The 57,671-nt window shown below is 60.6% G+C and carries 47 protein-coding genes (1 of these 47 only partly in view); 23 read left to right on the top strand and 24 right to left on the bottom strand.

Annotated features, from left to right (window positions below; genetic code table 11):
• The 6 genes from tkt to fba form a co-directional block, all read left to right on the top strand.
• Positions 1-1,980 carry the 3' portion of a transketolase gene (gene tkt, locus AC1Q6Y_RS00480; protein ID WP_057712963.1) on the top strand. It extends 18 nt beyond the left edge of the window, so only the last 1,980 of its 1,998 coding nucleotides appear in the window; its start codon lies off the left edge, out of view; its stop codon occupies positions 1,978-1,980.
• A 189-nt stretch (positions 1,981-2,169) separates the two neighbouring features.
• Positions 2,170-3,222, top strand: coding sequence for an erythrose-4-phosphate dehydrogenase (gene epd, locus AC1Q6Y_RS00475; protein WP_057716543.1), 1,053 nt, complete (start codon positions 2,170-2,172; stop codon positions 3,220-3,222).
• A 12-nt stretch (positions 3,223-3,234) separates the two neighbouring features.
• Entirely contained in the window at positions 3,235-4,398 is a 1,164-nt protein-coding gene (locus AC1Q6Y_RS00470; RefSeq protein ID WP_057712964.1) for a phosphoglycerate kinase, read from the top strand.
• Positions 4,399-4,433: 35 nt separating this feature from the next.
• The gene (locus tag AC1Q6Y_RS00465; RefSeq protein ID WP_090451877.1) at positions 4,434-4,655 is read left to right on the top strand and encodes a hypothetical protein; all 222 of its coding nucleotides are present in this window, start codon (positions 4,434-4,436) and stop codon (positions 4,653-4,655) included.
• A gap of 56 nt (positions 4,656-4,711) precedes the next feature.
• Complete coding sequence (locus AC1Q6Y_RS00460) at positions 4,712-5,044, top strand: MliC family protein (RefSeq protein ID WP_492623895.1); 333 nt, start codon at positions 4,712-4,714, stop codon at positions 5,042-5,044.
• 262 nt (positions 5,045-5,306) lie between these two features.
• Entirely contained in the window at positions 5,307-6,371 is a 1,065-nt protein-coding gene (gene fba, locus AC1Q6Y_RS00455; RefSeq protein WP_007981624.1) for a class II fructose-bisphosphate aldolase, read from the top strand.
• 106 nt (positions 6,372-6,477) lie between these two features.
• Here fba and AC1Q6Y_RS00450 read toward each other — a convergent pair whose 3' ends face one another.
• The gene (locus AC1Q6Y_RS00450; protein WP_223445443.1) at positions 6,478-7,146 is read right to left on the bottom strand and encodes a polysaccharide lyase family 7 protein; all 669 of its coding nucleotides are present in this window, start codon (positions 7,144-7,146) and stop codon (positions 6,478-6,480) included.
• A gap of 323 nt (positions 7,147-7,469) precedes the next feature.
• Here AC1Q6Y_RS00450 and AC1Q6Y_RS00445 point away from each other — a divergent pair, with 323 nt between their 5' ends.
• Genes AC1Q6Y_RS00445 through AC1Q6Y_RS00435 form a run of 3 tightly spaced genes read left to right on the top strand, consistent with a single transcriptional unit; the run spans position 7,470 to position 10,461 of the window.
• Positions 7,470-9,593, top strand: a complete 2,124-nt coding sequence (locus AC1Q6Y_RS00445; RefSeq protein ID WP_057712968.1) for a putative bifunctional diguanylate cyclase/phosphodiesterase — start codon at positions 7,470-7,472, stop codon at positions 9,591-9,593.
• 45 nt (positions 9,594-9,638) lie between these two features.
• The gene (locus AC1Q6Y_RS00440; RefSeq protein WP_057712969.1) at positions 9,639-10,127 is read left to right on the top strand and encodes a YgjP-like metallopeptidase domain-containing protein; all 489 of its coding nucleotides are present in this window, start codon (positions 9,639-9,641) and stop codon (positions 10,125-10,127) included.
• A gap of 37 nt (positions 10,128-10,164) precedes the next feature.
• Positions 10,165-10,461 carry a winged helix-turn-helix domain-containing protein gene (locus AC1Q6Y_RS00435; RefSeq protein ID WP_007894945.1) on the top strand — a complete coding sequence of 99 codons (297 nt, stop codon included), beginning with the start codon at positions 10,165-10,167 and terminating at the stop codon, positions 10,459-10,461.
• Between the two features lie 108 nt (positions 10,462-10,569).
• Here the strand turns inward: AC1Q6Y_RS00435 and AC1Q6Y_RS00430 are convergent, their stop codons facing one another.
• Positions 10,570-11,022, bottom strand: a complete 453-nt coding sequence (locus AC1Q6Y_RS00430) for a GNAT family N-acetyltransferase (RefSeq protein WP_057712970.1) — start codon at positions 11,020-11,022, stop codon at positions 10,570-10,572.
• A 258-nt stretch (positions 11,023-11,280) separates the two neighbouring features.
• On the opposite strand from AC1Q6Y_RS00430, the gene AC1Q6Y_RS00425 reads away from it, so the two are divergent.
• Complete coding sequence (locus AC1Q6Y_RS00425) at positions 11,281-12,018, top strand: substrate-binding periplasmic protein (RefSeq protein ID WP_150813777.1); 738 nt, start codon at positions 11,281-11,283, stop codon at positions 12,016-12,018.
• Between the two features lie 156 nt (positions 12,019-12,174).
• On the opposite strand, the gene yccS is transcribed toward AC1Q6Y_RS00425, so the two are convergent.
• The 9 genes from yccS to betI all read right to left on the bottom strand — a co-directional run bounded on the left by yccS (position 12,175) and on the right by betI (position 26,069).
• Positions 12,175-14,358: a YccS family putative transporter gene (gene yccS, locus AC1Q6Y_RS00420; RefSeq protein WP_090451867.1), complete on the bottom strand. Its 2,184-nt coding sequence runs from the start codon at positions 14,356-14,358 to the stop codon at positions 12,175-12,177.
• A gap of 244 nt (positions 14,359-14,602) precedes the next feature.
• Positions 14,603-15,781 (bottom strand): BaiN/RdsA family NAD(P)/FAD-dependent oxidoreductase, encoded by a 1,179-nt coding sequence (locus AC1Q6Y_RS00415; RefSeq protein WP_492623894.1) that lies wholly within the window; start codon positions 15,779-15,781, stop codon positions 14,603-14,605.
• Positions 15,782-15,931: 150 nt separating this feature from the next.
• Positions 15,932-17,269 (bottom strand): ATP-dependent RNA helicase DbpA, encoded by a 1,338-nt coding sequence (dbpA, locus tag AC1Q6Y_RS00410; RefSeq protein WP_235863953.1) that lies wholly within the window; start codon positions 17,267-17,269, stop codon positions 15,932-15,934.
• 105 nt (positions 17,270-17,374) lie between these two features.
• Positions 17,375-18,802, bottom strand: a complete 1,428-nt coding sequence (mdtD, locus tag AC1Q6Y_RS00405) for a multidrug transporter subunit MdtD (protein ID WP_057712975.1) — start codon at positions 18,800-18,802, stop codon at positions 17,375-17,377.
• Between the two features lie 169 nt (positions 18,803-18,971).
• Positions 18,972-20,309 (bottom strand): TldD/PmbA family protein, encoded by a 1,338-nt coding sequence (locus AC1Q6Y_RS00400; protein WP_492623893.1) that lies wholly within the window; start codon positions 20,307-20,309, stop codon positions 18,972-18,974.
• A complete protein-coding gene (locus tag AC1Q6Y_RS00395; protein ID WP_492623892.1) occupies positions 20,309-21,751 on the bottom strand; it encodes a TldD/PmbA family protein in 1,443 nt (480 codons plus the stop codon). The genes AC1Q6Y_RS00400 and AC1Q6Y_RS00395 overlap by 1 nt, the downstream gene beginning before the upstream one ends.
• A gap of 284 nt (positions 21,752-22,035) precedes the next feature.
• The gene (betA, locus tag AC1Q6Y_RS00390; protein WP_492623891.1) at positions 22,036-23,736 is read right to left on the bottom strand and encodes a choline dehydrogenase; all 1,701 of its coding nucleotides are present in this window, start codon (positions 23,734-23,736) and stop codon (positions 22,036-22,038) included.
• Positions 23,737-23,940: 204 nt separating this feature from the next.
• Positions 23,941-25,413 (bottom strand): betaine-aldehyde dehydrogenase, encoded by a 1,473-nt coding sequence (betB, locus tag AC1Q6Y_RS00385; protein ID WP_057712979.1) that lies wholly within the window; start codon positions 25,411-25,413, stop codon positions 23,941-23,943.
• Between the two features lie 62 nt (positions 25,414-25,475).
• The gene (betI, locus tag AC1Q6Y_RS00380) at positions 25,476-26,069 is read right to left on the bottom strand and encodes a transcriptional regulator BetI (protein ID WP_007985937.1); all 594 of its coding nucleotides are present in this window, start codon (positions 26,067-26,069) and stop codon (positions 25,476-25,478) included.
• 381 nt (positions 26,070-26,450) lie between these two features.
• On the opposite strand from betI, the gene AC1Q6Y_RS00375 reads away from it, so the two are divergent.
• The gene (locus AC1Q6Y_RS00375; RefSeq protein WP_224795436.1) at positions 26,451-28,391 is read left to right on the top strand and encodes a BCCT family transporter; all 1,941 of its coding nucleotides are present in this window, start codon (positions 26,451-26,453) and stop codon (positions 28,389-28,391) included.
• A gap of 259 nt (positions 28,392-28,650) precedes the next feature.
• On the opposite strand, the gene choV is transcribed toward AC1Q6Y_RS00375, so the two are convergent.
• From choV to AC1Q6Y_RS00360, 3 genes are all read right to left on the bottom strand, one after another.
• Entirely contained in the window at positions 28,651-29,829 is a 1,179-nt protein-coding gene (gene choV, locus AC1Q6Y_RS00370) for a choline ABC transporter ATP-binding protein (RefSeq protein ID WP_492623890.1), read from the bottom strand.
• Positions 29,826-30,671: a choline ABC transporter permease subunit gene (gene choW / locus AC1Q6Y_RS00365; RefSeq protein ID WP_057716544.1), complete on the bottom strand. Its 846-nt coding sequence runs from the start codon at positions 30,669-30,671 to the stop codon at positions 29,826-29,828. Before choW ends, choV begins: the two co-directional genes overlap by 4 nt.
• Positions 30,672-30,737: 66 nt before the next feature.
• On the bottom strand, positions 30,738-31,685 hold the full coding sequence (locus AC1Q6Y_RS00360) for a choline ABC transporter substrate-binding protein (protein ID WP_057712981.1): 948 nt from the start codon (positions 31,683-31,685) through the stop codon (positions 30,738-30,740).
• Between the two features lie 435 nt (positions 31,686-32,120).
• On the opposite strand from AC1Q6Y_RS00360, the gene AC1Q6Y_RS00355 reads away from it, so the two are divergent.
• Both AC1Q6Y_RS00355 and gbdR read left to right on the top strand, forming a co-directional pair.
• Positions 32,121-33,497, top strand: coding sequence for an L-serine ammonia-lyase (locus tag AC1Q6Y_RS00355; protein ID WP_057712982.1), 1,377 nt, complete (start codon positions 32,121-32,123; stop codon positions 33,495-33,497).
• A 540-nt stretch (positions 33,498-34,037) separates the two neighbouring features.
• Positions 34,038-35,141 (top strand): choline metabolism transcriptional regulator GbdR, encoded by a 1,104-nt coding sequence (gbdR, locus tag AC1Q6Y_RS00350; protein ID WP_007975492.1) that lies wholly within the window; start codon positions 34,038-34,040, stop codon positions 35,139-35,141.
• Between the two features lie 95 nt (positions 35,142-35,236).
• Here gbdR and AC1Q6Y_RS00345 read toward each other — a convergent pair whose 3' ends face one another.
• The 6 genes from AC1Q6Y_RS00345 to AC1Q6Y_RS00320 all read right to left on the bottom strand — a co-directional run bounded on the left by AC1Q6Y_RS00345 (position 35,237) and on the right by AC1Q6Y_RS00320 (position 40,729).
• Positions 35,237-35,503 (bottom strand): hypothetical protein, encoded by a 267-nt coding sequence (locus AC1Q6Y_RS00345; protein ID WP_007995656.1) that lies wholly within the window; start codon positions 35,501-35,503, stop codon positions 35,237-35,239.
• A gap of 394 nt (positions 35,504-35,897) precedes the next feature.
• Positions 35,898-37,061 carry a gamma-butyrobetaine dioxygenase gene (locus AC1Q6Y_RS00340; protein ID WP_090451851.1) on the bottom strand — a complete coding sequence of 388 codons (1,164 nt, stop codon included), beginning with the start codon at positions 37,059-37,061 and terminating at the stop codon, positions 35,898-35,900.
• A 13-nt stretch (positions 37,062-37,074) separates the two neighbouring features.
• Entirely contained in the window at positions 37,075-37,551 is a 477-nt protein-coding gene (locus AC1Q6Y_RS00335) for a thioesterase family protein (RefSeq protein ID WP_492623889.1), read from the bottom strand.
• A gap of 153 nt (positions 37,552-37,704) precedes the next feature.
• Positions 37,705-38,670: an L-carnitine dehydrogenase gene (locus tag AC1Q6Y_RS00330; RefSeq protein WP_090451847.1), complete on the bottom strand. Its 966-nt coding sequence runs from the start codon at positions 38,668-38,670 to the stop codon at positions 37,705-37,707.
• A 132-nt stretch (positions 38,671-38,802) separates the two neighbouring features.
• The gene (gene cdhC, locus AC1Q6Y_RS00325) at positions 38,803-39,690 is read right to left on the bottom strand and encodes a 3-dehydrocarnitine:acetyl-CoA trimethylamine transferase CdhC (protein ID WP_057712986.1); all 888 of its coding nucleotides are present in this window, start codon (positions 39,688-39,690) and stop codon (positions 38,803-38,805) included.
• A gap of 94 nt (positions 39,691-39,784) precedes the next feature.
• Entirely contained in the window at positions 39,785-40,729 is a 945-nt protein-coding gene (locus AC1Q6Y_RS00320) for a choline ABC transporter substrate-binding protein (RefSeq protein WP_492623888.1), read from the bottom strand.
• Positions 40,730-40,952: 223 nt separating this feature from the next.
• Here AC1Q6Y_RS00320 and AC1Q6Y_RS00315 point away from each other — a divergent pair, with 223 nt between their 5' ends.
• Complete coding sequence (locus AC1Q6Y_RS00315) at positions 40,953-41,897, top strand: GlxA family transcriptional regulator (protein WP_223502268.1); 945 nt, start codon at positions 40,953-40,955, stop codon at positions 41,895-41,897.
• Between the two features lie 129 nt (positions 41,898-42,026).
• Here AC1Q6Y_RS00315 and AC1Q6Y_RS00310 read toward each other — a convergent pair whose 3' ends face one another.
• Positions 42,027-42,443 carry a DUF3010 family protein gene (locus AC1Q6Y_RS00310; protein WP_340313383.1) on the bottom strand — a complete coding sequence of 139 codons (417 nt, stop codon included), beginning with the start codon at positions 42,441-42,443 and terminating at the stop codon, positions 42,027-42,029.
• A gap of 61 nt (positions 42,444-42,504) precedes the next feature.
• Complete coding sequence (locus tag AC1Q6Y_RS00305) at positions 42,505-42,906, bottom strand: lysozyme inhibitor LprI family protein (protein ID WP_218494728.1); 402 nt, start codon at positions 42,904-42,906, stop codon at positions 42,505-42,507.
• Positions 42,907-43,142: 236 nt separating this feature from the next.
• On the opposite strand from AC1Q6Y_RS00305, the gene AC1Q6Y_RS00300 reads away from it, so the two are divergent.
• From AC1Q6Y_RS00300 to AC1Q6Y_RS00265, 8 genes are all read left to right on the top strand, one after another.
• The gene (locus tag AC1Q6Y_RS00300) at positions 43,143-44,120 is read left to right on the top strand and encodes a dipeptidase (RefSeq protein WP_032829497.1); all 978 of its coding nucleotides are present in this window, start codon (positions 43,143-43,145) and stop codon (positions 44,118-44,120) included.
• Positions 44,121-44,198: 78 nt separating this feature from the next.
• A complete protein-coding gene (locus AC1Q6Y_RS00295; RefSeq protein ID WP_008048169.1) occupies positions 44,199-44,729 on the top strand; it encodes a DUF5943 domain-containing protein in 531 nt (176 codons plus the stop codon).
• A gap of 15 nt (positions 44,730-44,744) precedes the next feature.
• Entirely contained in the window at positions 44,745-46,805 is a 2,061-nt protein-coding gene (gene dgcA, locus AC1Q6Y_RS00290; RefSeq protein WP_057712990.1) for a dimethylglycine demethylation protein DgcA, read from the top strand.
• A 174-nt stretch (positions 46,806-46,979) separates the two neighbouring features.
• A complete protein-coding gene (gene dgcB / locus AC1Q6Y_RS00285; protein ID WP_492623887.1) occupies positions 46,980-48,929 on the top strand; it encodes a dimethylglycine demethylation protein DgcB in 1,950 nt (649 codons plus the stop codon).
• Positions 48,929-50,149 carry an electron transfer flavoprotein subunit alpha gene (etfA, locus tag AC1Q6Y_RS00280; RefSeq protein WP_057712992.1) on the top strand — a complete coding sequence of 407 codons (1,221 nt, stop codon included), beginning with the start codon at positions 48,929-48,931 and terminating at the stop codon, positions 50,147-50,149. The genes dgcB and etfA overlap by 1 nt, the downstream gene beginning before the upstream one ends.
• Before the next feature lie 15 nt (positions 50,150-50,164).
• On the top strand, positions 50,165-50,935 hold the full coding sequence (gene etfB / locus AC1Q6Y_RS00275; RefSeq protein WP_090451839.1) for an electron transfer flavoprotein subunit beta: 771 nt from the start codon (positions 50,165-50,167) through the stop codon (positions 50,933-50,935).
• Between the two features lie 193 nt (positions 50,936-51,128).
• On the top strand, positions 51,129-51,695 hold the full coding sequence (locus tag AC1Q6Y_RS00270) for a GNAT family N-acetyltransferase (protein WP_057712994.1): 567 nt from the start codon (positions 51,129-51,131) through the stop codon (positions 51,693-51,695).
• 162 nt (positions 51,696-51,857) lie between these two features.
• Positions 51,858-53,078, top strand: coding sequence for a retroviral-like aspartic protease family protein (locus tag AC1Q6Y_RS00265; protein WP_492623886.1), 1,221 nt, complete (start codon positions 51,858-51,860; stop codon positions 53,076-53,078).
• A gap of 806 nt (positions 53,079-53,884) precedes the next feature.
• Here AC1Q6Y_RS00265 and gbca read toward each other — a convergent pair.
• Positions 53,885-55,180, bottom strand: coding sequence for a glycine betaine monooxygenase oxygenase subunit (gbca, locus tag AC1Q6Y_RS00260; RefSeq protein ID WP_057712996.1), 1,296 nt, complete (start codon positions 55,178-55,180; stop codon positions 53,885-53,887).
• A gap of 282 nt (positions 55,181-55,462) precedes the next feature.
• Here gbca and gbcB point away from each other — a divergent pair, with 282 nt between their 5' ends.
• Positions 55,463-56,563 carry a glycine betaine monooxygenase reductase subunit gene (gene gbcB / locus AC1Q6Y_RS00255; protein ID WP_090451831.1) on the top strand — a complete coding sequence of 367 codons (1,101 nt, stop codon included), beginning with the start codon at positions 55,463-55,465 and terminating at the stop codon, positions 56,561-56,563.
• A 129-nt stretch (positions 56,564-56,692) separates the two neighbouring features.
• On the opposite strand, the gene AC1Q6Y_RS00250 is transcribed toward gbcB, so the two are convergent.
• Positions 56,693-57,517 (bottom strand): SDR family oxidoreductase, encoded by an 825-nt coding sequence (locus AC1Q6Y_RS00250; RefSeq protein ID WP_492623885.1) that lies wholly within the window; start codon positions 57,515-57,517, stop codon positions 56,693-56,695.
• Positions 57,518-57,671 lie beyond the last annotated feature (154 nt).

Genomic DNA, 57,671 nt, shown 5'->3' with positions numbered 1-57,671 from the left:
CGTGCCAACGCCATTCGTGCCCTCAGCATGGATGCCGTGCAAAAAGCCAACAGCGGCCATCCCGGTGCCCCTATGGGTATGGCAGATATCGCCGAAGTGCTTTGGCGCGACTACCTCAAGCACAACCCGAGCAATCCTTCGTTTGCCGACCGTGACCGCTTCGTGCTGTCCAACGGCCACGGCTCGATGCTGATCTACTCGCTGCTGCACCTGACCGGCTACGACCTGTCGATCGATGACCTCAAGCAGTTCCGTCAACTGCACAGCCGCACCCCGGGCCACCCGGAACTCGGCTACACCCCGGGCGTAGAAACCACCACCGGTCCACTGGGCCAGGGCCTGGCCAACGCCGTGGGTTTTGCCCTGGCTGAAAAAGTCATGGCGGCGCAGTTCAACCGTCCTGGCCACAACATCGTCGATCACCACACCTATGTGTTCCTGGGTGATGGCTGCATGATGGAAGGCATTTCCCACGAAGTCGCTTCCCTGGCCGGTACCCTGGGCCTGGGCAAGCTGATCGCCTTCTACGATGACAACGGCATCTCCATCGATGGCGAAGTCGAAGGCTGGTTCACCGACGACACCCCGAAGCGTTTTGAGTCCTACAACTGGCAAGTGATCCGCAATGTCGACGGTCACGACCCGGAAGAGATCAAGACGGCGATCGACACTGCACGTAAAAGCGAGCAGCCAACCCTGATCTGCTGCAAGACCACCATCGGTTTCGGTTCTCCGAACAAGCAAGGCAAGGAAGATTGCCACGGCGCCCCGCTGGGTGACGCGGAAATAGCCCTGACCCGTGCGGCGCTGAAATGGAATCACGGCCCGTTCGAAATCCCGGCCGATATCTATGCCGAGTGGGACGCCAAGGAAGCCGGTCGCGCTGTTGAAGCCGAGTGGGACCAGCGTTTCTCTGCTTACTCCGCCGCGTTCCCGACTGAAGCCAACGAACTGGTGCGTCGTCTGAGCGGTGACCTGCCAGCTGACTTCAGCGAAAAAGCCTCGGCCTATATCGCCGAAGTGGCGGCCAAGGGCGAAACCATCGCCAGCCGTAAAGCCAGCCAGAACGCGCTGAATGCGTTCGGCCCGTTGCTGCCTGAGTTCCTCGGCGGTTCGGCTGACCTGGCCGGTTCCAACCTGACCCTGTGGAAAGGTTGCAAAGGTGTTACCGCCGAAGATGCCAGCGGCAACTACATGTACTACGGCGTGCGTGAATTCGGCATGACGGCGATCATGAACGGCGTGGCGCTGCACGGCGGCCTGGTGCCATACGGCGCGACCTTCCTGATGTTCATGGAATACGCGCGTAACGCGGTGCGCATGTCGGCCCTGATGAAACAGCGGGTGATCCACGTCTACACCCACGACTCCATCGGTCTGGGCGAAGACGGCCCGACTCACCAGCCAATCGAGCAACTGGCCAGCCTGCGCTGCACGCCGAACCTCGATACCTGGCGCCCAGCCGACGCCGTTGAATCGGCGGTGAGCTGGAAGTGCGCATTGGAGCGTAAGGACGGTCCTTCGGCCCTGATCTTCTCGCGTCAGAACCTGCAACACCAAACCCGCAATGCGATCCAGATCGAAGAGATCGCGCGTGGCGGTTACGTGTTGAAGGACTGCGCAGGCGAGCCTGAGCTGATCCTGATCGCCACCGGCTCGGAAGTCGGCCTGGCCGTTCAGGCCTTTGACAAACTGACCGAGCAGGGCCGCAAGGTGCGCGTGGTTTCCATGCCTTGCACCAGCGTGTTCGATGCCCAGGACGCCGGCTACAAGCAATCGGTCCTGCCGTTGCAGGTCAGCGCCCGTATCGCCATCGAAGCTTCCCACGCGGACTACTGGTACAAGTACGTGGGCCTGGAAGGCCGCGTGATCGGCATGACCACCTACGGCGAGTCGGCGCCTGCGCCGGCCTTGTTCGAAGAGTTCGGCTTCACCCTGGAAAACATCCTGGGTCAGGCTGAAGAGCTGCTGGAAGACTAAGCACAACGCGGTGGTTTCTGACCACCGCGAAACCCCTGTAGGAGCGAGCTCGCTCGCGATGGTCATTAACGATAACGCTGGATGCCTGAATGCCCGCGTTGTCTGGGCCACCATCGCGAGCAAGCTCGCTCCTACAGGGGGGTTGTGTTGTTAACGAGAATTCGTTTGCCTGCGTCTATCGAGAACCCCATGCCTCAACCGCGTCCCTACAAAGTTGCACTCAACGGCTACGGCCGGATTGGTCGTTGCGTCTTGCGTGCGTTGTTCGAGCGAGGCGAAAAGGCCGGGTTCGAGATTGTCGCGATCAACGATCTGGCGGATATGGCCAGTATCGAATACCTGACACGCTTTGACTCCACCCATGGCCGGTTCCCCGGCGAAGTGAAGGTCGAGGGCGATTGTCTGCATATTAATGGCGACTGCGTGAAGGTCCTGCGCAGTGCCACCCCCGAAGGCATCGATTGGGCGTCCCTGGGCGTCGATCTGGTGCTGGAGTGCTCCGGCGCTTATCACACTCGCGAAGACGGCCAGCGTTTCCTCGACGCCGGCGCCCCGCGTGTGTTGTTTTCCCAGCCGATGGCCAGCGAGACGGACGTTGACGCGACCATCGTCTACGGCGTGAACCAGGACTGCCTGACCGGCGACGAATTGCTGGTGTCCAACGCGTCCTGCACCACCAACTGCGGCGTGCCGCTGTTGCGCCTGCTGAATCAGGCCATTGGTCTGGACTACGTGTCGATCACCACCATTCACTCGGCGATGAACGATCAGCCGGTCATCGATGCCTATCACCACGAAGACCTGCGCCGTACCCGTTCGGCGTTCCAGTCGGTGATTCCGGTGTCCACCGGTCTGGCACGAGGTATCGAACGCCTGCTGCCGGAACTTGCCGGACGAATTCAGGCCAAAGCCGTGCGGGTGCCGACGGTCAACGTGTCCTGCCTCGATATCACGATGCAGACCGCCACCGCGACCGACGCCACCGAGGTCAACCGGATCCTGCGCGAAGCCGCCACCAGCGGCCCGCTCAAAGGCCTGCTGGCCTACACCGAGCTACCCCACGCAAGCTGTGATTTCAACCATGACCCACATTCGGCGATCGTCGATGCCAGTCAGACCCGCGTTTCCGGCCCTCGGCTGGTGAACATCCTGGCCTGGTTCGACAATGAATGGGGTTTTGCCAACCGAATGCTGGACGTTGCAGAACACTATCTGCAAACAGCAACTTCAAAAAAACCGTAGGAAGTGCGACCCATGACCGTGTTGAAGATGTCCGACCTCGATCTGCAAGGTAAGCGCGTATTGATCCGCGAAGACCTCAACGTTCCAGTCAAGGACGGTGTTGTCACCAGCGATGCGCGTATCCTGGCCTCGCTGCCGACCATCAAGCTGGCCCTGGAAAAAGGCGCGGCCGTGATGGTCTGCTCGCACCTTGGCCGTCCGACCGAAGGCGAGTTCTCGGCCGAGAACAGCCTCAAGCCAGTCGCCGACTACCTGAGCCGTGCTCTGGGTCGTGAAGTGCCGCTGGTGGCCGATTACCTGGGCGGTGTTGACGTGAAAGCGGGCGACATCGTGCTGTTCGAAAACGTGCGCTTCAACAAAGGCGAGAAAAAGAACGCTGACGAACTGGCCCAGCAATACGCCGCCCTGTGCGACGTGTTCGTGATGGACGCCTTCGGCACCGCTCACCGTGCCGAGGGTTCGACCCACGGCGTGGCCAAGTTCGCCAAAGTCGCTGCTGCCGGCCCGCTGCTGGCCGCTGAACTGGACGCACTGGGCAAAGCCCTGGGTGCCCCGGCCCAGCCGATGGCGGCTATCGTTGCCGGCTCCAAGGTGTCGACCAAACTCGACGTGCTGAATAGCCTGAGCCAGATCTGCAACCAGTTGATCGTCGGTGGCGGCATCGCCAACACCTTCCTGGCCGCTGCCGGTCACCCGGTCGGTAAATCCCTGTATGAGCCGGACCTGCTGGACACCGCTCGCGCCATCGCCGCCAAGGTCAGCGTACCGCTGCCAGTGGACGTAGTGGTTGCCAAGGAATTCGCGGAAAGCGCCGCTGCGACCGTCAAGCTGATCGCTGACGTCGCTGCCGACGACATGATCCTGGACATCGGTCCGCAGACCGCGGCGAATTTCGCCGAGCTGCTGAAGTCGTCCAAGACTATCCTGTGGAACGGTCCGGTCGGCGTGTTCGAATTCGATCAGTTCGGCAATGGCACCAAGGTACTGGCCCAGGCCATCGCGGATAGCGCGGCGTTCTCCATTGCCGGCGGTGGCGACACCCTGGCGGCCATCGACAAGTATGGCGTGGCAGAGCAGATCTCCTACATTTCTACCGGTGGCGGTGCGTTCCTCGAATTCGTCGAAGGCAAGGTCCTGCCAGCCGTTGAAGTCCTGGAAAGCCGGGCCAAGGCCTGAGGGTCGCCCGTTTGACCAGGCAAGGGAGTGTTGACATGGTCAAGACGTTAGCGCTGTTGATCGTCGCGGGTTCACTGGCGGCTTGCGGGAGCAGCCCGAAAGCCACGCCGGAACCCGAGGCGCCTGCGTCACGCAGCGGCTGTTATCAGGCCGACTGGCAGGCGGAAACCAACCCGGTGCTCAACAAGCGCTCCGGGCCCGAGGGCCTGGACAAATACGAGACCCGGGCACCCGCCAAGGAACATGGCTGCCCTTGACGGGTCTGACTCTTTACTCAGGGCTGGCGGCGTGTGCCGTCAGTCGAGGGACATGGATGAAAGGTTTTATCGCCGTTACGGCGCTGGCGCTGTTGGCTGGTTGTGCTCAGTTGAACCCGTTCCAGTCGTCCGCGCCTGTGGATAACTGGACCACCTGGACCTGCGACAGCCAAGCCAAAGTGCTGTGGCGCTACACCGACGACAGCCTTAAGGAGGTCGACGTGCGTCTGGGCGGTGCCGATCAGGTCTACCGCTTGAAACAGGAACCGGGTGCATCGGGTTCGCTGTACAGCAATGACATGCTGGCGTTTCACATAAAAGGTGAGGAAGGCCTGGTTTACTGGGTCGCCACCAATGATTTGATTGGGCGTGGCTGTAAGGCTGAATAATACGATTGATTTGGTATACAGAGATCCAATTGTGGGAGCGAGCTTGCTCGCGATAGCGGTATCACAGTCACATCAATGCTGAATGTGCCGCCCCCATCGCGAGCAAGCTCGCTCCCACAGGGTTTTTGTGTCGTATTTAAGATTTTGGTAACACCTGAATTCGCAGCCGGGCCCAACCCCCGATCTGCAATAACTTGAATAGCCGCCGCCGCTACGGCAGGCTGGCACGATTAACGACCCTCAACCGGGAGAGATATACACAATGGCACTTATCAGCATGCGCCAGATGCTGGACCACGCAGCCGAGTTCGGCTACGGCGTTCCAGCCTTCAACGTCAACAACCTTGAGCAGATGCGCGCCATCATGGAAGCCGCTGACAAGACTGACTCCCCGGTGATCGTCCAGGCTTCGGCCGGTGCTCGCAAATACGCCGGCGCACCGTTCCTGCGTCACCTGATCCTGGCAGCCATCGAAGAATTCCCGCACATCCCGGTGTGCATGCACCAGGACCACGGCACCAGCCCTGACGTCTGCCAGCGCTCCATCCAGCTGGGTTTCAGCTCGGTGATGATGGACGGCTCCCTGGGTGAAGACGGCAAGACCCCGACCGACTACGACTACAACGTCCGTGTGACCCAACAAACCGTAGCCATGGCTCACGCCTGCGGCGTTTCGGTAGAAGGCGAGCTGGGCTGCCTGGGTTCGCTGGAAACCGGCATGGCCGGTGAAGAAGACGGCATCGGCGCCGAAGGCGTCCTGGATCACAGCCAGATGCTGACCGACCCGGAAGAAGCCGCTGACTTCGTAAAACGCACTCAGGTGGATGCCCTGGCCATCGCCATCGGCACCAGCCACGGCGCCTACAAGTTCACCAAGCCGCCTACCGGCGACGTGCTGGCCATCGACCGTATCAAAGAAATCCACAAGCGCATTCCGAACACTCACCTGGTGATGCACGGTTCGTCTTCGGTTCCGCAAGAGTGGCTGGCGATCATCAACCAGTACGGCGGCGACATCAAGGAAACCTACGGCGTACCGGTTGAAGAAATCGTCGAAGGCATCAAGCACGGCGTGCGCAAGGTCAACATCGACACCGACCTGCGCCTGGCATCCACTGGCGCAATGCGTCGCCTGATGGCCACCAACCCGAGCGAGTTCGACCCACGTAAATTCTTCGGCGCCACCGTCACCGCCATGCGCGACGTGTGTATCGCTCGCTACGAAGCCTTCGGTACTGCCGGCAACGCTTCGAAGATCAAGGCGATCTCGCTGGAAGGCATGTATCAGCGTTACCTGAAAGGTGAGTTGAACGCCAAGGTCAACTAAGCCTGAGCGTTAAACTGCCTTCATGAAAAACCCGCCGAGAGGCGGGTTTTTTGTGGGCGATGATCTAAGGCCGGCTCGCTCCCACAGGAGGAACGATGTCTCGACATTATTGATTGTGATCGATATCCAGCTTGCTGAAGGTCACTTTGCCGCCTTCAGTGGTGTACCCGGTGTTGTCCTGTACATAGACCCCGGCCTTGAAATACAGCGGTTTGTCACGCCAGGTCGTGCTGATTTGCGTATCCCATTGATAACCTGCCGCACTGATGCCCAAGGCACCACCGGGGCTGAGGTGAATGAGGTAGTTGAACTCCTGGTCGAGTTTCACCCCCGTCGCAACGATGATCACCCGGCCTGTATCGTCATCGGGATGCATCCGGACCTTGGCGACGATATTGCCGGTGCCTGTGCTGGTTTTGTATTGGTATTCAACCTTCACCAGAGGTTTCTGGCTTTGATAGGCATGGATCTGGCCGATGACGATTTTCCCGGAGCTCGGCACCTGGTTCACTGCCAGAGTGGCATACAACAAATTGTCGGCTTCCGGGTAATACCAGTTTTTCAACGTGCCGTTGCTGTAGGTTTCACGCAATTCGGTACGTGGATAAATTGCGTTTTCGGTACGGGAGCCGGTCACGGGCGTCCAGAAAAACAGTGTGCCTGTGTCTGAATGGAAGTATTGATCCTTGAAACCGTCCACCAGTTTGGCGGTTTCGACGGTGTACGGCGGGCTACCAACGGGGACGCTGAGGTTCCAGGTTGCAAGATCGATCATGTCGGTTCTTCCACTTGATTCATGCTGCACGGACGTGCCAGAAGCTCTAGCCCGCACCTTCGGGGGCGGCCTTTATAAGCGTAGCGGGAGATTTTGTTAATGCCCGTCTGACGGGTGGCTGACGTCAACATCCTGTCGAAGCGACATCTTTCCCGGTTTCCATCGCCTGAACCATCGACCGTTAGTCGGTAAAAAGACACTATGATTAAATGATGGCTTACTGACACCTTCTGCTTTTGCAGAACCGGGTCTAGAGTGAAGGCGCAGTATTTGTCCGGTTTTCACGAGAAACCGGCCTGACACCCCGCAATTAGAGAAGCAGCATGGAATGCGCGCAACCCACGCCAGTAGAAGGCAGCTCAACCCTTTTAGTCGTCGACGATTACCCCGAAAACCTGATCAGCATGCGCGCGTTGTTACAGCGCCAGGGCTGGCGGGTCATTACTGCCACCTCGGGTTTCGAGGCCCTCGGCTTGTTACTTGAACACGATATCGACCTGGTGCTGCTGGACGTGCAGATGCCGGACATGGACGGTTATGAAGTGGCGCGCCTGATGCGCGGTAGCCAGCGGACCCGTCTGACGCCGATCATTTTCCTGACCGCCAACGAACAGTCCCAGGATGCCGTGATCAAGGGCTATGCCAGTGGTGCGGTGGATTATCTGTTCAAACCGTTCGACCCACAGGTCTTTACGCCCAAGGTCCAGGCGTTGCTCGAGCACCAGCGTAACCGCCGGGCCTTGCAGCGCCTGAGTCATGATCTGGAAGCGGCTCGTGCCTTTAATGCGTCGGTGCTGGAAAACGCAGCCGAAGGCATTCTGGTATTGGGTGAGGACGGTCTGATTCGTTTTGCCAATCCGGCGATTTCACGGTTGCTCAATGCCCCGGTGCAGGAACTGCAAGGCAAGGAGTTTCTGGACTACCTGCAAAAACCGCATATCCCGATCTGGGCCGACTCCGAGTTGCTGGCCGGATACAAACGAGGCGAAACCTTGCGCCTGCACGATGCCCTGCTACGTACGGCACCTGGGCAGCAAGTGCCGGTGGCCTTGTCCTGCGCGCCATTGCCCGCCGAGCAACATGCGATGGTCGTGACCGTGCTGGACATGTCGGTGGTGCGCCATCTGCATCAGCAACTGGAGTTTCAGGCGGTCACCGATCCGCTGAGCGGATTGCTCAACCGCCGGGGTTTCTACCAGACCGTAGAGAACCTGCTGTTGCGCGGTGAGCGTTCCGACAGCTCCTGGGTTTTGATGTATCTGGACCTCGACGGCTTCAAGCGAGTTAATGATTCGCTCGGGCACGATGCCGGCGATCGGGTGCTGCGCTGGGTCTCCGAACAGTTGAAGGCTTGCCTGCGGCCCTTCGACATTCTGGCGCGGATGGGCGGCGACGAGTTCACCGCGCTGCTGGATCTGGAGTTCCCCGAGCAGGCGGCGAAGATTGCCGAGAAGCTCATCGAGCGAGTGTCGATCTGTCAGCAGATCGACGGCCTCGATATCGCTCTGGGTGCCAGCATCGGCATTGCCACGTTCCCTGATTGTGGCGCCAATCTCGACGGGATGATGCGGGCGGCCGACATTGCCATGTACGAAGCCAAGCGTGCCGGCCGCCAGCAATATCGCTTCTACGATCATGAAATGAACGGCCGGGCGCGCACGCGGCTGATGCTGGAAGAAAGTGTGCGCACGGCCATCGAGAAGCGGGATTTCAATCTGGTGTATCAGCCTCAGGTTGCGATTGCCGACGGGCGGATTCGTGGCTTCGAGGCCTTGTTGCGCTGGCAGCATCCGAGCGTTGGCGATGTCCCCCCGGGGCTGTTTTTGCCATTGCTGGAGGAGGCGCGGCTGATCAGTCGCCTGGGCAGCTGGATTTACCATCGCGGCGCCGGGCAACGCAAAGCCTGGGAGTCCCTGTTTGCCGAGGACCTGGTGCTCGGCGTCAGCTTGAGCAGTACGCAGTTCGGCATGCCCAACCTGGTCACCGAGTTGCGCCAGGTGCTGGAGCGCCATGGCCTGCAACCGCGTCACCTGGAAGTCGAGGTCACGGAAGAGGCCTTGATGCGCAACCCTGAAGAAACCCGCAAGCAATTGCGCCTGCTGCACAACCTGGGCGTACGCGTGGCATTGGATGACTTCGGGGTCGGACCCTGCTCCCTGACGCACTTGCGCGACCTGGCGCTGGATACTCTGAAGATCGACCGCCATTTGATCGCCCGGTTGCCGGATTCGGCAAGGGATGCGGCGCTGGTGCGCAGTGTGATCGACCTGTGCAAGCAGTTCGGAATATTGGTGATTGCCGAAGGGGTGGAAACCGTCGCTCAGTATGAATGGCTGCAAGCCAACAGCTGTGAGTATGTGCAAGGTTTTCTGGTGGCCCGGCCGATGATGGCCGAAGACACCGGGGTCTTTGTCCAGCCGTTTGACTGGAGCGCGCTGCCCCGCTGAATTCGCTACACTGGCGACCTTTTAGTGACCTGTATTGCCGCCCCGATGACCGTGTTGAAATATCTCCAGGCCTATCCCGCCACCTTGCAGGACCAGGTACGTCAGCTGATCGCCGACGGTCGGCTGGGCGATTACCTGAACCAGCGTTACCCGCAAAAGCACGGGGTGCAGAGCGACAAGGCGCTGTACACCTATGCTCTGGACCTCAAGCAGGAGTACTTGCGTAACGCTCCGGCCATCGACAAGGTGCTGTTCGACAACCGTCTGGACCTGACCCACCGTGCCCTTGGCCTGCACACCACGATTTCACGGGTGCAGGGTGGCAAGCTCAAGGCCAAGAAGGAAATCCGCATCGCTTCGCTGTTCAAGGAAGCGCCTTGCGAGTTCCTGAAAATGATCGTGGTGCATGAGCTGGCGCACTTCAAGGAATCGGACCACAACAAGGCATTCTACAAACTGTGCGAACACATGCTGCCGGGTTATCACCAGGTGGAATTTGATGTGCGGGTGTACCTGACGTGGCGGGATCTGTAGGAGCTGCCGCAGGCTGCGACCTTTTAAGGAGCATTGGATGGACGTGAGCAAGACCAAGAGCAGCTTCTATCGCCGGTTGTACGTGGCGTACCTGATCGACAGCGGGCTGGCCAGCAGCGTCCCGGCGCTGACCGAAGTCACCGGTATGCCCAGGCGCACGGCACAGGACACCATCGCGGCGTTGGCGGATCTGGATATTGTGTGTGAGTTCGAGCAGGAAGAGGGCGCGCGCAACCATGCGGGGCGCTATCGGATTCGCGAGTGGGGTGCGATCGATCGCGGGTGGATCGAGCGTAACCTGCGGCAGATCAAGGCGGTGCTGGAGTATCCCTGAGATTTGCGGTGCCTGAGCTGACGCCATCGCGAGCAGGCTCGCTCCCACAGCTGATCTGAGTTGTGAACCCAATCCAGTGTGGGAGCGAGCTTGCTCGCGATAGGGCCTTCAGGGGCGACGCATGCCAATGTGTGGAATGCCATCCTCGACATATTCCTCTCCCGCCACGACAAACCCGTACCGCCCGTAATACCCCTGCAAATGCGCCTGGGCCGAGAGGTAGACCGGCAGACCGGGCCAGTATTTTTCGATCTGTTTGAGTGCCTGTTCCATCAGCTCATGCCCCAGCCCGGCACCGCGTGCCTGGGGTGCAATGATCACCCGTCCGATCACCACGTCGCCGCCCTGTGATTGCGGGTCAAGCAGCCGCAGGTAAGCCACCAGCCGGTTACCGTCCCAGGCCATCACGTGGAGGGTGTCACCTTCCAGATCCTGGCCATCGATATCCTGGTAAACGCATTTCTGTTCAACGACGAACACTTCTGCACGCAGCTGCAAAATGGCGTACAGCTGCTCCTTGCCCAGGTCGCTGTGGTGTTTGCAGATCCAGTCGACTGTCATGTTTTGATTCCCTGAAAACGTCGTTCCGATACTAAGCGCACTCACGCCAGAAGTCTTTATGGCGGAAGAATCTGTGACAAAGGCCAAAATGCCATCATTCATTTTTCGCGCGGATGTCTTCTTTGTGTAATCTGGACCGAAGCGCTGTGCTATGGCTTCGATGAGCAAATGTTGAGTACCCGGGCCTTGCCGGTACAGGGGCCTTGGGGTTTTGGCTGAAAACACGTCGGGCAAGCCGCCCGCTAAGGATTTTCTGGCATGCCGCGATTGCATCGAGCTTTGGCCTTGATTGGATTGCTGTTGCTGGTTCAGGGAGCGGCGGCAGAAAAACTGCGGCTGGTCGCTGATGCCTGGCCCCCCTTTACCGATTCCACGCTCGTCAACGGTGGTCTGGCGACGGATATTGTCAGTACCGCGCTCGCCAGGGCTGGCTACGCCAGTGATTTCGAACAGGTGCCCTGGGCACGGGCCTTGATGGGATTGGGCGAGGGTCGATACGACGTGCTGGTCAACGCCTGGTACTCGGAGGAGCGGACCAGGCTTGGCCAGTTCTCCGGCGAGTACCTGCTCAATCGCGTGCGCTTTCTCAAGCGCAAGGACGCGCCCATTGAATTCAATAACCTGCAGCAATTGCACACCTATCCGATTGCCGTGGTGCGTGGATACGCCTATTCGCCCCCGTTCGACAACGACGAGTCGTTGCAGAAAGTCCCTGTGCACAGTTTCGCCATGGCGGTGCGCATGCTCGCGGCGGACCGGGTCAAGCTGACGCTGGAAGATGAATTCGTCGCCCGCTACTACCTGGCCCGTGAGTCACCCAAGGTGCGGAACGCCGTGGAGTTCCTGCCCAAGGCATTGAGCGAGAACAGCTTGCATATCATCGTCAGCCTGAAGAATCCCGAGCATGCACGGATCGTCGCCGGTTTCGACCGCGAGATCGCGGCCATGAAAGCAGACGGGAGTTATGACAAGTTGATGAAACGGCATGGGATGTGAGTGGGTTGAGCCAGTTTCTGTGTTGTTGCTGATGGCCTCATCGCGAGCAAGCTCGCTCCCACAGTAGATCTTCAGTCGACACAAATTTTGTGAACACCAGAGCCCCCTGTGGGAGCGAGCTTGCTCGCGATGAGGCCCGCCCAGACACCACAGATCTCAATCCTCACTGGTGTCCTTGATCAGATGTGCCGCCAACGTCCTCAGCGGCCCCAACTGCCGGCAGATCAGCGCCAGTTGCGTCTGCACCAACCGCTGCCCCTCATCGATTTCATCAGGCATCTGTTCCAGTTCATTGGCCAGTGCTTCTTCTTCATCGCTCTGAATTTCAATCGAAGACTTGCTCGCCAGCCCTTGGGCGATCTCGTCGATGCTGGCGGCCAGTTTCACTCCGGCCCCTTCGATCAAATGTTCGCGCACGTCCGTCGGCAGTTGGGTTTCCCGGTGCGCGCCCAGGCCCGACAGGTAACTGAGTAGCGTGTGTGACAGCACCAGGAAGCGGAAGCCCACATCCGCCTCCTTACGGAAATGCCCCGGCTCCATCAGCATGTTGGCCAGTGTGGTCGACAGCGCCGCGTCGGCGTTGTGCGCGTTGCGGCGGGCCAGGCGGTAAGCCAGGTCGTCGCTTTTACCCGCAGCGTATTGCTGCATGATCTGGCGCAGGTAGATGCTGTTGCAGGCCAGGGTGTTGGCCAGCACTTTGTTCAGGCGTCGGCCCTGCCAGTCCGGCAGGAACAGGAAAACCGCCAGCCCGGCGATCAGGCTGCCGAGCAAGGTATCGAACAACCGTGGCAGGAACAGTCCATAACCGTCACCTACCTGGTTGAAGCAGAACAGCACCATCAGGGTGATTGCCGCCGTCGCCAGGGTGTAGCGGGTGGTGCGGTTGGTAAAGAACACCACCCCGGCGGCGATGGCGAAGCATGACTGGATCAGCGGGTTCGGGAACAGGTCGAACAGCGCCCAGGCCAGTGTCAGGCCGATGGCGGTGCCGATGATCCGTTGACCGAGTTTGCGGCGAGTGGCGCCGTAGTTCGGTTGGCAGACGAACAGCGTAGTGAGGATGATCCAGTAGCCTTGGGACGGGTGAATCAAATGCACCATGGCGTAGCCGATGCTCAAGGCCAGGGGCAATCGCAGGGCATGGCGGAACAGCAGCGAGGTCGGCGTCAGCTGCGTGCGCAAGCGAAGCCACACGTCCTTGAGGCTGCGCGGCGAACGGTCGAGCAGGCTGCTGTCGGTGGCGTCGGCCAGGGCGTCGGGGTTACTGGCATCGCTGAGCAGGCGGTCGAGGGTGCCGAGGTTGGCCGCCAGTGCCCGCAGTGAACGCAGCAAGCCGCGCCAGGCCGGGTTGCTCTGGATGCGCAGGTGTTCGAGGGAGGCATCCAGGTCGCTCAGGGCCTCGGCGAAACTGGCGTCATAGGTGAACGGCTGGCGCATCTGGATCGATTCGGCCAGTGCCCGGCAGGCCTTGCCTTGCTGGCGCAACAGGCGTTGGCAGCGGAACAGCACGTCGCTGTGGAAGAAGGCGTCGGCCAGGGCGTTGTACGGGTAGTGCGACGAACTGGCACGCTCGTGGATGTCCTGGGCGAGGAAGTACAGTTTGAGGTAGCGGCTGACTTTCGACCCCGGGCGCCCGTTGCCGACCCGGTGCAGGATGATCTCCTTGGCGGCGTTCAGTGCCGCCACCACGCGGCCGTTCTGTTGGGCCAACTCCAGGCGCCGCGCCTCCACGTCCATCTGCCGGATCGGCTCGAACAGCGAGGATTTGAGCTTCAGGTAAAAGCCCAGCTCGCGAAACAGTCGCGCCAGGCTCTGCTGCACCGGCTGATTGGAAAACAGCGCCTGCCACAACACCGACAGCAAGCCGTACCAGGCAGCACCGGCTACCAGCAGCATCGGCTCGTGCCAGACGTCGGTGACCGCACCGCCACGCTGGTCCACGCCGATCATGGTGTAGACCGAAAGGATCAACGTCGCCGAGGCAATCGCGCCATAGCGCTCGCCGAGGGCGCCGAGCATGGTCAGGCAGAACGCGGCCAGGGCGAAGGCGATGATAAACAGCGGGGGGTAGGGGAAGAGCAGTTCGACGGAGAGGGCGGCGACCGCGAAACACACCAGCGTCACCGCCAGTGCGTTGAGACGGCCCTGCCAGCTGTCGTCGGTCTCGGCCAGGGCACTGGCGATGATCCCCAGGAACAACGGGATCAGAAGGCCCATTTCATCCTGATACCAACACAGCGCCATGGTGCCGGTCAGGGCAATGAATACCCGCACGCTGTAGCTGAACTTATCCAGCGCCCAAAGGCGACGCAGAGACTGGCGGAACGAAGTCGATGACATGAAATGCGAAGGCCTTCCGAGGCAATGACGCTAAATTGAGCCACTAATGACGCCGACGCAATGGCGTCGATCACATCAGACAGCAAAATCTGTTCCTTCCTTGTGTGAATACAATCTGCAAATCATCACAGATCCAATGTGGGAGCGGGCTTGCTCGCGAAAGCGTCCTTTCAGTCAACATTGATGTTGAATGTTATGGCCCCTTCGCGAGCAAGCCCGCTCCCACATTTTGATTTGTGTGCGATCAGACGTACTGCGCAGCCGCGTAGCCCGATGCCCACGCCCACTGGAAGTTGAACCCGCCCAGATGCCCGGTCACGTCGAGCACTTCGCCGATGAAGTACAGCCCCGGGCTTTTCAGCGATTCCATGGTCTTGGACGACACTTCATTGGTGTTGACGCCGCCCAGGGTCACCTCGGCGGTGCGATAGCCTTCGGTGCCCGCCGGCACGACTTTCCAGCTCGCCAGTTTTTCCGAGATATCGGCCAGTTCCGCGTGGGTGTACTGCTTCATCGGTTTGGAGACGAACCAGTTGTCCGCCAGCAGGCTGGCCATCTTCTTGGTGAAGATTTCACCGAGCAGGGTTTTCAGCTCGCTGTTGGGACGTTCGGCCTGTTGCTGTTGCAGCCAGCTCGGTACGTCGTGATCCGGCAGAAGGTTGATCTCGACGGTATCGCCGGATTCCCAGAACGACGAGATCTGCAAAATCGCCGGGCCGCTGAGGCCGCGGTGGGTGAACAGGATGTTCTCGCGGAAGCTCTGGTCGTTGCAGCTCACCAGGCAATCCACCGACGTACCGGACAATTCGGTGCACAAGGCTTTGAGCTGATCGGTGATGGTGAACGGCACCAGGCCGGCGCGGGTCGGCAGCAGTTCGTGGCCGAACTGCTTGGCCACTTGATAGCCGAAACCGGTGGCGCCCAGGGTCGGGATCGACAGGCCGCCGGTGGCGATCACCAGGGATTCGCAGGTGATTTGGTCAAGCGTCGTGTCCAGCAAGTAGCCTTTTTCAAGCCTCTCAATGGTCTGAATCGAAGTGTCCAGGTGCAGGCTGACGCCGACCTGATCGCACTCGTTGAGCAGCATTTCGAGAATGTCACTGGATTTGTTATCGCAGAACAACTGGCCGAGTTTTTTCTCGTGGTACGGCACGCCGTGCTTGGCCACCATGCCGATGAAATCCCACTGGGTATAACGGGCCAGGGCGGATTTGCAGAAATGCGCGTTTTGCGAGAGGAAATTGCCCGGCTCGGTGTACATGTTGGTGAAATTGCAGCGGCCACCGCCCGACATCAGGATTTTCTTGCCGGCCTTGTTGGCATGGTCGAGCAGCAACACCTTGCGCCCGCGCCCGGCGGCGGTCAGTGCACACATCAACCCTGCGGCGCCAGCGCCAATGATCACGACTTCGGTAGAGCGCAAAACGGTGTCCTCACAAAAAACTATTGCGGTCCCTGTAGGAGCGAGCTTGCTCGCGATGGGCGTGAACGATAACGCTGGCAGTCTGGCTCACCGCGGTGAGCTCAGGTTTTTCGCGAGCAAGCTCGCTCCTACAGGGGGAAGTGCGTGTTGTTACAGGATGCGAACGCGCAACGAACGGCCCTTGATCTTACCGTCGTTCAAACGCTGCAAGGCCTGCTTGGCGACGCCGCGCTCCACGGCCACATAGGCCTGGAAGTCGAAAATCGCGATCTTGCCGACCTGGGCACCAGGGATGCCGGCGTCACCGGTCAGTGCGCCAAGAATGTCGCCCGGACGAACCTTGTCCTTACGGCCGCCAGCGATGCACAGGGTGCTCATCTGCGGCAACAGCGGACCACCACCCTTGGAGGTGAGGTTGTCCACCTGATCCCAGGTCAATGGTGTCTTCTGCAATTGCTCGATAGCCTGGGCGCGCTGTGCTTCGGACGGCGCCACCAGGCTGATCGCGAGGCCTTTCTCACCGGCGCGGCCAGTACGGCCGACGCGGTGAATGTGGATTTCCGAATCACGGGCCAGCTCGACGTTGATCACCATGTCCAGGGAATCGATATCGAGGCCGCGCGCAGCGACGTCGGTTGCCACCAGCACCGAAGTGCTGCGGTTGGCGAACATCGCCAGCACCTGGTCGCGGTCACGTTGTTCCAGATCGCCGTGCAGGCCGACGGCGGAGATGCCCTTGGCGGTCAGGTGATCGACGGTTTCCTGAACTTGCTGCTTGGTGAAGCAGAAAGCCACGCAGGAGGCCGGACGGAAGTGGCCAAGCACTTTGGTCACCGCACTCATGCGGTCGTCCGGGGAAATCTCGTAGAAGCGCTGCTCGATCTGCGTGTCGTCGTGGAACGCCTCGGCCTTGACCTGCTGCGGGTTGCGCATGAACTTCGAGGCCAACTGCTTGATGCCTACCGGGTAGGTAGCGGAGAACAGCAAGGTCTGGCGACGCTCTGGAGCCTGCATGATGATTTCTTCGATGGAATCGTAGAAACCCATGTCGAGCATGCGGTCGGCTTCGTCGAGGATCAGGGTGTTCAGGCCGTGGAGCACCAGCGAGCCCTTGCGCAGGTGCTGCTGGATGCGCCCCGGCGTGCCGACGATGATGTGCGCGCCGTGTTCCAGCGAAGCGATCTGCGGGCCCAGGGACACGCCGCCGCACAGGGTCAGGACCTTGATGTTGTCTTCGGCACGGGCCAGGCGGCGGATTTCCTTGGCGACCTGGTCGGCCAGCTCGCGGGTCGGGCACAGGATCAGCGCCTGGCAACCGAAGTAACGCGGATTGATCGGGTTCAGCAGGCCGATGCCGAACGCGGCGGTCTTGCCGCTGCCGGTCTTGGCCTGGGCGATCAGGTCCATCCCCTTGAGGATCACCGGCAAGCTTTGCGCCTGGATCGGCGTCATCTGGGCATAACCGAGGGAGTCGAGGTTAGCCAGCATGGCGGCGGACAGCGGCAAAGTATTAAATTCGGTGGCGATGGTGGTCACGGGACTGGCCTGCAAAACAAAATGTCGCGCAGTGTACCAGTCCGATGGCCATTCGCCCTAAGGCTCTATGTGTTCTTCCGGACGTTTGACTCGCCGTCCGTCATTCCGTGACAGCTGGGAAAAGATCGTCGCGGCCAGCATTGCCATGATTCCAACCGTCACAAACGTCAGTTGAAAGGCGCCCAAAACCGTGTCCACGCCGTCATTTCCGATCTCGGCCGTGAACCCGCCGAGCAATGCACCGGCGCAGGCTACCCCCAGACTCAGTGACAATTGCGCGACCACCGACAGCAGGCTGTTGCCGCTGCTGGCGCTGGCATCGTCGAGGTCGATCAGGGTCACGGTGTTCATCGCGGTGAACTGCAAGGAGTTGATCGCGCCAAGGATCGCCAGCTGGCACAGCAGCAGCCAGTACGGCGTCTGCTCGCTGACCAGGCCCATGCTCGCCAGCATGATCCCCAGCGCCAGGGTGTTGCCGGTGAGCACGATGCGGTAACCCAGATGTTCGATCAGCGGCCGCGCCACCCACTTGGCGATCATCGCCGCCGCCGCCAGCGGCAGCATGCTCATCCCGGCCTGGGACGGCGAATAGCCCAGCGCCACTTGCAGCAGCAACGGCACCAGAAAGGGCAGGGCGCCGCTGCCGAGGCGGGCGAACAGGTTGCCGAGAATGCCCACGGCAAAGGTCCGGGTCTTGAACAACGACGGCGCGAACAGCGGGTTTTCGATATGCCCGGCACGCAGCCAGTACGCCGCCAGGCACGCCATGCCGCCGAACAGCAGCAACATCACCCGCAGGTGCGGCAGGTGCAGTTCGCCCAGGCCTTCCATGGCGATGGTGATCAGAATCATCGCCGCGCCAAACAGCACAAAGCCCAGGCTATCGAAACGGGTGCGCTCGGTGCCGCGCAGGTCCGGGATGAACTTCCACACGGCGTAGCAACCGACCAGCCCCACCGGCAGGTTGATCAGGAAGATCCAGTGCCACGTCAGGTATTGCACCATCCAGCCGCCCATGGTCGGGCCGATCAACGGGCCGAGCAGCCCGGGAATGGTGATGAAGCCCATGATCCGCACCAGCTCCGAGCGCGGGTAGGCGCGCAACACCACCAGCCGCCCGACCGGCAGCATCAACGCGCCGCCCAAGCCCTGGATCACCCGGGAGCCGATCAACTGGGTCAGGCTGGTCGACAATGCGCAGAGCAGCGAGCCGAGGCTGAACAGCAAAATCGCACTGAAGAAGATTTTCCGGGTGCCGAAGCGATCGGCGATCCAGCCGGACGCGGGAATCAGCAAGGCGACCGTGAGCATGTAGGCGATGATCACACCTTGCATGCGCAGCGGATCTTCGGCCAGGTCCCGGGCCATGGCGGGCAGGGCGGTGTTGAGGATCGTCCCGTCGAGGGACTGCATGAAGAAGGCAATGGCGACGACCCAGGGTATCCAGCGGGCAGTCACAGCGTCGAGAGGCGGGCGGTTGGGCATGGGACCTCTTGTGGATGAAGTCAATGCTAAATGATTTGTGATCACAGTCATTGTGGGAGCGAGCTTGCTCGCGATAGCGGTAGATCAGTCGACAATGATGTTGAGTGAAATGGCCTCATCGCGAGCAAGCTCGCTCCCACAAGGTTCCCGGTGTTCTGGGAGTTTGTGGTTACAGCGTTAATGTGAGCCGGTTTACGAGCGCCCCCGGCAATAACGCCGACGCCGTCGCCCGCTGGCTGTACGTACTCGCCGACAGCAACAGTTCCCGCTCCTGGGTCAATGCTTCCAGCTGCGAACCGAGCAGGCTGAAGGCGCTGTCATCAAATCGCATGGTGTTGACCGGTGCTTGAATCTCGCCGTTTTCGACCCAGAACGTGGCAAACCGGGTCATGCCGGTCAGGCGGGCGGCCGGTTGATCCGAGAAGTTCAGGTACCACAGGTTGCTGATGTACAACCCGGTGCCCAGTTGCTTGAGGATGTCCGCGTCAGGCAATGCCCCGGCTTTCATGTTCAGCGCGCTCGGTGATTCACCGCCGCTGGCACCATTGGCGGTCAAGCCGTATTCCGCGGCGCTGCGCGAGCTGACCAGTTGTGCCCCGGCCTTGCCGTCGACGATCAACCCCAGGTCGCTGCGTGGATAACCTTCATCGGAAAACGCCGGGCTCAGCGAGCCGCTGACTTTTTCATCCAGCGAGACCAGCGGGCTGAACATGCTGTCGCCACCGTAGAGCTTTTGCAGCGGGCTGCTTTTGCTGGCAATCGACTGTGCAGAGAATCCCCCCCAGCACAGCATGCCCATGATTTCTTCCAGCGCCGCCGGTGCCAGGTAGGCGCGGTATTGGCCGGGCGCCAAAGTGCGTAGCGGCCGGCCCAGAAACTCAAGCTGCTCGCGGGCTTGCTGGAAGCGTCTGGCAAAGCCTTCGCTGTTCCAGTCGTGCCCGGCGTAGCTGGCTTTCACGGCCTGGCCATTCTCATGGAACAGGCTGAAGTCGAAATTGAAGCTGTTGGCCTGATGCCAGCCGAAGGCGCCCGAAGAACTGGCAAAGCCGCGGCTGATCGGTCCGGCAGCGTAGAAACCGACAAGATCCAGGCCTTCGGCGGCCTGGGTGATTTGCGCGACCACCTGTTCGGTGTCCGGCAGTGGATGCGACTGTACGTTGTTGCTCTGCCAGCCATTGTGGTTGAGCAGTAAATAAGGATCCGGAGGCAGCAGCGGCAAGGTTTCCCGCAGCTGTTGCAGGCCTTCGGTCAAACGTCGCAGATCAACCTGGGGATCGCCGGCCAGGGTGATGTTCAGGTCGGCATGGCGGCCTTCGTTGATCAGCTTCAAGCCGATACTCGCCTGCTGCACCTGACCGGCCTGACGCACCTTGGCGTGGTTGAAACGCACGAAGGCCGACGACTCGGCGGCGTAGCTGAGGGTGAACTGCTCGGGCTCTTGCAGGGCTGCACGCAGGCTGTTGACCAGCGCCTTGAACGACGCGGACTGGCTGTTTGAAGGATTCATCAGGCGTCTCCTCCGAATACATCAACGTTGCTGAACACGCAGGCCGGTGACGCGTGGCCGACGCGGATCACCTGGTTCGGTTCGCCCTTGCCGCAGTTCGGTGTGCCGAGGACCTTGAGGGTACCGGCATCGCCGACGGCGCTGAGGCTTTTCCAGAACTGCGCGGAGATGCCCCTATAGTTGGGATTCTTCACCACGCCCTTGAGTTCGCCGTTTTCGATCAGTTGGCCCCATTCGCAGCCGAACTGGAATTTGTTGCGTGCATCGTCGATCGACCATGAGCGGTTGGTCGACATCAGCACGCCGTGTTCGATGCCAGCGATCAGTTGTTCGATGGACTGATCGCCGGGCTCGATATTGAGGTTGGCCATGCGGTCGATGGGTGGGCGGTTCCAGCCGCAGGCGCGGCTGTTGGCGACGCCGTCCATGCCGGCACGGAATTGCGACAACGCACCGCCCAGCGGGCGCAGCAACAGGCCTTCGCGGATCAGGAACTGTTTGCTGGCGGGCGTACCGTCGTCGTCATGAGCGTAACTGGCGAGTTCCTCGGGGATGTCGGGATCGAAGGTCACGTTGAGCAGGCCGGAACCGTATTGCAGGCGGCCGAAATCGCTGGCTTTGACGAAACTGGTGCCGGCGTAATTGCGCTCGTCGCCGAGGATGCGGTCCAGTTCCAGCGGATGGCCGATGGACTCGTGGATTTGCAGCATCATCTGGTCGGGCATCAGCAGCAGGTCGCGCTTGCCTTGCGGGGTGTTTGGCGCCAGGAGCAATTGCAGGGCCTGATCGGCCACCTGGGCACCGGCACCGATCAGGCCGCAGCGGCTGATGACGTCCGCGGCGCCTTGCTGGCCGAAGTTCTCGCGGCCAAGGCTGCGGGTCTGGCTGTCGTTGCCGTCGTAGGCCGTGACGTCCAGGCCGGGGTACACAAAGCGTTGGGCCTGGCGCAGTTCGGCACCGGCGCTGTTGAGGTAGATCTGCTCGACGTGGGTGATACCCAGGCTGACCTGCCAGTTCACCAGGCGCTCGTCCTTGGGCACGGCGGCCGACTCGGTGCCAAGCAGTTGGAAGCAGTCGCTCAGGGACGGGAAGGCCTGGTCGAGGTTGGGTGAAAAGTAATCGGCGCGGTCGCTGGAAACAGCCTGCTCGCGCAGGTCCAGCAAGGCGTGGGGCTTGAGTCGACGGGCCTGGAATTCGGCGCGTTCGAGGGCGGCTTGCAGGCCCGGTTGCGACAGGTCGTTGGTGGCCGCATAGGCCTCGACGCCATTGACCCGCACGGTCAGCATCGCCCCTTCGTCACGGCTCAGGCTCGGTGGTTCGGCGACGTTCTTGCGCACCGACAGGTACTGCCCGGATTCGCGCACATAACGCAGGGAAAAGAATTCAGCACCCGTGCGCAAGGCAGCGAAGCGCTGCTTGAGCTGGGGGTAGAAATCGAACATTCGTGAACCTCCTGGGTATGGAGTGGCGATGGAGCGGTGCTGCGAGGGGAGAGGTGAAACGATTGCGTGGCGCTAGATTAGGCCTGCGAGGGGGGAGGATCAAGGGTGAAACGGTGTAGAGAGGGATTATCGGGTTCGGCCGGAAGATGTGTGTTGGTTGTCAGGGCCCCATCGCGAGCAAGCTCGCTCCCACAGTAGTCCGGGCTGGATCACAAATCTGCAATCCAACCCGAAACCTGTGGGAGCGAGCTTGCTCGCGATTGGCCGTGACGCGGTGTAGCGACTTATGCAGTCTGGCTCACTTCCCGCACCGGCTTGCCCTTCACCGGTGCTTCACCCGCCACATAGTAAGTGGCGGTGCTGCGCGGCAATGGCTTGCGACCACGGATCTTGTCGGCGATTTTCTCGGCCATCATGATCGTCGGTGCATTGAGGTTGCCGGTGGTGATGATCGGCATGATCGACGCATCGACCACACGCAGGCCTTGCATGCCATGCACGCGACCTTCGCCATCGACCACGGCCATTTCGTCGGTGCCCATCTTGCACGAGCAGGACGGGTGAAACGCGGTTTCGGCGTGTTCGCGGATGAACTTGTCCAGTTGCTTGTCGGTTTGCACCTCGATGCCCGGGCTGATCTCGCGACCGCGGAAGGCGTCCAGTGCAGGTTGCTGCATGATTTCCCGGGTCAGGCGGATGCCGTCGCGGAACTCTTGCCAGTCCTGCTCGGTGGCCATGTAGTTGAACAGGATGCTCGGGTGCTGGCGCGGATCCTTGGACTTGGCCTGGATGCGCCCGCGGCTTGGCGAACGCATGGAGCCCATGTGCGCCTGGAAGCCGTGCTCTTTCACACCGTTGCTGCCGTTGTAGTTAATCGCTACCGGCAGGAAGTGGTACTGGATGTTCGGCCATTCGAACTCCGGACGGGTACGGATGAAACCGCCGGCTTCGAACTGGTTGCTGGCGCCGATGCCGGTGCCGTTGAACAGCCACTCGGCACCGATGGCCGGCTGGTTGTACCAGAGCAGCGACGGGTACAGCGAGACCGGTTGGGTGCAAGCGTATTGCAGGTACAGCTCAAGGTGATCCTGCAGGTTTTCACCGACGCCCGGCAGATCGTGGACCACCGGAATGTCGAGTTTGTTCAGCAGTTCGGCAGGGCCCACGCCGGAGCGCTGCAGGATCTGCGGCGAAGCGATGGCGCCGGAGCACAGCAGTACTTCCTTGCGCGCCTTGACTTCAACGCGCTCCTCAGCGGTGCCGACCAGGTAACGCACGCCGACCGCACGCTTGCCTTCGAACAGGATCTTGTCGGTCAGGGCGTGGGTGACGATGGTCAGGGTCGAACGCTTCTTGGCGACGTCCAGGTAGCCGCGGGCGGTGGAGGCACGACGACCTTTCGGCGTCACGGTGCGGTCCATCGGGCCGAAGCCTTCCTGCTGGTAGCCGTTCAAGTCTTCGGTGCGCGGGTAACCGGCCTGCACGCCGGCTTCAACCATGGCGTGGAACAGCGGGTTGTTGCCGGCTTTCGGTGTGGTCACGCTGACCGGGCCGTCGCCACCGTGGTAGTCGTTAGGGCCGATGTCGCGGGTTTCCGCTTTACGGAAATACGGCAGGCAGTCCAGGTACGACCAGTCCTCAAGGCCTGGCAATTTTGCCCAGCCGTCGTAGTCCATGGCGTTGCCGCGGATGTAGCACATGCCGTTGATCAGCGAGGAACCGCCCAGACCCTTGCCGCGACCGCACTCCATGCGACGACCGTCCATGTGTGGCTCCGGATCGGTTTCGTAGGCCCAGTTGTAGCGACGGCCTTGCAGCGGGAACGCCAGGGCGGCCGGCATCTGTGTGCGGAAATCGGAACGGTAGTCCGGGCCGCCCGCTTCGAGCAGCAGGACGGTGACGCCTGCGTCTTCGGTCAGACGGGTCGCCAGGGTGTTACCGGCAGAGCCGGCACCGATGATGATGTAGTCGAATTCTTGGGACATTGAATGCACCCTCTTTGAAGTTGGTCAGGTCGCGGTCGCTGGGACACTGCACAACCTGTGGCGAGGGGGCTTGCCCCCGTTCGGCTGCGCAGCAGTCGTAAAATCTGCGACGGCTTTCAATCTGAAGACTTGCGGTGTCTGGAGAGGGGGCTGCTTCGCAGCCCAACGGGGGCAAGCCCCCTCGCCACAGAGACCTCGCAGTACTTAGAACACCGAGACGTAATCGCCCAGCTCGACCTGTACCGATTTGATGCGGGTGAAGTTGTTCAGCGAACTGATGCCGTTCTCACGGCCGACACCCGACTGCTTGTAGCCACCGACCGGCATCTTCGCGTCGGATTCGCCCCAGGCGTTGATCCAGCAGATACCGGCTTCCAGCTGATGAATCACACGGTGGGCGCGGTTCAGGTCCTTGGTGACGATACCGGCGGCCAGGCCGAAGTCGGTGTCGTTGGCGCGGCGGATCACTTCTTCTTCAGTTTCGTAGGAGAGGATCGCCATCACCGGGCCAAAGATTTCTTCACGGACGATGGTCATGTCGTCGGTGCAGTCGGTGAACACGGTCGGCGCCACGAACGCACCCTTGGCGAATTCACCGTCGGTCAGGCGCTCACCGCCGCACAGCAGGCGGGCACCTTCTTCCTTGCCCTTGGCGATGTAGCCCAGCACGCTTTCCATGTGCGCAAAGCTGACCAGCGGACCGAAGTTGGTGTTTTCGTCTTCCGGGTTGCCGATGCGGATGCGCGCAACGCGCTCAGCGATCTTGGCTTCGAAAGCGGCCTTCAGGTGAGCCGGTACGAACACGCGAGTGCCGTTGGTGCAAACCTGGCCGGAGCTGTAGAAGTTGGCCATCATCGCGGTGTCGGCGGCGCGATCGAGGTCGGCGTCGTCGCAGATGATCAGCGGCGACTTGCCACCCAGTTCCATGGTCACGTCCTTGAGCGAAGAGCTCGAAGCGCTGGCCATGACTTTCTTGCCGGTATCGGTGCCGCCGGTGAACGAGACTTTCTCGATGCGCGGGTGTTCGGTCAGCCAGGTGCCGACTTCACGGCCGCTGCCGGTCAGGACGTTGAACACGCCATTTGGTACGCCGGCTTCGGTGTAGATCTCGGCCAGTTTCAGGGTGGTCAGCGAGGTGACTTCGCTTGGCTTGAAGATCATCGCGTTACCGGCCGCCAGGGCTGGTGCGGATTTCCACAGGGCGATCTGGATCGGGTAGTTCCACGCGCCGATACCGGCCACGACGCCCAGCGGCTCGCGACGGGTGTAGACGAACGAAGTGGTGCGCAGCGGAATCTGCTCGCCTTCGATGGCCGGTACCAGGCCTGCGTAGTACTCCAGCACGTCAGCGCCGGTGACAATGTCGACGTAGCGGGTTTCGGAGTAGGCCTTGCCGGTGTCCAGGGTTTCCAGGGCGGCCAGTTCGTCGTTGCGCTCGCGCAGGATTTCCACGGCGCGACGCAGGATGCGCGAACGCTCCATGGCGGTCATGGCGGCCCAGATCTTCTGGCCCTTTTCGGCGCTGACGACGGCGCGTTCGACGTCTTCCTTGGTAGCACGTTGCACTTTTGCGAGGACTTCACCGTTAGCCGGGTTGATGGCTTCGAAAGTGGCGTCGCTGCTGGCGTCGCTGTACGCGCCATCGATGTAGAGTTTTTGCAGTTCGAAACGGGCCATAAAGTCCTCGCAAGAGCATTAAGTGGCTGGCGCGGTTCGGTGGTTGAGCGTTTATGTGTGCTCTAACTCACCCGCTTGGCCAGTTGGGTATCCATGTATTCGTAAGCAATCTGTTGCGCCTGCTCGGTGTCGAAAGCATCTCCCGACAACGCGCCGCGCAACCACAGGCCGTCGATCAACGCTGCCAGGCCTCGGGCGGCACTGCGCGCATCATTGAGCGGCAGCACGCGGCGAAACTGGCAGCACAGGTTGGAATACAGACGGTGATCGTTGATCCGCTGCAACCTGTGCAAAGACGGCTGGTGCATGCTGGTGGCCCAGAAGGCCAGCCAGGTTTTCATTGCCGGGCCATTGACCTGGCTGGCGTCGAAGTTGCCTTCGATGATCACCTGCAGATGAGCCCTCGGGCTGTCATCTGTCAGCGCCTGTCGGCGCAGGGTGACGTTCTCGCTCAGGACGGTCATCAGGTACCCCATGGTGGCGGCGATCAGGCCATTCTTGTCCTGAAAGTAGTGACTGATGATGCCATTCGAGACACCGGCCAAACGGGCGATCAGCGCAATGCTGGCGTCCCCCATTCCGACCTGATCGACGGCCTGCAAAGTGGCTTCGATCAATTGCTGGCGGCGGATGGGTTGCATACCGACCTTGGGCATCTTGCACATCTCCTTAGGCCTTCCCGCAGACGCAGAACGTCCATCGGCTTGAGGGCCAGTCTATTTTGTTTTGATTGAACGTTCAATCAACAAAGAATAAGATCTGCGACAAATCGTCGCTGCTTACAGATTTTTCCTACATGTAAATGGCGGCAAACCGACATCCGAAATAGCTCGAAGCCTATACGCCACGGCGTCTCAAGGGCTTCGGGCTTTTTTCGGGCTGTCTTTATATCACCCGCCGGTCGGCTGCCCACTAACCGATTGGTCGGGTAACTCGTTTGTCTTGCGTTCTTCTCTCGCACTGCCCGGAGCATCTGTGCCATGAGTTCTGCCTCGCTAATAAAGACCCCACCCGAGAAGGTGACGGTCAACGGTTGGGTGTTCTACACCTCTACCGCGTTGATTCTGTTGTTGACCGCCATTCTGATCATCGCCCCGCAAGAGGCCGGCAGAATGCTGGGTACGGCGCAAGCCTGGTTGTCCCGCAGCTTCGGCTGGTACTACATGGTGGTGATCGCCGCCTACCTGATTTTTGTCGTTGGTCTGGCGTTTTCGTCCTACGGCAAATTGAAACTGGGCAGCAAGGACGACACCCCGGACTTCAGCTACGGTGCCTGGGCGGGGATGCTGTTCTCCTCGGGTATCGGTATTTCGCTGCTGTACTTCGGCGCGTCCGAGCCGCTGGACCACTACTTCAACCCGCCGGAAGGCGTGGCTGGCAGCAACCTGGCGGCCCGTCAGGCGGTGCAACTGACCTTCCTGCACTGGGGCTTGCATGGCTGGGCGATCTACGCGCTGGTCGGCCTGGCCGTGGCGTACTTTGCCTACCGGCACAACCAGCCGCTGGCGTTGCGTTCGGCGTTGTATCCGCTGGTGGGAGAGCGTTGGGTCAAGGGCGCGGCCGGGCACGCGGTGGACGGCTTCGGCATGTTCGTGACCCTGCTGGGGCTGGTGACGAACCTGGGGATCGGTTCGCTGCAAGTGTCGTCGGGGCTGGAAAACCTGTTCGGCATGGAGCACAGCAACACCAACCTGCTGATCGTGATCATCGTGATGAGCACCGTGGCGACCATCGCTGCCGTGTCGGGCGTGGAAAACGGCATCCGCCGTCTGTCCAACCTCAACATCGTGCTGTTCAGCGGCCTGCTGATTTTCGTCCTGTTGTTCGGCCCGACCTTGCACCTGCTCAACGGCTTCGTACAGAACGTCGGTGACTACCTGAACGGCGTGGTACTGAAGACTTTCGATCTGTATGTGTACGAAGGCGACAGTGAGAAGTCCGACCGCTGGCTGGGCCTGTGGACCCTGTTCTACTGGGCCTGGTGGATTTCCTGGGCGCCATTCGTGGGCATGTTCATCGCGCGTATTTCCCGTGGTCGCACCGTGCGCGAACTGGTGGCCGGCGTGCTGCTGATTCCGCTGGGCTTCACCCTGGCGTGGCTGTCGATCTTCGGTAACTCTGCCCTGGACCTGGTGATGAACCATGGGGCGGTGGAGCTCGGGAAGACGGCGCTGGAACAGCCGTCCATGGCGATCTACCAGTTGCTTGAGCATTACCCGGCGTCGAAGGTTGTGATCGGCGTGTCGATCTTTGTCGGTTTCGTGCTGTTCCTGACCCCGGCGGACTCCGGCGCGGTGATGATGGCGAACCTTTCGTGCAAGGGCGGCAATGTCGACGAAGACGCGCCGCACTGGCTGCGGATCTTCTGGTCGGCGGTGATCACCCTGGTGACCATCGGCCTGCTGTTCGCCGGCAACTTCGAAGCCATGCAAACCATGGTGGTGCTGGCCGGTCTGCCGTTCTCGGTGGTGCTGGTGTTCTTCATGTTCGGCTTGCACAAGGCCATGCGCCAGGACGTGCAGATCGAACAGGAGCAAGCGGAACTGGCGGCACGTGGTCGCCGTGGTTTCACTGAGCGTTTGACCCAGCTGGACCTGCAACCGAGCCAGTCGGTGGTCCAGCGCTTCATGGACAAGCACGTGACTCCGGCGCTGGAAGATGCGACGGCGCAAATGCGTGCCCAAGGTCTGGAGGTTCAGACGCTGCTGGGCAAGTCCAAGCGTTGCATGGGCGTACGGGTCGAGATGGAAGAGGGCAACCCGTTTGTCTACGAAGTCAGCCTGGATGGCTACCTGGCCACGCCAACCGAATCGGCTCAGTCCGATGAGGCGCGTCAGCGTTATTACCGCGCCGAGGTGTATCTGCACAACGGCAGCCAGGACTACGACTTGATGGGCTTCACCCAGGATCAGATCACCCGTGACGTGCTCGATCAGTTTGAAAGCCATCGGCAGCTCCTTGGCCGGGTTTATAGCTAAGGTGTGAGGAACTGCGGTGCAGTGAATGCTCCGCAACCCCCTGTGGGAGCGAGCTTGCTCGCGATAGCGGAGGGACAGTCAACACTCATGTTGAATGTTAAGCCCTCATCGCGAGCAAGCTCGCTCCCACAGGTTGTTCTCCGTCCATGTGAGAACGGGCTTGCCCGCGATGGGGCCATCGGCCACAAAGCTGCGTCACCCGATATCCCCACAAACAAAAACGCCGCGATTCTCTCGCGGCGTTTTTGTGTCTGTTGCCTTACCCCAGGTTCTTGCCGAGCAGTGCGTGATACAGCTCGCTGTCGCCAAGAATCCCCACTACATGGTTGTTATCGTGCAGCACCAGTTTGTTGCCGGTCTGATAACGAATCTGCAGCGCATCGCGCATGCCGATGTTCGAGTCCACCAGGGTTGGCCGACGACCCAGGTCTTCAACAGCCTGACCCGGTACCCAGTTCTGCAGATCCAGAGCAGAACCGTTTTGACGTGCACCTTTGATAGTGTTGCCTTCCGCCAGGTCCAGCCACGAATCGCCGCCCGGATCGAGGCACACCGAACCGTTGATGCGTTTGCAGTTGTCCAGGGTGCGCATCAGGCTGCGGCCGCACAGTACGTTCAGCGGGTTGGTGTGGGCCACGAAGGTCCGCACGTAGTCGTCCGCCGGGTTCAGCACGATCTCTTCCGGCACACTGTACTGGATGATCCGGCCGTCTTTCATGATCGCGATACGGCTGCCCAGTTTCAGGGCTTCATCGAGGTCGTGGCTTACGAATACGATGGTCTTGCTCAGCTTGCGTTGCAGTTCCAACAGCTCGTCTTGCAGACCCTGGCGGATCAGTGGGTCGAGCGCCGAGAACGGTTCGTCCATCAACAGAATGTCGGCGTCCATCGCCAAGGCACGGGCCAGGCCCACGCGTTGTTGCATACCACCGGACAGCTCGTTGGGTTTCTTGTTGCGCCACTGGGTCAGGCCCACCAGCTCTAGCTTGTCGTCCACCAGCTTGCGGCGTTCCTTCTCGGGACGACCCTGCATCTCCAGACCGAAGCTGATGTTCTCGCGAACGGTCAGCCAGGGCATCAGGGCGAACTTCTGGAACACCATCGCAATGCGCTTGGTGCGCATCATTTTCAGTTCTGCCGGGGTGCAGGAGGCAATGTCGATCTGCTTGCCTTCGTGCTCGACGAACAGCTTGCCGCGGCTGACGGTGTTGAGGCCGTTGATGCAGCGCAGCAGGCTGGATTTACCGGAGCCGGACAGGCCCATCAGTACGCAGATCTCACCTTTTTCGATGTCCAGGCTGGCTTTTTCAACACCAACAATCTGCCCGGTCTTTTTCAGGATCTCGTTACGGGTCATGCCTTGATCCAGCAGCTTGAGTGCCTCGCGTGGATCCTTGGAGAAGATAACGTCAACGTTATCGAAGCGAATAATGCTCATGCGTCACCCCCTACTTTGGCGTCGGGTTGTTTGCAGATACGGTCGAGCATGATCGCCAGCAGTACGATCGCCAGACCTGCTTCGAAGCCCAGGGCGATATCAGCGGTATTCAGTGCGTTGACCACGGGTTTGCCCAAACCGTCGGCGCCAACCAGTGCCGCGATCACCACCATCGACAACGACAGCATGATGCACTGGGTGATGCCGGCCGCGATGCTTGGCATGGCATGAGGCAGTTCAATTCGCGAGAGCAGTTGACGGCGCGAGCAGCCAAAGGCCTTGCCGGCGTCCATCAATTCTTCCGGGACATCGCGGATACCCAGGTAGGTCAGGCGGATGGGCGCGGCAATCGCGAACACCACCGTGGAGATCAGACCCGGGACCACACCCAGCCCGAAGAGGGTCAGGGTAGGAATGAGGTACACGAACGTCGGTACGGTCTGCATCAGATCGAGTACCGGACGCATTAAAGTATAGAACATCGGTTTGTGCGCGGCGACGATGCCCAGCGGCACGCCGATGATCACGCAGACCAGGGTGGCGAACAACACCTGGGCGAGGGTTTCCATGGTCTCCTGCCAGTACCCCAGATTGAGGATCAGCAGAAAGGAGGCAACGACAAACGCTGTCAGGCCCCATTTACGTTGAATGAAGTGTGCCAGTAGTGCGATTACGCCGATCAGTACCAGCGGGTTGAACCAGGTCAGCGCAAACGTCACGCCGTGGATCATCGTTTCCAGTGACACGGCGATGGCGTCGAAGGTGTTGGCGCCGTGTTGCGTCAACCATTCAACGAAGCCCGCGATGTACTGGCCTAAGGGGATTTTCTGATCAATCAGCATGGTAGTGAACGTCCGCATGCAAGGAAATAAACAGCCCGGACGGCCGAGGCCGCCCGGCATAAGCGATTACTTGGCCAGTTTGGCTTTCACGGCCTCCAGGCCTGGTTTACCGTCAATGGTGGTCACGCCAGCGAGCCAGGTATCGAGCACCTGTGGATTGTTTTTCAGCCAGGCCTTGGCGGCCGCGTCAGGCTTCATCTTGTCGTCCAGGATGTTGCCCATCAGTTCGCTTTCCATGTCGACGGTGAACTCCAGGTTCTTCAACAACTGACCAACGTTGCTGCACTCCTGCGCGTAACCCTTGCGGGTGTTGGTCGCCACGGTGGCGGCACCGAAGTCGGGGCCGAAGAAGTCATCGCCACCGGTCAGGTATTGAATTTTGAAGCGCTTGTTCATCGGGTGCGGCGCCCAGCCGAGGAACACCACGGCGGTGTCGCGTTTCTGTGCGCGGTCGACCTGCGACAGCATGCCTGCTTCGGAGGATTCGACGACTTTGAAACCGGCGGTCTTCAGGCCGAAGGCATCCTTGTCGATCATGCTCTGGATCAGACGATTACCGTCGTTGCCAGGCTCGATGCCGTAGATTTTGCCGTCGAGCTCTTTCTTGAATTTGGCGATGTCGGCGAAGTCATGCAGGCCCTTGTCGTACAGCGCCTGAGGGACGGCGAGGGTGTACTTGGCGCCCTTGAGGTTGGTGCGTACGGTTTCCACGGTGCCGGCATCGCGGTAGGCCTTGATGTCGTTTTCCATGGTCGGCATCCAGTTGCCCAGAAACACGTCCATGTTCTTGCCGTCGGCCAGGGACTTGTAGGTCACGGGCACGGAAATCATGGTGGTCTTGGTCTTGTAGCCGAGGGCGTTGAGCACGACGCTGGTGGTCGCGGTAGTCGCGGTGATGTCGGTCCAGCCGACATCGGAGAAGTTTACGGTACTGCACTGCGCCGGTTCTGCGGCTTGCGCCAGAACCGGCAGACTAAGCATGGCGGCCAACAACAACGACGGGGAACCTTTCATGGATGGACTCCTTGGTGTTTTTTTTGGCAGTGTTCCGACTGGACCACCGCACTTATAGGTTGCGGTTGGATGGCGTTCTGGAGACAGCTCTACCGCAGCGCCTTGCAATCGAGTCGATATGATCATGTACCAGTGAAAATCTGACGCCTACAGGGTGCGTCGTATCCAGTACAGGGATGGTCGCATCCAGTGTCGGTGACGTCGTTTACAGATTTTTTCAGGCCCTTTTCCTCTTCTGAACCGCAAAAAAACGGCGAAAACACGGCGTAAAAGACACGCGGCGCTGGTGGGCATGAGTGCGTCGGTTAGAGACGTCGAACAACACGATAAAAGCTTGATGATGCGGTCATCTCGGCGGATTGCAGCTTGAGCGTAGCAGCTCCGTCACCGTGCGTTTTTGCGTGCGCAGTGGGCCCATCCAGGAGTTCGGCAGTAATGGCTATCAGTGTTTTCGACCTGTTCAAAATCGGCATCGGCCCTTCCAGTTCGCACACCGTGGGGCCCATGCGGGCGGCGGCGTTGTTTGTGCAGGGCCTGCGCGAGCGTGGGTTGCTTGAGCAGGTGCGGCGTGTCGAAGTCCAGCTGTTCGGCTCGTTGTCGGCCACCGGTATCGGCCACGGCAGCGACAATGCAGTGATCATGGGGCTGATGGGCGAGTGGCCGGATGCGATTGATCCGTCGCAAATCGGCATCTGTATCGCAAACCTGCGCGAGACCGATACGCTGCTGCTCGACGGTCGCTTGCCGGTGCCCTTCATCTGGGGCCGGGACATGCGCCTGATCGACGAGAACCTGCCATTCCATCCCAACGCCATGACCCTGATTGTCGAGGGTGATGACGGCGAGTTGCATCGCGACACCTACTATTCGGTCGGCGGCGGTTTTGTCGTCGATGAAGCGCAGGCTTCCAGCGGTGTCGTCGACCTCGACAGCACTGTGTTGCCTTATGATTTTTCCAGCGCCGCCGAGCTGCTGGAACTGTGTAAAAAACACAACCTGCGCGTGGCTGAGTTAATGATGGCCAACGAGAGGGTGTGGCGCAGCGAGGATGAAATCCGCAGCGGCCTGATGAAGCTCTGGCGCGCCATGCAGGATTGCGTTGAACAGGGCCTTAAACACGAAGGCATCCTGCCCGGCGGGTTGAACGTGCGCCGCCGCGCGGCCAAGCTGCATCGCAGCCTGCAGGAACTGAACAAACCCAACGTGATCGGCTCGACCTTGAGCGCCATGGAATGGGTCAATCTGTTCGCCCTGGCGGTCAACGAAGAAAATGCCGCCGGCGGGCGCATGGTCACGGCACCGACCAACGGCGCGGCGGGGATCATTCCGGCAGTGCTGCACTACTTCATGAAATTCAGCGAGGCCGTGACCGACGCCAATGTCGTCGACTACTTCCTCGGCGCGGCGGCGGTGGGAATCCTGTGCAAGAAGAACGCCTCGATCTCCGGTGCCGAAGTCGGTTGCCAGGGCGAAGTCGGTTCGGCCTGCGCCATGGCGGCGGCCGGGCTGGCGGAAATCCTTGGCGCCACGCCAGAGCAACTGTGCAACGCGGCGGAGATCGGTCTGGAGCACAACCTCGGCCTGACCTGCGACCCGGTGGGTGGGCTGGTCCAGGTGCCGTGCATCGAGCGCAACGCAATTGCCGCGGTGAAGGCGATCAACGCCGCGCAAATGGCATTGCGCGGTGATGGTCAGCACTTCATTTCGCTGGATCGGGTGATCCGCACCATGCGCGATACCGGTGCCGACATGCATGACAAATATAAGGAGACATCGCGGGGTGGGTTGGCGGTGAGTGCGGTGGAGTGTTGAGACCGCGTTGACCCCATCGCGAGCAAGCTCGCTCCCACAGGATTCGGTGTGGATTGGAGAAGTGAGACACACCATAAATCCCTGTGGGAGCGAGCTTGCTCGCGATAGCGCCAGACCAGTCAAAACTGCGCGCTAAGTGAACACCCGCTCGAAAGCGCGCCACCTTTTGGCGCGTCGCTCACAGATAAATCGCCTTGCCACTGATCGAGGGCCAGCCAGCCTTCGACCGCCCGTCACCCGTGCTTGCGGTGACACTCCTCTGCGATGCGGCGAAACGCCGTTCCCACAAGTGCTACCGAATTGCTCACAGCTTGTGCGTCGGGGCGCTTGCCAGTCCTGATGGCCATTTAAATCCCCACGCCTTGCAAGACATACATAGACACATTCCGACGTCGTTTTTAGGAGTTATTGAACGCGCATTCAAATTTAGGCATGGCAATTGCTCTGTCATTACAAAGCCCGTCTCCCACGCGAGAACGATGGCAATAAAAAGAGCCTCCGCCTGAGGCCATCACCCGCTTTGTGTGAGGAGATACCGCGATGACGACGTTCAACTCCGGGGCCCAACCCCAGAACCGTGCGCCTCAATCCATCGGCTTTCTGCTGCTGGACAATTTCACGCTGATTTCTCTGGCCTCCGCAGTGGAACCGCTGCGCATGGCCAACCAGTTGTCCGGTCGCGAGCTTTATCGCTGGACCACCCTCACCGTCGATGGCGGCCAGGTCTGGGCCAGTGACGGCCTGCAAATCACCCCCGACGCTTCCATGCACAAAGCCCCGCCGATGGACACCGTCATCGTGTGCGGCGGCATCGGCATCCAGCGCACCGTTACCCGGGAACACGTGTCATGGCTGCAAAGCCAGGCTCGCCAGTCCCGCCGCCTCGGCGCGGTGTGCACCGGCAGCTGGGCCCTGGCTTGCGCCGGCCTGCTCGATGGTTTCGATTGCAGCGTGCACTGGGAATGCCTGGCGGCGATGCAGGAAGCTTTCCCGCGTGTAGCGATGAGCACCCGCTTGTTCACCCTCGACCGTAACCGCTTCACCAGCTCCGGCGGCACCGCGCCGCTGGACATGATGCTGCACCTGATCAGTCGCGATCACGGACGTGAACTGTCGGCGGCCATTTCGGAAATGTTCGTCTACGAGCGCATCCGCAACGAGCAGGATCACCAGCGCGTGCCGCTCAAGCACATGCTCGGCACCAACCAGCCGAAGTTGCAGGAAATCGTCGCGTTGATGGAGGCCAATCTTGAAGAGCCGATCGACCTGGACGAACTGGCGGTGTATGTCGCGGTGTCCCGTCGTCAGCTCGAACGCCTGTTCCAGAAGTACCTGCACTGCTCGCCGTCGCGTTACTACCTCAAACTGCGCCTGATCCGCGCGCGCCAGCTGCTCAAGCAAACGCCGATGTCGATCATCGAAGTGGCTTCGGTGTGCGGGTTTGTGTCCACGCCGCACTTCTCCAAGTGCTACCGCGAATACTTCGGCATTCCGCCGCGTGACGAGCGCGTAGGGTCCAACACCACCCAGCAAGTGGCGATGATGCCGTTGCCTCAAGCGCTGGTGCTGTCGCCGTTGTCCGGGCCGTTGTCGGCGCTGAGCCAGGCGCGTAATGAGTCTACGTTTGCCAGTGTAAGGCTCTAGACCGAGGCGCCTTCATCGCGAGCAAGCTCGCTCCCACATTGGTTTTGTGAACGACACAGATCTAATGTGGGAGCGAGCTTGCTCGCGAAGGCTGTTTATCGGCCTGTGTGGCTCTGCTGATACTCCGCCAGCGCCGGCAACAACTGCTTGTCGATCGCCTGGCGTACCGCCGGCAGGATGGTCGCGCTGCTGGTGTACATCTGTTTGACCATGGTCCGCAGGGTCATCGCCCGTACATCGTTCAAACCCCGTACCGCACACTCGCAGGCTTGCTCGGCGGTGGCGCCGGTGGGCACCTCGAAGCCCAACGACTTGAGCTGGCCCAACAGGTCTTCCTGGTCTATCAAATCGGCGTGCATCATGACGCAATCCTTCTTCAGGGAACGGTGTCTTGGTTCGATTCTGGTAGGGGTGCCGGGTGTCGGCAAGGGCGAATTGTCGCAATGGCAGCATTGGCTATGAACAGGTCGTTTTCGGGCAACTTGCCGGCCAAAGGAGGGGGCACACTGGACTCAGCTCGCTTCACGAAGGTTTGGTCACCCTCGCACGGCAGCTCCTCAACAGTACCCTCTGCCTCGATCCTGTCACGGCTTGATCGGGGCTTTTTTTTACTTGTGAATCCGGGAAATATTCGGTGTCTGGACTGGCGCCATCGCGGGCAAGCCACGCTCCCACAGGATCGGGGTTACCACAGATTTGGTGAACGACGCCAAACCTGTGGGAGCGTGGCTTGCCCGCGATGAACGATGACGCGGTCTAGCGCTGTAACACGAGGATGCGCGACAACAATTCATCCCGGTCGACATAGCAACCCTGGAAATGCCGCGCCCCAGTGGCGGGATCGAAGGCATTGCGCGCATGCAAGGTGCGGCGGTTGTCGAAGCACCACAGCTCACCGGGATTGAGCCTCTGCATCAGCCTGAAGCGGGGCTCGCGGGTCATCGCGATAAAGCGCCGGTAGGCCTGATACAACTTGGGCATCTGCTCCACCGACGCATCGAACGGACCGCGCAGAAAGTTGGCCATGCGGATTTCCGACACCTGCCCCAACGTATCCAGGGCAATGATCGGTGCCAGGCAGCGGTAGTCGCTGTGACGGTCCTTGTTGCGAAACTCCACGGGGATTTCGCAGAGGCTTTTGAAAGATTCGGGGTCTTCCCGGCGCAAGGCGTCGGCAATGGCAAAGCCGTCGACAAAAATGCTCTCGCCACCCTCGGCGTCATTGACCAGGCAATGCAGGAATTGCAGCCCCGGTTGCAACTCCCGGGTTGGCAAATCGCTGTGCAGCGGCAGGTTGAACGCGGTGTAGGCGTTGCTGTCGGCGTCGGCCTTGGATTGCACGTTGAACAGCACGCCGAAATTGCTCTCGCGGATGAAGGAAATCCGTTGGGCGATCAGCTTCAGAGAGCCGGGTTCGGTGGGCACGCCACGGACTTGGGTCAATCCGACATCCCGTACCGCCAACAACCATTGCAACAAGGCGTCGGAGTCGTTCATCAGCGCCTGATACTCGAATACCGGCAACTGCAAATTACTGTGCCAAAGCCTGGCTTTTGGCTTGCGTGCCTGGCGCTCGGCGCGGGACTCGTCGTCATAGGCGTGGGCGCGCAGCCAGCCGGGGTCGAAGCGGCTGCTGTGGCCGTCCTGCCAATCAACCGACAGGCAACCTTCGGTGTCGATGTGCACTTGGTCAGGGATCAAGTCTTGAGCTGTATCGACGATTTCCAGCACTTGCTCGCGGGTCACGGTGTAGACGCACTGCGGGCACGGGCAATTGTCTCTCAGCCATTGATGGTGGAAGGGGCTGACGCGATTGTCGGCCCACTTCACCAGAACACGGTCCGCCAGGGTCTGCACGGCAGTCAGCGCGCTGATCAACGGATAGGTACGAAAGTCGGCAAAGGCAGCGGCGGTGTTCATGGCGATCTCCTTGTTATTTTTTTGGGGGTAATGCGATCACTCGGCCAATGTACTCGGGCGCTGGCAGGTCCGTCTGTTCGGCGACGATGGCTTGCAGCTGGCTCAAGGACTGCTCGCTGAACGGTGCCGAACGCGGCCCGGCGAGGTCCACGTGCAGCAGCATCTGTTCATTGCCAGCCAGTTCCCGGGCATCACCCACCAGATGCAGGCTGTGATAGAGGTGCACGCGCTTGTTGTCGTGGGCGATGATTTGGGTGTGCACTTCGACCTGGGCGTCGAGCTTCACCTCGTGCAGGTAATTGAGGTGCAGTTCGAGGGTGAACAGCGAGTTGCCGCTGGCCTCGCGGCTGTTGCTGTCCAGGCCCAGGCGATCCATCAGGGCATCGGTGGCGTAGCTGAAAATCAGCAGGTAGAAGGCGTCGCGCAGGTGGCCGTTGTAGTCGACCCAGTCGGGGATGATGGTGGTTTGGTAGGTGGTGAGGGTGGGCATGGTTTCTGATCCAATTTGTGTGGTGACCGGACTGCCGCTATCGCGAACAAGCTCGCTCCCACAGGTGACGGAGTTGTATCAGACACCTGCGATCAAATGTGGGAGCGAGCTTGCTCGCGATGGGGTCAGCACTGCTGGCCCCAAAGCTTGGGCTTACTCGCTGAAGGCCATCCCATGCTTCTCTTTGGTGGTCTTCACCGCCTCCAGCACCGCCAGCAAGCAGTCATCACGATAGCGCTCCAGCGCCGAAATGCTGTGTTTACCCAGTTGATCGCTGGTGCCATCGACCACATCATCGATCAGTTTGTCGGTCAGCTCCGGCGCCGGCAGGTAGGTCCACGGCAATTGCAACGCCGGGCCGAACTGCGCCATGAAGTGGCGCATGCCGGCATCGCCGCCGGCCAGGGTGTAGGTCAGGAAGGTGCCCATGAACGACCAGCGCAAGCCCGCGCCGAAGCGGATTGCATCGTCGATTTCACCGGTGGTCGCCACGCCGTCGTTGACCAGGTGCAGCGCCTCACGCCACAGTGCTTCGAGCAGGCGGTCGGCGATGAACCCCGGCACTTCCTTGCGCACGTGCAGCGGGCGCATCCCCAGGGATTCATAGACCTTCATGGCCGCTTGCACAGCTTCAGGGGCGGTGTTTTTACCGCCGACCACTTCCACCAGTGGCAGCAGGTAAACCGGGTTGAACGGGTGACCGACCACACAGCGTTCCGGGTGCGTCGAACTCTCGTAGAACTCGCTCGGCAACAGGCCAGAGGTGCTGGAGCCGATCAACGCATTGGGCTTGGCTGCCGCGCTGATTTTGCTGTGCAGGTCCAGTTTCAGCTCCAGCCGTTCCGGGGCGCTCTCCTGGATGAAATCGGCATCGCGCACGCACTCTTCGATGGTTGCGACAAAACGCAGGCGATCCTGCGATGCACCCGGTGCCAAACCTTGTTTTTCCAGCGCGCCCCAAGCGTTGGCGACACGCTTGCGCAGGGCCGCTTCGGCACCGGGGGCCGGGTCCCAGGCCACTACATCCAGGCCATGGGCGAGGGCGCGGGATACCCAACCGCTGCCGATGACACCGCTGCCTAACGCTGCGAAGGTTTTGATTTCGGTGATAAAGCTCATGGCGATTTCCTGGAGAATTCGGTGATCCTCTGTAGGAGCGAGCTTGCTCGCGATGGTATTCCAGGCGCTGATTGGCGTCGGCTGTACCTTTTTCGCGAGCAAGCTCGCTCCTACAGGGGGGGATGTGTGGGATTAACCGCGCTTGGTCAGGCCCATTTTTGCTCGGCCTTCAGCCGGGGTCAGGACGCGGGCGCCGAGGCGGCTGAGGATTTCCGAGGCGCGCTCGACCAGTTGGCCGTTGGTCGCCAGCACGCCCTTGTCCAGCCACAGGTTGTCTTCCAGTCCGACTCGCACGTTGCCGCCGAGCAACACTGCTTGTGCCGCCATCGGCATCTGCATGCGACCGATACCGAAACCGGCCCAGACCGCGTCGGCCGGCAGGTTGTCGACCATGGCTTTCATGGTGGTGGTGTCCGCCGGCGCGCCCCAAGGGATGCCCAGGCACAGCTGGAACAACGGGTTGTCGAGCAGGCCTTCCTTGATCATCTGCTTGGCGAACCACAGGTGGCCGGTGTCGAAGATTTCCAGCTCGGCTTTAACGCCCAGTTCCTGGATGCGTTTGGCGCCAGCGCGCAGTTGGGCCGGGGTGGAGACGTAAATGGTGTCGCCGTCGCCGAAGTTCAGGGTGCCGCAGTCGAGGGTGCAGATTTCCGGCAGCAGTTCTTCGACGTGGGCCAGGCGGGTCAGCGGGCCGACCAGGTCGGTATTCGGGCCGAATTCCATCGGGTTCTCGCCAGCGCCGATTTCCAGGTCGCCGCCCATGCCGGCGGTGAGGTTGACGATGATGTCCACGTCCGCCTCGCGGATGCGCTCCATCACTTCGCGATACAGCGCCACGTCACGGCTGAACTTGCCGGTTTGCGGGTCGCGCACATGGCAGTGAACCACGGTGGCACCGGCCTTGGCGGCTTCCACGGCGGCAGCCGCGATTTGTTTCGGGGTGACCGGCACGTGCGGGCTCTTGGCGGTCGTGTCGCCAGCACCGGTGAGTGCGCAGGTGATGATGACGTCGTGGTTCATGAGGCGGTTCCTTACAGGCGAGTTTTTGGTTTTGGCCGGGCGTGGTGATCCCGTTCGCAGCCCGTTGGGGCTGCGAGTCGGTGGTTCATTCGGTTTATTTACTGGTCAGTTTCAGGTTTTCAGCCGCCGGTTTGCCATCGAAGGTGGTGACGCCTTCAAGCCAGCGTTTTTTGTCCTGCGGGTGATCCTTGAGCCATTGTTTGGCCGACTCGAAAGCGTCCTTGTGATCCAGCAGCGGCTGCATCATCCGGCTCTCGTCTTCGGCGGTGAACGTCAGGTTGCTCAGCAGGCGACCGATGTTCGGGCATTGTTCGGCGTATGTCGGTGCGGTGACGGTCCACACGGTGGCCTTGCCTTCGTCCGGCCCAAGGGCGTTTTCACTGCCGGTGAGGTAGGTCATTTTCACGTTGACGTTCATCGGATGCGGCGCCCAGCCGAAGAACACCACGGCTTCGTTGCGACGCACGGCGCGGTCCACGGCGGCGAGCATGCCGGCTTCGCTGGACTCGACCAGCTGGAACTTGCCAAGGCCGAACTGGTTCTTGGAGATCATCGCCTTGATCTGGGTGTTGGCGCCCGAGCCAGGCTCGATGCCGTAGATCTTGCCGCCCAGTTCTTTTTCGAATTTGGCGATATCAGCGAAGGTTTTCAGGCCCTTGTCGGCGAGGTAGGTCGGCACGGCGAGGGTCGCGCGGGCATCCTGCAGGCTTGGCGCTTCAAGCACCTTGACCTGCTTGGCATCGACGAACGGGGTGATGGTCTGGGTCATCAGCGGGTTCCAGTAGCCGAGGAACAGGTCCAGACGCTGGTCGCGGATCCCGGCGAAGATGATTTGCTGGGAGGCGCTGGTTTGTTTGGTGCTGTAGCCGAGGCCGTCGAGCAATACCTGGGTCATGGCACTGGTGGCGATCACGTCGGTCCAGTTCACTACACCCATGCGCACGTTCTGGCATGCGGCGGGTTCGGCGGCCATGACACTGGCGCTCAGTAACGCGGTACCACTGAGTGCAAGAACACAGCTGCTGATCAGTCGTTTCATCTCAGGTTCCTCGGCAGTTCGTTATTGTGAGTTCCGGTGTCTGATGCGCCGGTGATGCCAAGTTACGCAGCAAAGCACCGATGAAAGCGCACTGCGGCGACCAGCTCTTGCACTGCAGCGACCTGTGCTCTTGAATGCCGCTCGCAACTGGCGTATCAACATCCCTACGCTGCCCGCCCTCTCGTTACCTGGCCTCTTGTTACCTGCTAAGCGAGTGCGCTCCATGTCCCAGGATTTCTACTTCTTGTTGATGCCGGGTTTCTCGGCCATCGGATTTATCTCGGCCATCGAGCCGTTGCGGGTGGCCAATCGCTTTCGTGGCGAGCTGTATCGCTGGCATGTGCTGAGCGCCGATGGCGGGGCGGTGCTGGCGAGCAACGGCATGTCGGTCAACGCCGATGCGGCGCTGGAACCGTTGAAAAAAGGCGTGACGCTGCTGGTGGTCGCCGGGTTCGAGCCCCTGAAGTTCACCACCCCGGCGCTGGAACACTGGCTGCGCCGCCTGGACCACGAAGGCGTGACTCTCGGCGGCATCGACACCGGCAGCTTCATCCTCGCCGAGGCGGGTTTGCTCGACGGCCATCGCCTGACCCTGCACTGGGAAGCCATCGACGCGTTCAAGGAATCTTATCCACAGCTCAGCGTCACCCAGGAACTGTTCGAGATCGACCGCCGTCGCATCACCTCTGCTGGCGGCACCGCCTCTATTGATTTAATGCTGGATCTGATCGCCCAGGCCCATGGCCCGGAGCTGGCGATCCAGGTCAGCGAGCAATTCGTGCTTGGCCGCATCCGCCCGCGCAAAGACCATCAGCGCATGGAAGTCGCCACGCGTTATGGCATCAGCAACAAGAAGCTGGTTCACGTGATCGGCGAGATGGAGCAGCACAGCGAACCGCCGCTGAGCACGCTGGAACTGGCGGAATCGATCAAGGTGACGCGGCGGCAGCTGGAGCGCCTGTTTCGCCTGCATCTGAACGACACGCCGAGCAATTTCTACTTGCGATTAAGGCTGGAAAAGGCCCGGCAGTTGCTACGCCAGACCGACATGAGCGTGCTGGAAGTGAGCATTGCCTGCGGGTTTGAATCGCCGTCGTATTTCACCCGCAGTTATCGGGCGAAATATGAGCGGTGCCCGCGGGAGGATCGACGTACGGCGCAGGCATAAACACCCGAGAAACCTGTGGGAGCGAGCTTGCTCGCGATGAGGTCGGCACATTCAACATAGATGTCGACTGCCTTACCGCCATCGCGAGCAAGCTCGCTCCCACAGGTTCTTGGTGTTCCGGAAGTTTATTTACTTCTTCACCAATGCCGAACATGCCGCCTTATACGCCTCATGCTGATACTTGTTCAGCGTTCCCGGCAGCTCGAAATTGTGCTTTTTGGCTTGGGCATTGATGGTCTGCGGCGACAGCAAGGTCACCTCGCAATTCTCCAGCAACTGGAAAACTCCCTCGATCTTGAACGTGGTCGGCCCGCCAGCGAACTCGCCTTTCTTGCTGCGTTTCTTGATCGCAATGCGGTCGATGGAATTCTCACGGACAAACGAAGCGACCTGAGCGGCGAATACTTTGACGTTGGCGGCCTCGTCGTCATCGTCCAGGGCAATTTTCTTGGTGGCGAGCGCGACATGGCTCAGCGCCTGACCGTCCAGCGTGGCCACGGCGATGATCGCTTCGCTGCCTTTGATTTCGATGCCGCAGACTTTCATGTTCAATCCCATTAGTGACAGAGGGTGTGCAGCTTACAGCTCAAGCTGGCTGGGGAACGGATCACTCCTGCCCAATCGACTCCAAAAACTCCGACCGCTCGTCGCTCATCCGTGCAATGCAATCGTTCTGAGCAATGGTGAGCGCCTTGCTGCCGTTGGTGGCCGGGAAGGCTTCGACGGCGCAGTCTGCGTCGCGGGTCTTCAGCCATTGCTGTTGGGCGGCTTTGATCTTGGCGGTGATGTCGGCCAGTTGCGACGGGTTTTTGCCGTACTGCGACTGCATGCGCTCGGTCAGGCCCTGGAGGTTTTCCTTGAGCAGGTCTTCGGCGGAGGTTTTGCTGAAGGCCGAGCACTCGAGGGTCTGGATGTCGTTTTCGACTTTGTCGCAGGGATTGTCGTCGGCCACCTCCGCTGCGTGTACGCCGGTCGCAATCAGTGCCATTGCCAGAATGATCGATTTCATTATCGTCGCCGCTCTTGTCCAGTGAAGCATCCAGTGATGCGGCGAATTCTGGCCCAAGCCAGGGGCCTTGAACAGGTCGATGATTGTGCCTGGCGACGACCCTTTGTCGCGGATTGACGCTTTCGGCAAACCCCCTGTCGTTTTTGCACCCGGCTGCCCCTGCACCGAGGCATATGCTGGCCCCAAAGCGCCGGCACACGATTCGGCGCATGAATCGCTAACAAGGGGACAGCCTGATGAGCCCAGCCGAATTGCACGCCGACAGCATCGTTATCGACGGGCTGATTATCGCCAAGTGGAACCGTGAACTGTTCGAAGACATGCGCAAGGGCGGTCTGACGGCGGCTAACTGCACCGTGTCGGTGTGGGAGGGCTTTCAGGCCACCGTCAACAACATCGCCGCGAGCCAGAAGCTGATTCGCGAGAACAGCGACCTGGTGATCCCGGTGCGCACCACCGCCGACATCCGTAAAGCCAAGGAGCAGGGCAAGACCGGCATCCTGTTCGGCTTCCAGAACGCTCACGCCTTCGAAGACCAGATCGGCTATGTCGAGGTGTTCAAGCAACTGGGCGTCGGCATTGTGCAGATGTGCTACAACACCCAGAACCTGGTGGGCACCGGTTGCTACGAGCGTGACGGCGGCCTGTCGGGTTTCGGTCGCGAAATCGTCGCCGAGATGAACCGCGTTGGTGTGATGTGCGACCTGTCCCACGTCGGTTCCAAGACTTCCGAAGAAGTCATCCTCGAGTCGAAGAAACCGGTCTGCTACTCCCACTGCCTGCCATCGGGGCTCAAAGAGCACCCGCGCAACAAGTCCGATGAAGAACTGAAGTTCATCGCCGACCACGGCGGCTTTGTCGGCGTGACCATGTTCGCGCCGTTCCTGGCCAAGGGCATCGATTCGACCATCGACGACTACGCCGAAGCCATCGAGTACGTGATGAACATCGTCGGCGAAGACGCCATCGGCATCGGCACCGACTTCACCCAGGGCCATGGCCAGGACTTCTTCGAATACCTGACCCACGACAAGGGCTACGCCCGCCGCCTGACCAGTTTCGGCAAGATCATCAACCCGCTGGGCATCCGCACCGTGGGCGAGTTCCCGAACCTGACCGAGACCCTGCTCAAGCGCGGCCACTCCGAGCGCGTGGTACGCAAGATCATGGGCGAGAACTGGGTCAACGTCTTGAAAGATGTCTGGGGCGAATAAGCCGCCGCACCTCTGAATCCTTTCCCCCGGCCGCCCGCGCCGGGGGCAACACCAAAATTTTTCTGGAGTTAAGTTTCCATGGCCAAGATCGCCCCGCAATTGCCAATCGAAGTCGACAGCGAAACCGGTGTCTGGACCTCCGACGCCCTGCCGATGCTGTACGTGCCGCGCCATTTCTTCGTTAACAACCACATGGGCATCGAGGAAGTGCTGGGCGCTGAAGCCTATGCCGAAATCCTCTACAAGGCCGGCTACAAGTCCGCCTGGCACTGGTGTGAAAAAGAAGCCGAATGCCACGGTCTGGAAGGCGTAGCGGTGTTCGAACACTACATGAAGCGCCTGTCGCAGCGCGGCTGGGGCCTGTTCAAGATCCAGGACATCGACCTCGACAAAGGCACCGCCAGCGTCAAGCTCGAACACTCGGCATTCGTCTACGTGTACGGCAAGGTCGGGCGCAAGGTCGACTACATGTTCACTGGCTGGTTTGCAGGGGCCATGGATCAGATCCTCGCCGCTCGCGGCAGCAAGATCCGCACCGTGGCCGAACAAGTCTACGGTGGCTCCGAAGAGGGCCACGAAGACGGCTTGTTCACCGTCAAGCCGTTGTAAGTCGAGGAACCCGCCATGGCTTTCGAAGCAATGTTCCAGCCGATCCAGATCGGCAAACTGACCATCCGCAACCGCGTGCTCAGCACCGCGCACGCCGAGGTCTATGCCACCGACGGCGGCATGACCACCGACCGGTACGTCAAGTATTACGAAGAGAAAGCCAAGGGCGGTATCGGCCTGGCGATTTGTGGCGGTTCGTCCGTGGTGGCCATCGACAGCCCGCAGGAATGGTGGAGTTCGGTGAACCTGTCCACCGACCGCATCATTCCGCACTTCCAGAATCTTGCCGACGCCATGCACAAGCACGGCGCCAAGATCATGATCCAGATTACCCACATGGGCCGTCGCTCGCGTTGGGACGGTTTCAACTGGCCGACGCTGATGTCGCCGTCAGGCGTGCGCGAGCCGGTGCACCGTGCCACTTGCAAAACCATCGAGCCGGAAGAGATCTGGCGGGTGATCGGCAACTACGCTCAAGCGGCCCGCCGCGCCAAGGCCGGTGGCCTGGACGGTGTCGAACTGTCGGCGGTGCATCAGCACATGATCGACCAGTTCTGGAGCCCACGGGTCAACAAGCGTACCGACGAATGGGGCGGCACCTTCGAAGGCCGCATGAAGTTCGGTCTGGAAGTGCTCAAGGCCGTGCGCGCCGAGGTCGGTGACGATTTCTGCGTGGGCATGCGCATCTGCGGTGACGAGTTCCACCCGGATGGTCTATCCCACGAAGACATGAAGCAGATCGCCAAGTATTACGACGATACCGGCATGCTCGACTTCATTGGCGTCGTGGGTTCGGGTTGCGACACCCACAACACCCTGGCCAACGTGATTCCGAACATGAGTTATCCGCCGGAGCCGTTCCTGCATCTGGCTGCCGGTATCAAGGAAGTGGTCAAGGTTCCAGTGCTGCACGCGCAGAACATCAAGGACCCTAACCAGGCCACACGTATCCTGGAAGGCGGTTACGTCGACATGGTCGGCATGACCCGCGCGCACATCGCCGACCCGCACCTGATCGCCAAGATCAAAATGGGCCAGATCGACCAGATCAAACAATGCGTCGGTGCCAACTACTGCATCGACCGTCAGTATCAGGGTCTGGATGTGCTGTGCATTCAGAACGCCGCGACTTCTCGTGAATACATGGGCTTGCCGCACATCATCGAAAAAACCACTGGCGTGAAACGCAAGGTGGTGGTGGTCGGCGCCGGTCCCGCCGGGATGGAAGCCGCCCGCGTGGCCGCCGAGCGTGGCCACGACGTGACCCTGTTCGAGAAAAAGGAATTCATCGGCGGGCAGATCACCACCGCATCGAAAGCCCCGCAACGGGACCAGATCGCCGGTATCACCCGCTGGTATCAACTGGAACTGGCGCGGTTGAAAGTCGACCTGCGCCTGGGCACCGCGGCTGACGCGCCAACCATCATGGACCTGCGTCCGGACGTGGTGGTGCTGGCCGTCGGCGGTCATCCGTTCATCGAGCAGAACGAACACTGGGGCGCGGCTGAAGGCCTGGTGGTCAGCAGCTGGGACATCCTCGATGGCAAGGTGGCACCGGGCAAGAACGTGCTGGTCTACGACACCATTTGCGAGTTCACCGGCATGTCGACCGCCGACTTCCTCGCCGACAAGGGCAGCCAGGTCGAGATCGTGACCGACGACATCAAACCTGGTGTGGCGATTGGCGGTACGTCGTTCCCGACTTACTACCGCAGCATGTATCCGAAAGAAGTGATCATGACCGGCGACATGATGCTGGAGAAGGTCTACCGCGAAGGCGACAAGCTCGTAGCGGTACTGGAAAACGAATACACCGGCGCCAAAGAGGAGCGGGTGGTTGACCAGGTGGTCGTGGAAAACGGCGTGCGTCCGGACGAAGAAATCTACTACGCGCTGAAGGAAGGCTCGCGCAACAAAGGCCAGATCGACGTCGAAGCCTTGTTCGCGATCAAGCCGCAACCTTGCCTGGAACAGAGCGGCGACGGCTACCTGCTGTTCCGCATCGGCGACTGCGTGGCCCAGCGTAACGTGCACGCGGCGATCTACGACGCGCTGCGGCTGTGCAAGGATTTCTAACGGCTTGCACATAACCCTGTGTAGGAGCGAGCTCGCTCGCGATGAATTTGAAGGCGCCGCGTTCTTCCAGACCGCACGCGTCATCGTTAACGCCCATCGCGAGCAAGCTCGCTCCTACAGGGAGTCGAGCAAGGTATCCAGGTAGTTAAGCCCGAGGTCTTTGGGAGCTTCACCATGTTGAACACCCTTCTTCCAATCCTGTTGTTCGCCGCCCTGGGCCTTGGTGTCCTGGGCGCGTTGCGGCGGGTGGCCATGTGGCGCCGGGGCCGAGCCTCCAAGGTCGACCTGATCGGCGGCCTGTTCGCCATGCCCAAGCGCTACATGGTCGACTTGCACCATGTGGTAGCGCGGGACAAATACATTGCCAACACCCACGTCGCCACGGCTGGCGGTGCGGTGGCGTCCATCGTGCTGGCGATTCTGGTGCATGGTTTCGGCCTGCATAACCGCTTCCTCGGCTATGCGTTGCTGCTGATGTCGGCGGTGATGTTCGTTGGTGCGATCTTCGTTTACCTGCGTCGGCGCAACCCGCCGTCGCGCCTGTCGAAAGGCCCGTGGATGCGCCTGCCGAAAAGCCTGCTGGCGTTCTCGGCCTCGTTCTTCCTGTTGACCCTGCCGGTGGCGGGCATCCTGCCGGAAAATTTCGGTGGCTGGCTGTTGGCGGCGATTCTCGGGGTTGGCGTGTTGTGGGGCGTGTCGGAACTGTTCTTCGGCATGACCTGGGGCGGGCCGATGAAACACGCCTTTGCCGGTGCCTTGCACCTGGCTTGGCACCGCCGCGCCGAACGCTTTGGTGGTGGTCGTTCCACGGGGTTGAAACCGCTGGATCTTAGCGACCTGACCGCGCCACTGGGTGTGGAAAAACCCAAGGATTTCACCTGGAACCAGTTGCTCGGCTTCGACGCCTGCGTCCAGTGCGGTAAATGCGAAGCAGCGTGCCCGGCCTTCGCTGCCGGTCAGCCGCTGAACCCGAAAAAACTGATTCAGGACATGGTCGTTGGCCTGGCCGGTGGCACCGATGCCAAGTTCGCCGGCAGCCCGTACCCAGGCAAAGCCATTGGCGAACACGCGGGCAATCCGCATCAGCCGATCGTCAACGGTCTGGTAGATGCCGAGACGCTGTGGTCATGCACCACCTGCCGCGCTTGCGTCGAGGAATGCCCGATGATGATCGAGCACGTCGATGCCATCGTCGACATGCGCCGTCATCTGACCCTGGAAAAAGGCGCGACACCGAACAAGGGTGCCGAAGTCCTGGAAAACCTGATCGCCACCGACAACCCTGGCGGTTTCGCGCCGGGCGGGCGGATGAACTGGGCAGCGGACCTGAACCTCAACCTGCTCAGCGAAAAGAAGTCCACCGACGTGCTGTTCTGGGTCGGCGACGGCGCCTTCGACATGCGTAACCAGCGCACCCTGCGCGCCTTCGTCAAAGTGCTCAAGGCGGCGAAAATCGACTTCGCCGTGCTCGGCCTCGAAGAGCGCGACAGCGGTGACGTGGCCCGGCGCCTGGGCGACGAAGCAACCTTCCAGCTGTTGGCCAAGCGCAACATCCAGACTCTGGCCAAATACAGTTTCAACCGTATCGTGACCTGCGATCCGCACAGTTTCCACGTGCTGAAAAACGAGTACGGCGCCTTCGATGGTAACTACCTGGTGCAGCACCACAGCACCTACATGGCAGAAATCATCGATGCTGGCGCGCTCAATCTTGGCCAGCACAAAGGCGACAGAGTGACCTATCACGATCCGTGCTACCTCGGCCGTTACAACGGCGAATACGAGGCACCGCGCCAGGTTCTGCGCGCGCTCGGGATTGAAGTGAAAGAAATGCAGCGCTCCGGCTTCCGCTCCCGCTGCTGCGGCGGTGGTGGCGGCGCGCCGATCACCGACATTCCCGGCAAGCAGCGCATTCCCGACATGCGCATGGAAGACATCCGCGAAACCGGCGCCGAACTGGTGGCCGTGGGTTGTCCACAGTGCACCGCGATGCTTGAAGGCGTGGTCGAACCACGTCCGCTGATCAAGGACATCGCCGAACTAGTGGCTGATGCGTTGCTCGAAGACGCCGCGCCGGGAAAGCCTTCGGCACCGGCCAAACGTGAACCTGCGGAGGTGCATTGATGAGTGACATTATCCGCCGCGACCCTCGCGCCGAATGGATCGCCCGCAACCGTCTGCACCCGCTGCACGCGGCCATGCAGCCAGCGCAACACAGCTGGATGGGGCCTAACGGCGTCATCCGCAAGAATCCCCATGGTGTCGGTTTCATTGGCCCCAACGGCATCAAGCGCATTGACCGCAGTGGCGCACAGCAGGGCGGAGCGACCAAACGCTCGGCTGCCGTCGAAGTGCAATTGCCGCTGCATCAGGTGGCCGCACCAGCGTTTTACATCAGCGTGGTGCCGGACATGGTCGGCGGCCGCTTGAGCAGCCACGACCGCGACCTGCTGGGCCTGGCTCATCAACTGGCTGGCAAGGACGGTGCAGTGCTGGCCGTGGTGTTCGGCGAACACAAGGAAAACGCTTTCGCCACGGCGGGCGTCGACCGCCTGCTGGTGCTGGACGGCGAAGAATTCAGCGGTTATGCACCGGAACAACGGGTCCAGGGCCTGCGGGCTGTGGATAACCAGTTCAGCCCGCATCACTGGTTGCTGCCGGACAGCCGCAGCGGTGGTGGCGAACTCGGCCGACGTTTTGCCGCAGCACTGGGCGAGCGCCCGGCCACGCGGGTCTGGCAAGTCAAGGATCAGGAGTGCATCGGCCGCGCCGGTGCTGGCCTGCAAGACCTTGCCCGTCCGCTGGCGCGACTGATTCTGGCGGCTGCCGAGTGCGCCGAGCCGGTCAGCGAAACCCGTCACGAAGCGCTGCCCGTGGAGTTATCCACAACCGTGGCACGCAGCCTGTCGCGAATCGAAGATCTGGGCGCAGTGGCCGTCGATCCGGCGGCAATCCCCATGGCTGAAGCCGAGTTCATTTTCTCCGGCGGCAACGGGGTCAAGGACTGGGGACTTTTCCACAGGACCGCCGAAGCCCTCGGCGCGACCGAAGGCGCATCGCGGGTGGCGGTGGACGACGGCTTCATGGCCCGCGACCGTCAGGTCGGGGCGTCCGGCACCTGGGTCACCGCACGGGTCTATGTGGCGGTGGGGATTTCCGGGGCGATCCAGCACCTGCAAGGTATTGGTGCCTGCGACAAGGTGGTGGCGATCAACCTCGACCCTGGCTGCGACATGATCAAACGGGCCGACCTGTCGGTGATTGGCGAAAGTGCCGAGATTCTTCAAGCCTTGATCGATGCGGTAGCGGCTTACCGCAACGACGCCAAGCGCGATGCGGCTTAAGGGAAGGAAAGGGTTATGAGCACGAAAATCATCAGCCTGGTGTCCATCGGCGCCCACCCGACGTCCGGTCGGCCGCGTCGCGCGGAACAGGATGCGCGGGCGGTGGAACTGGGCCTGCAATTGGCTGGGGATAACTTGCAGGTGCTGCATGCCGGCGACATCACCGAGCCTGCATTGCGTGCGTATCTGGGCATGGGCCTGGAACAACTGCACGTGCTGGAACAACCACAAGGCGCCGACGCGCTGCCGGCGCTGACCGATTATCTGCGCGATGCCGGGGCCCAGGTGGTGTTGACCGGCAGCCAGGCGGAAACCGGCGAAGGATCGGGCATGTTGCCATTCCTCCTCGCTGAAAACCTGGGCTGGCCGCTGGTGGTGGGGTTGGCGCAAGTCGAGTCCATCGATGGCGGTTCGGCGCTGGTGCTGCAAGCGTTGCCGCGTGGTCAGCGTCGTCGCTTGAAGGTTCGCTTGCCGTTCCTGGCAACTGTGGATAACGCCGCGCCCAAGCCACGGCAGAGTGCCTACGGCCCGGCCCGACGCGGCGTGCTGCAAGCACAGGACGTCGAGGTCATCGACGATGAACTGCTCGCGGTCGCCACCCTGCAGCCGGCCAAGCCACGGCCCAAGCGCCTTAAAGTGATCAAGGCCAAGAGCGGCGCCGATCGCATGAAAGCCGCGACGGCCAAGGCCAGCGGTGGTGGTGGGCAAGTGCTCAAAGGCGTTACGGCGCAAGCGGGGGCAGAAGCGATCCTCAAGCTGCTGATTGAGGAAGGTGTGGTCCGCTAACCCGGTTTCAGCACAGATCTCCTGTAGGAGCGAGCCTGCTCGCGATGGCGGTTAACGATGACGCGGGAGGCCTGAATGACTGTGGTGTCCTCAGGTTTTTCGCGAGCAGGCTCGCTCCTACAATGTTGATCTTCGGTGAACGCTTACACTGGTCCCACCGGATGCCTGCATTACCAGAATTCACGGGGAAACAATGACAGTTGAATTTCGTTCGGCAGTCCGCGCGGATGCGCGTGAGATTGCGCGGTTGTTCCAGATTTCATCCGAAGGCGCTTCAGACTACATCTGGAGCCAGATCGCAGAGCCCGGCCAGGATCTGTTGGACGTCGGCACCATTCGGTATGCCCGGGACGACGTGGATTTCTCCTACCAGAATTGCCTGATTGCCGAGGCCGGTGGCCAGGTCATTGGCATGATGCACAGCTACGTGATGCGCCACGATCCACTGGCGGTGCCGACGACCGACCCGGTACTGGCGCCTTACGCCGACATGGAAGTGCCCGACACGCTCTATATCTCCAGCCTTGCCCTGCACGAGGGCTGGCGCAACAGGGGCCTGGGCGTGCAGTTTCTCGCCCATGCTCAAGAACGTGCCGACCAACTGGGGCTCAATGGCCTGAGCCTGATCGACTATGCCGCCAACACTGGCGCCCGGCGCTTTTACGAGCGGCACGGATTCGAGATCATCAAAACCTGCCAGGTCACCCCTCATCCCATGATCCGCGTCACCGGTGACGCCTATCTTATGCACAGGCCCTGAATCTGCGGGGGTTCTAACCAGCGAAGGTTATCCACAACGCCACGCGCCCTCGTCCACGTTGACGAGGGCGGTGAGCTACAGTTTTCTATGCGCTGATCAAGAGTGCGACACGCTTCCGGGAGTTTTCAGACGTTCAGCGCTGACTCATGAAATCCGGTTTTTATGACTGGCCTGAACATGAAGACTTTCGCTCTTCTGGCGCTTTTTGCATCGACCCTGTGGATATCCACCGGCTTGCTGTCTGCTGTCCCGGCAAACGTGCCCGTGGCTGATCAGGACTTTTATCAATGGCTGGAGACCGGGCAGGGGCGCGACGCGTCCCTGGCGCAGCTACGGCAGCAGTGCGGCAAGGTACTGGATGCCGATAAGCACCTCAGCTGTTCAGTGACGGTCCTGGCCAGAATGCTCGAAGCCAAGGCCGCCAACCAAATCCCCGAATACTATCTGGCCATCAAGGGCAAGCATGCCCGGGCGATTGCGGCCGACACCGACCTGAATGCCCTGTTCTCCATGTTTGGCAGCGAATCACTGGCTATTCTGACGAGGGCTGGCAATTTCTCGGTCAAGGGATCTGCGCGACATGAGGTGCTGCAGCTCCATCCGTATGCCAATGACTTCTACATCGCTGAACAATCGCTGCCATTTATCGAGGTCGGCGCGGCCAACGGTGTCTCGGCGCGTTTTGTACTGGACACGGGGGCACCGCAAACCCGGGTCAACATTGAAACTGCGAAACAGATGGGGATCAGGATGTTGCCCGATGCTCATTATCGCTACAGCACGTTTTATGGCGAAAGGGGTCTGGCCGCGAGGTTGGGAATTCTCGGGTCATTGAGAGTCGGCACCCGTGAGTTCAGGAACGTCCTGGTCTTTGTCAGCGACCGGGATAATTTGTTGGGGCTGGATCTGATCAGCAAGCTGGGGCGCTTGAAGATAACCAGGAGAACACTGGAGCTTAATCCGCCGCCTGCCCGGCGCTGTGATGCGCCAATTGTCTTGAGCCGCCTGGATCTCAACCAACGGCTGGTAGTTGCCGCACAGCTGGATCGTCGGACAACGCAAGCCATCATCGATACGGGAAATGTCGACTACCTGACGGCCGCGTCGCCCGGCAGGCACGTCAGCGTGGCGCAGGCGCTGACACCGGGAGGCTCGAACGTTTACACCGGCGACAATAAGCACTTTCAACGCTTCACCGGCGTATTGGCCCTGCAAGGCGACACCTTGGTGGTCAGCTACAAATACTACCCGGGCTTTACCATCCCGCCGTCGTTGGTGGACGGACAATACGTGCCGTCGATATTGCTCGGATGGCGCGCCTTCAAAGACTTTGAATTGAACCTGGATCTCGATTCAGGTCGCTCATGCCTCAATAGAGTCTGAACAGCTTGGACGGTTACCCACAATCCCTGTTGGTGGTTCTGTGGATAACATGTTCGCCCCTCGCTACACCCCATACAAATCAAGCCTTGCATGGCGTCGATCAAAAAACACCCAGCCTGGCTCGTGGTTTTTCCATGCTTTTTCAAGGGGATATGTGCTGCTGCTGATGCAGACTTGCCCCCAATCTCTGTTGGCGCTTCTGTGGATAAGATGTTTGCTATCGGCTGCAGGCCTTATAAACAGAGACGTGTAGGCTTTTGATCATAAAATGATCAAAAGCCCGTTTGGCGTCGTGAGCCTCCACGCAAACGCCGAGTTCCTGCGGGTTTTAGCGGTTTTCCACAGCCCTTGCGAAGTTAACCCCAAAGTCTGTTGGCGCTTCTGTGGGTAAGGTGTTTGCCATCCTCTGAAAGCCTTGCAGTACGTGACTTTCAGGCTTCTGGTTAAAAAATGACCAGTGCGCCAGTGGAAGCATGCTTCTGGATAAGTCACGTTTTTTCTTTGGTTTTTGTGAAGAGATTTTGCAGTCTTTCCACAGTTGTCCCCAATAGCTGTGGGTGGAGATGTGGATAACTTGTTTGCGGAAGGCTGGGAGGCGTGCGCAGCATAGCTCTGAACGAAATAGATCATATTTCGTACAGTTCTAAAGATAGAGGAATGTGTAGCGGGGAGAAAACCTGTTGCGAGCAAGCCCCTTGTAGGAGCGAGCTTGCTCGCGATGGTCGTGAACGATGACGCGAAAAGACAGATGGCCAGCGGTGCCCCTGGATTTTTCGCGAGCAAGCTCGCTCCTACAGGGGCATGCTTTAGCCTTGAACCGGAACACCTTTGAGGTAAGGCGCAGGCTCGGCACCCAAGTTGCTCAGCAGGCGCTCGCTGTACCAGTCCACAAAGTTCACCACACCGAACTCATAGGTCTTGGAGTACGGACCAGGCTGGTAGGCGGTGGAGTTGATGCCGCGCTGGTTTTCTTCGGCCAGGCGACGGTCCTGGTCGTTGGTGGCGTCCCAGACCTGGCGCATGCGCTCCACGTCGTAGTCCACGCCTTCGACCGCGTCCTTGTGCACGATCCACTTGGTGGTGACCATGGTTTCCTGAGCGCTGATCGGCCACACGGTGAACACGATGATGTGGTCGCCCATGCAGTGGTTCCAGGAGTGCGGCAGGTGCAGGATGCGCATCGAGCCCAGGTCAGGGTTCTTGATGCGACCCATCAGCTTGGCGCAGCCCTGCTTGCCGTCCATGGTCATCGACACGGTGCCTTTGAGCAGCGGCATGCGCACGATGCGGTTGCGCAGGCCGAAGCTGGCGTGGGCGTAAGGAATCTTCTCGGCTTCCCAGGCAGCGGCGGAGGCGGCTACGTGGTCCTTGAAGGCCTGGTCGGCGCGCGGGTCGGTGACGTCGTCCCACTCCAGCAGGGTTTTCAACAGTTCCGGGTGCGACGCGTTGCAGTGGTAGCACTCGCGGTTGTTTTCCAGCACCAGTTTCCAGTTGGCCTTTTCCATCAAGGTGGTTTGCACCGCCACCTTGGTGTTCTCCATGTCGTACGGTTCCATGTAGTGGTTGAGCGTCGACAGGAAGTCATCGATGGCCGGCGGGTTCTCCGCCAGGCTGATGAAGATGTAGCCGCCAGCGGTCTTCACGTTCACCGGCTTGAGGCCGTACTGGTTCATGTCGAAGTCGGCGCCCATTTCGGTGCCGGCGAACAGCAGGCGGCCGTCGAGTTCGTAGGTCCACTGGTGATAGTGGCAAACCAGCTTGGCGACCTTGCCCTTGTCGCTTGTGCACAGGCGCGAGCCACGGTGGCGGCAGACGTTATGGAACGCGTGCACCACGCCTTCGGCGCCACGGATCACGATGATCGGGTTCTTGCCGATCTGCAGGGTCAGGTAGTTGCCCTTGGTAGGGATCTCGCAGGTCATGCCGGCGATCAACCACTCTTTCTGAAAGATTTCCTGCATGTCGATATCAAACAGGCGCTCGTCGGAGTAAAACGGCTGCGGCAGCGAGAACGTGCGTTCGCGCTCTTGCAGCATCTGCGCGGTGGCCTTGCGTGCGGGTTCCAGCGGATCGCCCAGGCTCAGGGTAGTAGTGACGTCCATCGTGTATTTCCTCAAGGCCATCTGCGTGGCCGCGAAAGTGGCTGATCAGGGTTGCTACGCAAGGTGTAAAGAATGTGTCTTGGTATGGGGCGAGTGTGGGGCCGGCGCAGGCCAGAACCTTATCCATGGGCGACATGGTGCAATCTGTTCCCGACGCGCAAGCCCCAGTCGTTGGGGGCTGGTCGCGATAAGCATGTCAATGTCGCAGATAGGTAAATGGGTGATCTGCGCTATACGCAGAATCGCCAACATGAAGGCCGGCAGTCGGCCGTGGAGATCAGCATGTCCAATAGTTTCCTGAATCCGGTAACCACCCAGACCTGGGCCAATGGTCGGCACATCGTCCGTTGCGTCAAAGTCATCCAGGAAACCTGGGATGTGCGCACCTTCTGCTTCATGGCCGATCAGCCGATCATGTTCTTCTTCAAACCGGGGCAGTTTGTCACCCTGGAGCTGGAGATTGAAGGCCAGCCGATCATGCGTTCGTACACCATTTCCAGCTCGCCATCGGTGCCGTACAGCTTTTCGGTGACCATCAAGCGCGTACCGGGTGGCAAGGTCTCCAACTGGCTGCACGACACCCTGCACGAAGGCCAGGAGCTGGCGGTGCACGGACCGGTCGGGCTGTTCAATGCCATGGACTTCACCGCGCCAAAGGTGCTTTACCTCAGCGGCGGCGTCGGTATCACGCCGGTCATGTCCATGGCGCGCTGGTTCTACGACACCAACGGCAATGTCGACATGGTGTTTATCCACAGCGCCCGTTCGCCCAAGGACATCATTTACCACCGTGAGCTGGAACACATGGCGTCGCGGATCGACAACTTCAGCCTGCACCTGATCTGCGAGAAGCACGGTATGGGTGAGCCCTGGGCCGGTTATCGCGGTTACCTGAACCACAGAATGCTTGAATTGATGGCGCCTGACTTCCTTGAGCGCGAAGTGTTCTGCTGCGGCCCGACACCGTATATGAATGCGGTCAAGCGCTTGCTGGAAGCCGCTGGCTTCGACATGTCGCGTTATCACGAAGAATCCTTCGGTGCGACCCCGCCAGAGGCGCGCGCCGACGCCGTGGAACACGCCGAGCAAGCGGCCGAGGCACCGGAAGTCGACGTGGCGGATCTGCACCAGGTGGAGTTCACGGCGTCCGGCAAGAGCATTCGTGTGGCCCCGGGCGAGACCGTGCATGCGGCGGCGGCCAAGGTTGGCCTGATGATTCCGAAAGCGTGCGGCATGGGTATCTGCGGCACCTGCAAGGTGTTGAAGCTGGGTGGTGAAGTGGAAATGGACCACAACGGCGGGATCACCGAGGAAGACGAAGCTGAAGGGTTCATTCTTTCGTGCTGCAGCGTGCCTAAAGGCGACGTGCGCATCGAATTCTAATGGTTGCGCAATAGTCCCTGTAGGAGCGAGCCTGCTCGCGATGGACGTCAACGATAACGCTGACAACCTGACCCCCCGCGGTGTTCTCAGGTTCATCGCGAGCAGGCTCGCTCCTACAGGGGAGGGTGTTTAGTCGATAAACAAGTCGGTCATCAGCTTGTCGTTGCTGTCCGGCGCGAACCGATAGTGTTCGAACTCCGTCACACCGCTTTCCCGCAGAATCTCCTCATCAATCAGCAAACGCCCGGTCAGGCTGCGGTTTGCGCTGCTCAGAATCACATGCGCCGCATCCGCCATGATCGCAGGCAGGCGCGCATGCTTGAACGATTCCCTCGACCCCAACTGAAACTCGATGGCAGCGGTGGCGATCATCGTCTGTGGCCATAGCGAGTTGACGCTGATCCCGTAATTCCTGAATTCCTCGCTCATGCCCAGGGTCAGCATGCTCATGCCGTACTTGGTCACGGTATAAGGGCTGTATTGCGCGAACCACTTGGCGGCCAGGTTCAGCGGCGGCGAGAGGTTGAGGATATGGCCGCTGGACTTCTTCAGGTACGGCAACGCAGCCTGGCTGCACAGCAATACGGCGCGGGTGTTGATCTGGTGCATCAGGTCAAAGCGCTTGAGTTCGAGGTGTTGAACCCCGGTGAGCTTGATCGCCCCGGCATTGTTGATCAGTGCATCGATGCCACCGAAATGTTCGTTGGCCTGGGCCAGGGCCTGATGCACGGTATCTTCATCGCGCACATCCACTTGCAGGGCCAGTGCCTTGCCGCCTGCGGCTTCGACTTCCTGGGCCACGCTGAAAATCGTGCCCGGCAGCTTGGGGTGGGGGGCAGCGCTTTTGGCGGCGATCACAATGTTGGCCCCGTCGCGTGCGGCGCGTAGCGCGATCTCGCGACCAATGCCGCGGCTGGCGCCGGTGATGAACAGGGTTTTGCCTTGCAATGACATGCGTACGCTCCTGATTATTGTTATTTGAGCAAAGACTCGACAAACAATGTAGACGAAGTCTTCAGGTGCGGACGTAGAGGTGGGTACCCCCTGTGGGAGCGAGCTTGCTCGCGATAGCGGAGTGTCAGTCGACATCAATGCTGGATGTGCTGAC

This window comes from Pseudomonas sp. GW823-FHT06E10 (genome assembly GCF_058794995.1).
Note: the sequence above shows the minus strand (reverse complement) of the source record. Positions and strands in the feature narration are given on the sequence as shown.

Excerpts from the sequence above, each read along its gene's own strand:
- AC1Q6Y_RS00360 (WP_057712981.1), bottom strand. The coding sequence starts at position 31,685 with ATGAAAGGTTCCCCGTCGTTGTTGTTGGCCGCCATGCTTAGTCTGCCG.
- AC1Q6Y_RS00400 (WP_492623893.1), bottom strand. The coding sequence starts at position 20,309 with ATGAATCCTTCAAACAGCCAGTCCGCGTCGTTCAAGGCGCTGGTCAAC.
- dgcA (WP_057712990.1), top strand. The coding sequence starts at position 44,745 with ATGGCTTTCGAAGCAATGTTCCAGCCGATCCAGATCGGCAAACTGACC.
- AC1Q6Y_RS00335 (WP_492623889.1), bottom strand. The coding sequence starts at position 37,551 with ATGCCCACCCTCACCACCTACCAAACCACCATCATCCCCGACTGGGTC.
- choW (WP_057716544.1), bottom strand. The coding sequence starts at position 30,671 with ATGCTGATTGATCAGAAAATCCCCTTAGGCCAGTACATCGCGGGCTTC.
- cdhC (WP_057712986.1), bottom strand. The coding sequence starts at position 39,690 with ATGAACCACGACGTCATCATCACCTGCGCACTCACCGGTGCTGGCGAC.
- AC1Q6Y_RS00315 (WP_223502268.1), top strand. The coding sequence starts at position 40,953 with ATGTCCCAGGATTTCTACTTCTTGTTGATGCCGGGTTTCTCGGCCATC.
- etfA (WP_057712992.1), top strand. The coding sequence starts at position 48,929 with ATGAGTGACATTATCCGCCGCGACCCTCGCGCCGAATGGATCGCCCGC.
- AC1Q6Y_RS00355 (WP_057712982.1), top strand. The coding sequence starts at position 32,121 with ATGGCTATCAGTGTTTTCGACCTGTTCAAAATCGGCATCGGCCCTTCC.
- betB (WP_057712979.1), bottom strand. The coding sequence starts at position 25,413 with ATGGCCCGTTTCGAACTGCAAAAACTCTACATCGATGGCGCGTACAGC.
- mdtD (WP_057712975.1), bottom strand. The coding sequence starts at position 18,802 with ATGCCCAACCGCCCGCCTCTCGACGCTGTGACTGCCCGCTGGATACCC.
- gbcB (WP_090451831.1), top strand. The coding sequence starts at position 55,463 with ATGTCCAATAGTTTCCTGAATCCGGTAACCACCCAGACCTGGGCCAAT.
- AC1Q6Y_RS00250 (WP_492623885.1), bottom strand. The coding sequence starts at position 57,517 with ATGTCATTGCAAGGCAAAACCCTGTTCATCACCGGCGCCAGCCGCGGC.
- AC1Q6Y_RS00300 (WP_032829497.1), top strand. The coding sequence starts at position 43,143 with ATGAGCCCAGCCGAATTGCACGCCGACAGCATCGTTATCGACGGGCTG.
- AC1Q6Y_RS00265 (WP_492623886.1), top strand. The coding sequence starts at position 51,858 with ATGACTGGCCTGAACATGAAGACTTTCGCTCTTCTGGCGCTTTTTGCA.
- dbpA (WP_235863953.1), bottom strand. The coding sequence starts at position 17,269 with ATGCTGGCTAACCTCGACTCCCTCGGTTATGCCCAGATGACGCCGATC.
- AC1Q6Y_RS00445 (WP_057712968.1), top strand. The coding sequence starts at position 7,470 with ATGGAATGCGCGCAACCCACGCCAGTAGAAGGCAGCTCAACCCTTTTA.
- AC1Q6Y_RS00310 (WP_340313383.1), bottom strand. The coding sequence starts at position 42,443 with ATGAAAGTCTGCGGCATCGAAATCAAAGGCAGCGAAGCGATCATCGCC.
- fba (WP_007981624.1), top strand. The coding sequence starts at position 5,307 with ATGGCACTTATCAGCATGCGCCAGATGCTGGACCACGCAGCCGAGTTC.
- AC1Q6Y_RS00435 (WP_007894945.1), top strand. The coding sequence starts at position 10,165 with ATGGACGTGAGCAAGACCAAGAGCAGCTTCTATCGCCGGTTGTACGTG.
- dgcB (WP_492623887.1), top strand. The coding sequence starts at position 46,980 with ATGTTGAACACCCTTCTTCCAATCCTGTTGTTCGCCGCCCTGGGCCTT.
- AC1Q6Y_RS00395 (WP_492623892.1), bottom strand. The coding sequence starts at position 21,751 with ATGTTCGATTTCTACCCCCAGCTCAAGCAGCGCTTCGCTGCCTTGCGC.
- AC1Q6Y_RS00345 (WP_007995656.1), bottom strand. The coding sequence starts at position 35,503 with ATGATGCACGCCGATTTGATAGACCAGGAAGACCTGTTGGGCCAGCTC.
- AC1Q6Y_RS00450 (WP_223445443.1), bottom strand. The coding sequence starts at position 7,146 with ATGATCGATCTTGCAACCTGGAACCTCAGCGTCCCCGTTGGTAGCCCG.
- AC1Q6Y_RS00470 (WP_057712964.1), top strand. The coding sequence starts at position 3,235 with ATGACCGTGTTGAAGATGTCCGACCTCGATCTGCAAGGTAAGCGCGTA.
- AC1Q6Y_RS00440 (WP_057712969.1), top strand. The coding sequence starts at position 9,639 with ATGACCGTGTTGAAATATCTCCAGGCCTATCCCGCCACCTTGCAGGAC.
- epd (WP_057716543.1), top strand. The coding sequence starts at position 2,170 with ATGCCTCAACCGCGTCCCTACAAAGTTGCACTCAACGGCTACGGCCGG.
- yccS (WP_090451867.1), bottom strand. The coding sequence starts at position 14,358 with ATGTCATCGACTTCGTTCCGCCAGTCTCTGCGTCGCCTTTGGGCGCTG.
- choV (WP_492623890.1), bottom strand. The coding sequence starts at position 29,829 with ATGAGCATTATTCGCTTCGATAACGTTGACGTTATCTTCTCCAAGGAT.
- gbca (WP_057712996.1), bottom strand. The coding sequence starts at position 55,180 with ATGGACGTCACTACTACCCTGAGCCTGGGCGATCCGCTGGAACCCGCA.
- AC1Q6Y_RS00340 (WP_090451851.1), bottom strand. The coding sequence starts at position 37,061 with ATGAACACCGCCGCTGCCTTTGCCGACTTTCGTACCTATCCGTTGATC.
- AC1Q6Y_RS00330 (WP_090451847.1), bottom strand. The coding sequence starts at position 38,670 with ATGAGCTTTATCACCGAAATCAAAACCTTCGCAGCGTTAGGCAGCGGT.
- betA (WP_492623891.1), bottom strand. The coding sequence starts at position 23,736 with ATGTCCCAAGAATTCGACTACATCATCATCGGTGCCGGCTCTGCCGGT.
- AC1Q6Y_RS00430 (WP_057712970.1), bottom strand. The coding sequence starts at position 11,022 with ATGACAGTCGACTGGATCTGCAAACACCACAGCGACCTGGGCAAGGAG.
- betI (WP_007985937.1), bottom strand. The coding sequence starts at position 26,069 with ATGCCCAAGGTCGGTATGCAACCCATCCGCCGCCAGCAATTGATCGAA.
- AC1Q6Y_RS00295 (WP_008048169.1), top strand. The coding sequence starts at position 44,199 with ATGGCCAAGATCGCCCCGCAATTGCCAATCGAAGTCGACAGCGAAACC.
- gbdR (WP_007975492.1), top strand. The coding sequence starts at position 34,038 with ATGACGACGTTCAACTCCGGGGCCCAACCCCAGAACCGTGCGCCTCAA.
- AC1Q6Y_RS00460 (WP_492623895.1), top strand. The coding sequence starts at position 4,712 with ATGAAAGGTTTTATCGCCGTTACGGCGCTGGCGCTGTTGGCTGGTTGT.
- AC1Q6Y_RS00270 (WP_057712994.1), top strand. The coding sequence starts at position 51,129 with ATGACAGTTGAATTTCGTTCGGCAGTCCGCGCGGATGCGCGTGAGATT.
- AC1Q6Y_RS00425 (WP_150813777.1), top strand. The coding sequence starts at position 11,281 with ATGCCGCGATTGCATCGAGCTTTGGCCTTGATTGGATTGCTGTTGCTG.
- etfB (WP_090451839.1), top strand. The coding sequence starts at position 50,165 with ATGAGCACGAAAATCATCAGCCTGGTGTCCATCGGCGCCCACCCGACG.
- AC1Q6Y_RS00305 (WP_218494728.1), bottom strand. The coding sequence starts at position 42,906 with ATGAAATCGATCATTCTGGCAATGGCACTGATTGCGACCGGCGTACAC.
- AC1Q6Y_RS00320 (WP_492623888.1), bottom strand. The coding sequence starts at position 40,729 with ATGAAACGACTGATCAGCAGCTGTGTTCTTGCACTCAGTGGTACCGCG.
- AC1Q6Y_RS00465 (WP_090451877.1), top strand. The coding sequence starts at position 4,434 with ATGGTCAAGACGTTAGCGCTGTTGATCGTCGCGGGTTCACTGGCGGCT.